This window comes from Paenibacillus sp. 01T431 (assembly GCF_056398625.1).
Genome location: NZ_JBFTPT010000006.1, coordinates 1 through 57671 on the forward strand (window position 1 = coordinate 1; position 57671 = coordinate 57671).

A 57671-nucleotide genomic window follows, 5' to 3' on the forward strand; every position below is an offset into this window, starting at 1 on the left:
CCCGTTACCCGTTAACATTCCTGTAGGTGTTAGTAGATTCAATTTGCAGTAAAACGAACGCCCCGCTAGGATGAGTATGTACTGGGTTGGAGCCCTCAGAACTCACCTTAGGAGGCGTTATTATGAAGTCTAGACTAACTAAAGCTCAAAATCAACGTGTAGAACGTGTTTCCACTTCTACGCTTGTCATTGGCATCGACATTGCCAAGGAGAAACATGCTGCTCAAGCTATTAACTTTCGAGGTATTGTCCTCACCAATCGCCCCATTATGTTTTCGAACGACCATGCGGGCTTTGAGCATTTAATAAGCAGTATTCGTAAATTACAGAACATGCACAACTTGAACGACGTCATTGTGGGAATGGAGAGTACCGGTCACTWCTGGTTCAATCTCGCTCATTGGTTGATGAATCAAGGGATTTCTGTTGTTCTTGTTAATCCAATGACGACCAAACGCAATAAGGAAAACAGAGATAACTCTCCATCTAAGAATGACCCAAAGGACGCTTTGGTCATTGCCGATGCAGTGAGCCGCGGGTTTTATACGCCCTTCTCTCCAAAGGAAGAAGCCTTCCGCCGCTTACGGGTTATTGTCACAAACAGAGAGCACTGGGTGGTTAAATCCGGACGGATTAAGAACAGAATCCACCGCTGGTTGGATATCCGTTTTCCAGAATACTGCAAAGCGTTTGAAGATATTTTTAGTCCTCGTTCATTAGCCACTTTGCGTCGTTTCCCAGCCCCATCTGACGTATTGCAGTTAACTCCGGAGCAGATGGTGCAAACCTGGGGAATTTACATGGCTAGACCTGGCGGTGTGCGAGGCAGGAACAAGGCTATCCAGCTCCAAACACTCGCTAGACATAGCGTTGGAGACGCTACTGCCCTTGATGAAGACAAATGGGAGCTTAGGCACCTCATCGAAGAATTTGAACGAATCTGCCACATCATTGCTGAAGCGGACGAGATCATTAAAAAGCTATTGCCCGAGATCCCCTGTTCTGATCTCGTTCGATCCGTCGGTGTTTCCGTTCCCGCTATGGCTGCCATATTCGCATTTGGCGGGGACTTGCGTAAGCTGTCTCACGGAAATCAGTTATTGCGAAAGGCTGGATTAAACTTAGCGGAACGTAGTTCTGGTAAGTWTAAGGGGCACATTAAGCTAACCAAACGAGGAAACTCATTACTACGGAAGCATTTATACTTCTCAGTGTTTCACCTCTTATCTCACAATCGTGCATTCCAAGCCGTGCATGCACACAATGTTGAAGTAAAACGAATGACAAAAATGCAATCCATGATGAAGTTGATTGGGAAATTGGCTCGAATGCTTGTAGCCATGGTGCGAGAAGGACAARCTTTCTCCGCGGATAAGGCTCAGCCGCTACTAGCAGCTTAACTACTAAATTCGCAACYCAGATACGTAGATTAGCTCGTTCGCAGGATTTCACAAAGAAAGCACGGAGTACCGAGATTTTTACGCTTTAGGGCATAGACCCGTTCCGTTAACGTTGATCGGACTCCACACCTTGGTAAGATAGGACGAAGGAATGTAAGGGCTTAGACCCGTTGAGATTTGGGAGAGTGAATCCCAAGGACCTTGTGGAGAGAGGCGTGCAGCAAATCTTTCTGAGGAAGATGTTGTAAATAGACCAACACTTGCACATTGCCAAGAATATGTACCGATAAAATAAAAAAACCGCGATTTACGCGGTAATTAATCGGCTCATATTCTTGTCATCCGACATTTAGTGTCATACACCATATAGCTCGATTTTCGTTCTGTTTTTTTATAAGTTTCCCTTTCTTGCAGTAAAAAAGCAATTCGGATATAATCCGAATTGCTTTTTCTTTGAATAATGTGCTCCGGTACCGTACCGCCAACGGAAAGGCCAATCGTTGTCAAACCACTTCGATTGCCGGATTTATCATTCATCATGGATTCCCGGCAACTCATAACGTTGTTACAAATGGCAATCCTAAAACATCAGCTATTGTTCCGCGTTCTGGAAATATTTATTAATTACTCCTTTAATCCTTCTAACTCCAGCAGCAGAAGATTGTTCTTTTTTAATACTGAACTTTCCTAAGTTTGTTGTATCTTCTACATGAGGTCCTCCACATACTTCTCGACTCCAAACTTTCCCTTCATTATCTTTGATTGTATACACCTTAACGATATCCGGATATTTATCCCAAAAATTCCCTTCAACATTACTTTCTTTCGCTTCAATTTTAGGCAGCTCTGAAATATAGGTAACTGCTTTTGATGAAATCGCTTCATTCACATACTTTTCCACCTCAGCTATTTGCTCTGGCGTAAGTTTTTCATCATGGTTGAAGTCAAACCGTAATCGTTCTGAAGTAATATTACTTCCTTGTTGATGAACATGATCACCTAAAACTTCCCTTAAACCAGCAAGTAATAAATGAGATACCGTGTGCAGCGCTGTTGTTTCTGTTGAATGTTCAGCTAATCCACCTTTAAATTTACCAACAGAAGCAGTTCTGCTCTTTTCAGCATGTTTCTTTGCCGCCTCTATATAAGACGCCTTGTCCTCCATGCTATATCCACTTTCAGTTAGAAACTCTTCCGTCAACTCCAAGGGAAACCCATATGTTTCGTAAAAATAAAAGGCATCTGCACCTGTCACTTTACCCTTATTCTTAAGATGTTTTTGTATTTCAAATTCTCCTTGCTGTAAAGTTCTATAGAAAAGATTTTCTTCCTTATTTACTATTTCGATAATTTTCTTTTTATTACCGATCAAATCTTCATAAGCTGTTGCTTCATCTATATAAACTTCAGACAACTCAACCACAAAACTTCCTTGTATACCTATTTTTTTACCTGCACGAATTGCCCTTCTTAATAACCTTCTTGTTATATACCCTGCATCACTATTAGCTGGCTCCGCACCATCATTAATTAGAAAAGTAGCCGCTCTCACATGATCAAGTATGATTCTAAACGACTTTAAATCGTCAGTATATTGTTTACCACTTAACTCCATCAATTTTTTCTTGGGATTAAGGAAGAAAGCCGTATTATAAATATCCTTGTCACCATTAAGGGCTGTTGCAACCCTTTCTAATCCGCCTCCATAATCAATATTGGGATTTTGCATTTTTACAAATCCTGTGTCTTCTTTTTTGTAACACATAAATACGTTGTTCCCAATTTCTAAAAACCTCTCGCTTACAGAAGCAGGATGATCCAGTGAATCACCGCCTGGTTCAAGATCATAGAACATTTCACTATCAGGCCCACCCGGTTCACCAACAGGCATATCCAATGGATTTCCGGTTCGACTCCACCAATTTTCTTTTTCATCGTATAAGAAAATTTTCCCACCTCTAGATGCCCCATATTGATAGGGATCATCTTCAATGATAGGTTCTATGCCAACTGATTTAAATTTTTCTGACCAGATTTGAATGGCTTCCGTATCTCTCTGTATATTCAAATCATCACTTCCTATAAAAGCACTGATATACAGCCTGCCAGGATCAATTCCTAATTCGATAATATGCCAATTCCAAATGGCATCGATTTGCTTTTTCTTATAGTTATTTTCATTTGCTTTAAACTCCCATCGACCTATCATTTCAAAAAATGTCAGATGCGACGTATCTCCTACTTCATCAATATCCACTGTCCTTAAACACTTCTGAATATTAGCAATCTCATTACCTATCGGATGCTTTTCCCCCAATAAATATGGAACCATAGGTTGCATTCCACTTCCTGTAAACAACGTTGAGGGATCATTTTCTGGTAACAAGCTAGAAGAGGGCACTTGGCTAGCCCCTATTCCTTTCATAAAATCAATATATGATTTTCTTAACTCATCTGGTGTCATTTTCACCATGCTCAATACCTCCATTTCAATTATTAATTATTCTCGGAAAATTATTTTGCAAATATTCGAACGAGAAGATATAAAACAAAAAAGCCCTAAGCTGACATATTTCTTGTCAACTTAGGGCGAACTATTATGTCCGTGTTACCACCTAATTTCAGATTTCTCTGCACTCTATCAATACGGGATATCTCCGATATTGTTTCCTGAATAACGGTGGAACTCCGTTGAAGCCTACTAAGATTCCTCTGTTCGGTTCACAGCTCCGAGACTGCTTCACTATTAGATCAATGAAGATTCGCACCAGCCATCTTCTCTCTGTGAGATCCCTAATAGCTACTATTTCTCATCATAGCCTTTTCGTTTTAAGTTAAAGCAATGCTATCACACTCAACATGCTCTGTCAATTAATTCCACTATTTTTTATAAGGTATAAGTCTGTCGATTCTACCATCAGCTTTGGCAATTCGGTTGCTTCGCATCCTCTGACTTTAGCCAAATTGAATGAGAATGACGCTCAACATCTCTTGGTGATGATGAGCGTCTTCTTTATTCATACCTTTGGAAATGCTTTCAATAAGACAGTGATCGATTCGGCGCGTGTTGTCGATGCATTCGGCGCAAATTGATTGCTGCCACGCCCTTGAATCCAGCCTTGCTGCACAGCTGCATCAATGGCTCCGATCGCCCATGCCGGGATTTGCTTGTCATCTGCGAAGCTCGTTCTTGCGCTTGCGTCGATAGACAGCTTCAATGCTCTCGCGACCATCGTCACCATCTCTGCGCGACTGATCGGCTGATTCGGCATGAACCGTTGATCAGCATAGCCTTGAATGAGTCCGAGCTCTACAGCTTGCGCCACGGCCTCACTCGCCCATATCGGGATCGAGGCTTGATCTACGAACGCCTTCGTACTGCTTTCGTTGCTTAGCTGCATCGCCTTCGCGAGCCATACCGTGAACTCCGCGCGTGTCACGGACTGATTCGGTCTGAATGTTCCATCCGGATATCCGTTCGTCATTCCTCGCTGCACGGCTGCTTGAATATCCTTGGCAGCCCAGTGGCCTGCGATGTCTTTGAAGGCCGGACTCGGCTCGGTCGACTTACGATTGACGGCAAAGACGGCGAATATACCGACATTACGTGTATCCGCTTGAATCGTACTATCCGTTACCGTGCCTTTGAATTCCACCCAACGCGCTGTTGCTTTATCATATTGGAACACAGATGCTTGTTGATCTTTGCCAAGCTTACTGACATCAAACGTCAAGCTGATCTGAATCGGCTTATCGAAGCCGCCCTTCACATCCTTTGACAATTCGAACACCGGGCTTATTGCATTCGGCTGCTGCGTCAGCAAGTCAGCGGAATTGTCGATTTTCTTCAGATGCAGCATCATCGTTTCTTTCGCTGCGCCTACCGGAACAGAAACGGTAATCTGCTTGCCTAAGCTGACCGTTCCCGCTTCGCCGGCTTTGATCGTCGCTTCGCCTTCCTTCACGCCAGGTCTAGGATTATCAGTGTCGATTGGAGGTTTCGGTTCCGATTTATCGATAGAATCCTTCAACCTCGCGTTCAGATCGCGCAGAGTATCCACTACTGTCTCGAAATGATACGGGTATCGATCCAACAAGAACATCAATTGTTTGCGAAGCTCCTCGTTCCCTTTGTTCAAATTGATCAATTTCTCGGCTGCATCAATTAATTCTTTGTAGGGTACCATTAGATCATCGCCGTACACTTCGAACTCATAGATGGAATATCCGTAGTATTCGCCATAGACAGGCATTCGTTCAATTCCTTGGAATTTCACGTATCTAGCCTGCTTCGGAGCGAATTCCACCGTACTCGTCTCTCGTTTATCGCTGGCCGTAAGAATTCGATCGTCTGCCATCACGTTTTTCCATGTTACGTTATCAGTGGAATAGAGAATCTTGAACCGTTTCGCGGCCGTCTCCCATCCGATGACGACCTTGCTAATATTTTGCGTTTTGTCCAAGTCAACGGTGAACCACGAATCGTCTTTGTACGTACTCGCCCAGCGCGTGATCATATTTCCATCGACGGCTTGGCTCGAAGGTACCCATGCCGCCTCTAATCCCGAGGCATCGGTTACCTGATGCAGCGCATAGTTGTTCACATCGAGCAGCGGAATGAAGCGATTATAGACTTGTAGATTATCGATCGTTCCTTTGAACGCGTTGGTTGTGCCGCCGATTTTCGCGACAGGCAGGACAAGCGTCTGAATGCGCTGCACTGGCTGCGCCAGCTTCTCGACGTATTCATTCCCGTTCACATAGAGCGAGACGCCATTGCTGTCCCCCGTGATGAGAAGATGAGTCCATTGGCCAGCCGGCACTTTGTAATTGAATGCGCTATCATATCCTTCTTTAGAGAATCCTAATTTACCCTTGGTGCCGTGTTGCTTTAATTTTACCGTTCCCGCAGGCGATTCCATTAATACGGTATCGTCCGGATTGTCCGCATCCGGGTTAATCCACATGGAGACGGTCCAACCAAAGTTTAAGCTGTTGAGAGGTGTATCCAAATAACTAGTACCGCCGTTGAAGTGGGCGCCTTGCCCATATTTTCCTTTGACAAAATCGACGTTATTGCTTCTTGCATCGTATCCATTACCGGATGCGTCGATGGAATTGTTTTCGAACGAATAATCAAGGACGATTCCTTCCGTATTTTTGACTTTCACATCATAGGAAAGGTGGGTATTCGGCGCATCGCCCATCTTCGCGGCCGTCTTCACAAAGGTGTCGTAGTCTACATCGCTTCTCGCGCCGTGCCACATTTTCTCGGAAAGGACCTGCATGGCAGGGACCAAGCGGACATGAGTATCATCCATCGATAGCCCCGCTTCATACGAAATATCGTTCCAAAGTGCGAACATGCCGCCTTTTAATTGCGGATGGCCAAAAGGCAGCGTCGCACCGTACCATTTTACAGGCTCCCATTCCTGATATAAGAGTGACGTATTTAAATAATCGGCATATAGTCGGGGTACGAGATATAAATAGCTATTATTGATGTTAATGATGTTATAACCAAGATCGATTGCTTGCTGCGGTCCGCCATACGGTAAGTGCCAGATCGCCATGGTCGCTTCATTGCTGATCGGTGTCTTACCGGCGTACTCTTGCAATCCGCCCCACAACAAAGGATGTTTCCCTTTGCTATTGATGAATTTGATCATGGTATCCATATATTTTCTGAAATCTTCCGTGTTTCCTTTGTATTCATCGGTTCCAATTTGAACATCAGGACCGAGAAATGTAGGGTCTCCGCCTTTCCAGCCATCAAGATATTCACTCCACAAATTCTTGACAAATTCCACGGTCTCGGGTTTTGAGACGTCGAGATGCGAATCATTCCCCAGAGAAGGATCTAATGTCGTAAAAGCACGCGAATGCCCCGGCGTATCGATTTCAGGTATAATATTAATACCATAATCTTGACCTAACCGCTGCAAATCGCGGAACTCTTCTTTCGTATAAAAACCATCTATACTTGATAAATTCGGATACCTCTCGCTTTCTAACCGAAACGCACCGCGATTACCTATATCATCATTCAAATGGATTTGCAAATCCGTCATCTTATACCAAGCCATCATCTTCACGTAATCCCGCAAGAAATCAATCGTATAGAATTTGCGAGCCACGTCGATCATAAATCCGCGTGTCTCGTATTTCGGATAGTCGCGGGACTGCCCCTTCGGAATCTGGTCATGACCTTCATCCTGCTTCAGAATTTGCAGCACGGAACGCGTTCCGCTGAAGACACCCTTTACCGTCGGCGCCGTAATGGCTACATAATCACCGATATCGAGTATGTAACCTTCTTGACCTAAGACCTTATCCGTCGGATTTAAGGACAAGTACAGATCTCCGATGGATGGTGTCCCTTGGGTAACAGTCAATTCCCGTCCCGTAATCGCTTTCATATCTTCTTGGACGATAGCTGCTGATTTGGCTAACGACGGGTCATTATAGACAATCTTCGCTGCAGACGATAATGTATATTGATCTGTTCTCCCAATCCATTCTTGCAGGGACGGAATTACTTTCGGTTCCTCATTCAGCCCTTCGATCTGTTGATTTAATCCTGTGACCGTAACTTCGAATGACGGCGTTATCGCTTTCTGCGTTGGGTCCTCCAGGCTTTGTACTTGCAGCATCACATGAACCTTTTTATCCACCAATGGGGGGTGAATGACGCCTTCCTTGTCAATGACAGGCAGCGCATCCGATCCGTAGATGGAGATTTGATAACCTTCTGGTACAGCCGGGAATGGGAACTCGGTCTGTCCTTGACTGATCGGTTCAATGCCGTGAATCCCTTTGATGATTTTCTCTAGTGGATCTTCGCTGTATACCTCGAACTCATAGAATGAGTACCCATACAGAATGCCATCAGCCGGTTTCCGCTCAACCCCTACAAACTTGACGTATCTTGCTTCTCGTGACAGAAAATTTAGGACTTCCGTTCCACCTTGGCAATTAATAATGCCATCATTCTCAAGTGTAATGTTCTCCCAATTATCACCATAGACCGAAGTCAGCACGCGGTAGGATGTAGCTGGCGTCTGCCAACGAATGATAACTTGGCCGATCTCCTTCTTTTCGCCTAAATCTACTTCAAACCACTGATCATCGTATTTATCGGAAGACCAGCGTGTAGACGAGTCTCCATCGACGGCAAATTTAGGAAAAAGTCCGTCCGGAACTTCATTGCCGGATACTTTCACATCCTTCTTCAACGCATAGTTCTCCCGGACGCTAGCTAAAACCGTTGGTGCAGCATCCATTCCTGGCTGCTGCACAGCGAATGGCTCTTCGAGGTTGGCATCTGGGACAGTTTCAGGATCCGAAGCTACTTCAGAACCAGGCACTGTTTCCGGTAATGAGTTATCCGGTGCTTGTTGCGTGATTTCTTCTGCATTTAATGTTCCGTCTGCATACGTTATCGATGGATGAACAGAAAATATGATAGAAAAAAATAAGACCAACGATAACAATAACGAACATCTTTGTTGATTCCTTCGGCTTGACTGCATTTCCTCATCCTCATTTCCTCGTATGAAATGATATATTCGGGTTTTCGTACTGCTAACTTGAGTACTCGTCATTCCCGGGCACCCATTCCTTACCAAGTGGCCTCCTCACAGTTAATAGTATGAGACGTGTTAGCCATAGAAAAATAGATAAGTTCTTACTTTCATATACATTTGTTTACATTTTCATTATATTAATAAATAAAATCCCATCAAATCTACTTGATGAAATCCGGAACTCTATGAAAGATACTCCCAAAAGAGTCTCACAATGAGGAAATTTAGGGAATATTAACTACACTAACCTGCCCTTTAGCTTAATGAAAAATAGAGCAGCTGCCCGATCGCAATCTGCTCCCTGTTGTATTCAACTAAAGTCTCCCGTTAGCAAAATGGAACTTTTAATTCTTTACTTCAATTAATTCTTCAACATTGCCAACTATCTCAAGAATTTACTTTTTGAACGCTCCCTTTAGTAATGAATGAATCTTATCCTTTAAGTGTTCTTTACTATCGCCGCTAAGTACATTTTTATCCCAAATCTATGACTCAGGTATGTCATTCTCATAATAAACTTCATAAGAAACTAAACCATTTCCCCTTGTCACTCATCAGAAATGTTAACACGTTCATGTCATATCATTTTGGCAAGAAAGTGATAACAAAAATAAAAAAGCCGCATAAATTGCGGCTTACAATGTTACTATGTTCTTGTCACCCGATTAAACAATGGTTATGAGAAAGCATTATTATTGATGAGTTATTCTTATGGTATAGTGTCATATTGCCGTTAGCCTCAAAGGCGAAGGCTATGTAGTCGTTAGGATTGATATAGCTTTCGAGCTCTTCATCATTACTTACATCCGCAATGTACGGCGGTTTTTTTATTTTATTCAATCCTGCCGATACTCGAGAATATCTCCAGGCTGGCAAGCGAGTGCTTTGCAGATCGCTTCGAGTGTTGAGATTCGAATGGCTTTCGCTTTTCCGTTTTTAAGTATCGACAGGTTCGCCATTGTAATGCCGACTTTCTCGGATAGCTCAGTAACGCTCATTTTCCGCTTTGCAAGCATGACGTCAATGTTAACCACTATCATACGGTCAACTCCTGTTCTTCTTTGAGCTCGATCGCGTTTTTGAGCAGTTTCTCAAGAACTGCGGCAAATACTGCGATTACGACTGGCGCACAGGTTATAATTAGCCCAATGACCATGACGCCTGGTGCATCTGCGCCGTCAGCTACAAAGTAGAAAAGCGGGAGATTACATGCAAACATGAGTGATACGACAACCGCCGCTTGTTTTATTTTCTTAAGCGCTAAAACAGAGGTTTGCGAAAAAGCGGTATTTGTATCAATGTACCTGAGAAGCTTTAATGCCTGAAGTAGCGTAAATAAATACGCAATAGACGCCACATACGCAGCCAAAGCGGAAAGATAAACTTTAATATCCGGGAAATCCGGCATCATACTATGCGCCATCGCTGGGATTCCATAAAAACACATCACTAATGCAGGAATTGCCATAACAACCAGAACAATTTTTAAAAAGAGCGTCTCTTTTTTCATTTATTTCACCTCATTTTTGATTTTATCACTTCATTTATCGTTTCACAATAAAAATACATTGTTTTCTTCGTTTGAACCCCACAAGTTATTAAAAAAAATAAGCCCTACGGCTTATTTGTTCCTCCTTCAAATTTGAGCCGAAATACGGACATATTTATGAACCCACTAATTGAAGTTAATCGCGAAAATGATTAAACTATCTTGCCCGTTAGAATTCCTGTAAAACGAATATTTTGGACTTTGCATAAAAAAGAGCGCCTCTGTAATATGGGAGTTGGAAACGGGTCTACAGCCCTTTAATCTCACCATCAGGAGGTCGCTCTACTATGAAGTTTAAATCACAGGAAACAAAATCAACGCATTGAAAACATTTCCTCATTTCATCTTGTTGTCGGAGTAGATATTGCCCAGGAGAATCATGTCGCTCGTGCAGTCAGCTATCGTGGTGTTGCTCTGGGTTCGTCGCTAGAATTTAGCAGTCATGATGAAGGGTTTGGGCGGTTCGGCCTATGGATTCAAGATCTGCTCAAATCATTCAAGCTGAGCAAAGTTATCATCGGCATGGAGCCTACCGGCCACTACTGGTTCAGCCTGGCTCGCTGGCTTTCATCAAAAGGAATTGAGGCTGTTCTCGTAAATCCCCACCTCGTCAAAAAGAACAAGGAAAACCGCGACAATACCCCTTCCAAAATCGACCACAAAGACGCACTCGTCATCGCAGATATGGTCAAAAATGGCTACTATTCCCCTGTCCAGTTCAACCCAGAAGCCTATGAGGAACTCCGGATTCTCATGGCCAACCGGGACACGGTTACCAAACGACTTAACAGCGCTGTTAATCAGATTCATCGTTGGGTAGATATTGTCTTCCCTGAAATACGGCACGTCTTTAAAATCCTTACCTGCACCAGCGCCATTGCTACGTTAAGGCTGTTTCCTCTTCCGAAGGAAATTAGCAGCTTAACGACAGAGAAAGTCATTGCCGGCTGGAAGCAATATGTGAAACACCATGCAGGATTGCATCGAGCCGCGCAGCTCATTGTGCTGGCTAAACGCAGCGTTGGCGCTACGCAGGCACTTTACGCCTACAAGCTGCATTTAGCCCATTTACTCGAAGAATACGACTTGGCGCAGCACCAGCTTGAGCAAATTGAACATGAGCTCCATCATATTCTGGGGCGCATTCCAAACGCGCAGAAACTGCTTGAGATTCGCGGTGTAAATGTGACCAGTTTAGCCGGTGTGCTGGGCGAAGCTGGTAACTTAAGTGGTTATACGCATGAAAACGTCTTGCGTCTCTACGCCGGTCTTAACCTAACGGAAGCCAGCTCAGGTAAATGACGTGGAAAAATGGCGCTAAGCAAACGTGGCCGCCTTCGTCTCCGGCGTTTTCTCTTTCTCATAACCACGTGTATGGTCATGACCAATTCGGATGTTAGAGCGCTACACCACCATAAGGTCGAAGTGAAAAAGATCTGTAGTCATTTGAAGTTCTTCTAACCGGATGGACTTCGTGCGGAACCATTCGGTCGCTTGCTGGACCAGTGGTGAAGAATTTATCGCTGTACACCAAAATGCAGTCCACAATCCGAAATTTGGTGTTGAGTTCTACCTATTTTTTAATGCCAATGGTTCTCCCTTAAACATATCATCACGTTTTTCAATCATCACTTGAAAAAATTTCAGGGAGGCCTGGATTTCAGACTCCGATAATTCATTTAAAACCGATATAAACCTATCCTCCATCAATTCATGCATGGTCGCATGTAATTCATAAATCCTTTTGCCCTTGGGTGAAAGGGTAAAATAGACCTCTTTTTTATTATCAACCATCTGGTTTCGTTTGATAAAACCCTCTTGAAGTAACTTATTACTAATTTTTGAAATGCTGGCTTTGGACAAATTCATTTTTTCTGCAATCGACGTATTGTTAATAGGTTCATTGTTTCCAATGCAATCAATCACATGTACGCTTGTCAAGTTGTTCGGAATGGATGTAATGCCATGTGACTGTGCCAAGCCAGTAAACTCGCTAATCTCTGCTGTAAACATTTGCTCGGTTAGATGAACAAAGTGAAGAAAACGTTCGTACAATGTTCGCTTTAACCCCTCAGACATGATGTTAACATCCCCTTTATAAAAGCGAATTGCCCCTAGCAAGTTTAATACGCGGGCTAACGCTATATGATTGTTTTAAGTCCTATTTTTTATTGTTCACTTATAAATTATTTTATCACATTACTTCATAGGGATCAACCCTGAAACACCGAATATAAAGAGAAGTTGACAGCAATTACGCTTTTATATTATAGTTTCATCGTTAACAATAATAAAAAGAAGGTGTTGCATTTGACTCGTTCCGATTCATCTACTCAGTACAATCGAGGGGGTATGACTGTGAATATTGCCAAAACGATAATAGAACGCCGAACCATTCGCAAGTTTAAATCAGAGCCCGTCCCATTCGAATTGATGAATTCATTGCTCAAACAAGCTTCAAGTTTGTGGAAATCCGAAGCGCCTCAACATTGGCGTTGCATTTATTATGACTCCATGGAATCGCGTTTGCGACTGGCAGAGAGCATGTTTGCCAAAGTAATAGACAGTCAGCTTGGTAAATTGATCCCGTCAAAATTAACGGGATTTCTCACCAAATCCGTTCTTAATACGCCGGTTCATCTGGTTTTTATTGCGGCATCTTCAGAAAATCATCGACAGCGTGACAACAATTATGCCGCCGTCTGCAGCATCATGCAAAACCTTCAATTGGTTGGTTGGGAAAACGGTTTGGGGATGCTCTGGTACACGGACCCATTGCTGAACAATCCGTCATTTTTTAATGAAATTGGCCTGAAGACAGGGGAGAAGTTTGCCGGTATTTTAAATATTGGATACTTTGATAGGTCACCTAAAGCCCGAAAAAGGACACCCGCGGAAATGAACTGGACAGAATTCACAACAGATACAAAACTGCATCTAACTAATGAAGACCGTTATGTATCTTCTCAAGACATTTTGGAAACATTAAACATCGCTGTTTGGGCACCGAATGATGGACTTCGTGAACCATGGCGATTTATTTATGTGACCGGCGAAGAAGCCGTTGCTAAACTCGCGCCTTCACATGGGAATACCTCGCAGTCATTACTTATCGTATTGGCAAAGAAAGAAGCTGACCCGCACAAGCAAGAGGAGGATTATGCTGCAGCATGTTGTTTGATTCAGAACTTTCAAATGTTGGCCAACTCTAAAGGCTGGCATGTTCGTCGCACCATGCCGGAATGGATATATGAGCGACGGCTACCGATACCTCTTAAGATAGATCTGCAAGAGAGAATTGTAGCTGTACTGGAAGTTGGGACAGTGGAGCAAATTTCATATTCATCCTCCACTCCCTCGACTTTAAATGTAATACGCCTTTGAATAAATATGAACCTCATTTAAGGAAGCTCCAAAGTGCGATGAAGGGCGAATGAGCACCCCCCGCCGACAAAACAAGTTGGAAACGTAAAAGTTTCAAGCTTGGTCAAGCCGAACACAGCTTCAATAATCCAACTCAGTTTTGATTCCCGATTACAAAATCAAAAACTTATCACCGCTGGCACTTCGTTTTTATTAAGACATCGTTCGACAATCAAAAGAGAAGGCATTCTCCCGATGCCTTCTCTGCTGCTTATTATTAGCTGGTATAGCATAATGTTAACGATAGTTCCTTATCTCAAGATTATCTAGTTTTGATTCATTGTCCCCAAGCTATGATGACATCCTTGATGTGAGGATTCTTCAAGAGCATATCATGCATGGCTTGGTTGTTTTTGGCCATATGTTCTGCATATTCTGGCTTACGGATATACTGATTCAATTTCTTTGGATCCTTCTCGTAAATTGGAAACAAGTTTGCGATAAACACGCCTGAATATTTATTATGACAAAAAATGCAAAACAATATTGAACGTCATATCTGATTCGAATTGATTTGCTCTACTTGGATACTCCACCAATCAACTTCTCTAGATTTTCCCTGTCCAGAAAAGGTGCTAGGCTTATGATCCGGTTCGCATCGATGGTGCCGTCTACAACCTGGTCTACCAAACGACTTAATGTCTCTCTGCTAATAAAGGGCGCCAGTCCATTCACGGCATTCCAGCTCAAGCTTCCTTCTTCGGCTTCTTGTACCAACCGATCCACCTGTTCCCTACCTAGAAAAGGTGCGAGGCTTACGATCCGGTTCGCATCGATGGTGCCGTCTACAACCCGGTCTACCAAACGACTTAATGTCTCTCTGCTAATAAAGGGTGCCAGCCCTTGAACGGAATGCCAGCTCAAGCTGCTCTCTTCTGCATTTTGTACCAATCGATCTACATGTTCTCTTCCAAGAAACGGCGCAATTCCAACAAGATTGTGCACTTCTAAGGAACCGTCAATCGATTTATCTACCAGTCGATTTAATGTGTCACTGCTGACGAACGGAGCGAGTCCGGTAATGACATTCCACACAATCTCGCCCTCTTCTGCCTGACAAACCAGTTCATCCAATGTATCTGTTCCAAGGAACGGAGCCAGCCTCATGATCACGTCTAACTTAAAGACGTTGCTGTCTAATCGTTCAGTAACCTTATGCAGAACGCTTGCCTTTACAAACGGCGCTACTTCTACAAGCTCTTCCACCTCCACCTCTCCGGTATTGACCATCTCTGCAACTTGTTCTGGCCTGTTCCCTGCGATCTCCTCAACGATCGTTCCTAGGTGCTGGTACTCCCGATTTTCTGCGTTTTCTCCTGCATTAATAATGTCGTCTACCGTTTTTCCGAATAACCTCGCAAGCTGCGGAAGCGTTCCGATATCCGGTATCGAATCGCCCCGTTCCCATTTCGATACCGCTTGATGACTTAAATTCAGTTGATCTGCAAGTTCCAATTGGGTCAGATCCTGGTCTTTGCGAAGCTTCGAAATATAAGCTCCAATTTTACGTAAGTCGAGCATCGTATTACCTCCGAAAAAAACAAAATGTACAGTGCGCACCGTCGAATACAGCATAGCATTTCCGCAAACGTGATTCTATCAAGCGTTGGTTGAATTGTCACATCCGCTTTATTCAACTGCCAGTAGAATTGTCTAGATTGAAAATCGCTAGAGAGGGTAGCCAGAAGATCCCGCAGCATATGCCAGATCTGGAATCTACCCGACCTACACTACTTTTGTCGCTTTCATCTATAGGTTTTTCTACAAATCATTTCCATTAAACTGCCCATTAGTTTAATGAAATGAGCAGGTCACTACAGCGCCTGCTCATCGTTGTATGCTATTGAACTAAACTTCCCCGTTAGTACAATGCAACTTAGTAAATATCCTCATTATTTAAAAGCTCTCTTAGCCCCGTGGTAAATTTGAGTACAGTTTTCCTCCTGTTATAAATTCAATGTAAACACTCTCTTCATGCGAACCACCGATTTGTGCGTGAACAAAAATCGTATCTTCCTTGAAACTTATTTTTATAAACCCATCAGAATCATTATCTTGAAGTTCTGCCATTATTCCTTGGTCGATACAACAAACAATACCCTCAATCTGTTCTTATCTCACGCAAAAATGAGAAGTATGTGATATGAATTTTGTTGCTCCTGTCATATCAAAAGTATAATTAATATGAACCGGATATCTTGTCGCTAGTATAAGCTTTGCAGAACCATCAATGGAAGACAATGTGACTTTGTTCGATAGAGGTAACATAATTTATTGCTCCCTTCTTAAATCCTCCGTGTATCATACCTTAAAACTAAACTGCCCGTCAGCTCAACGAGGCTGCCGATTTATGTCGGCAGCCTCGTTCTTTTGATAGTTAATTAAGCTATTGTTCCCCGTTTGTACAATCATTTATGTTGTGAGAAATTACATTCAAATCGCTCAACTCCAGGGTGTTTTTCTCCCAGGCTCTTAATTGTAAACCCAAGTCTACTTGAGTGATTTTAAGTAAAACATTATTCCTGCTCTGTCTACATTAGAAAATTGCAAAGGTTCATCATCCATCAAACGTCTTAATTCGTCTACTGAAATCCATCGTGGGTTTTTAGTATCATCACCTGAAGATAATAACTCCCCTTGCACCTTGCAACGGAAATAAACTCCAACTGAATCGAAAGGACCCTTTATTGTTTGATAAGCTCCAAACGGTCTTATACATTCCACTTGGAATTCTGGGTCGATTCCTGTTGTATCGACCCGTGTATCCTCGCCTTCAATTTCAACTACATCCAGTCCAGTCTCTTCCTTAACTTCCCTTATTAGAGCTTGTGTTAATGATTCATATTGCTCAATTCTGCCACCAGGAAGTTCAATTTTTTTCGTTTCACCCGCTTTATCCCTTGTCTGTACTACTATTTCTAATATTCCGTTTACTATTCTTTCAATTATGGCACGAGAATTTACTAAAAACATTTGTATCAACCCCATTTCACACTATCGAATTAACCAAAATATGGATTTGTTATACAGGATTATTCTACGCAAGCTTCAAACTATCCTGCCCCATTTCAATGAAAAAAGTAGGCTGCCGTAGCACCTGCTCATCAATGTGTATCATTCAACTATCGTTCCCCGTTAGCTCAACGGACTACAGCAGTTTATGTGGGGAAGTAACCTCTCCTCTTGTTATGGCGAGCTTATCTTACGGAAGAATGTGACTTGCCCGCTTTGGCCGATACGGAAAAATACCTCATCTCGCCGGGTGAGACAGGCTTTGTTTTCGGTTCACCCAACATTTTCTCTGGTACGCCGTCTAGACACTCATCCTTGCAGTCCCGTCTATATCTCCCCTCCTCCAACTTCATGTCGATAAAATCAACAACTTGCTGCAGTGATGTGATCTGGCTGATAATATTTTCACGATGACTTCTTAAGAGTCCCACAATCTCCGGATATTCCGCGGGATCAGTATCGGCCGAGACCGCCAAAAAAGGTCGAATTTCCTCTAGCAGCATCCCCGTTTTTTTCAGGCATGCTATCAGCCGGATCGTATTGATGTCCTCCTGCCGATAGATGCGGTGCCCGTTATCCTTCCGCTCTGCGCGAGGCAGCAGCCCGATCTTTTCGTAATAACGGATCGTATCCTCAGTAATTCCGGTTTGTCCAGCGGTTTGCTTTATCGTAAAGCATTGCTCTTCCTTCATCCTGTTCCCTCCCTAAGATTGATTTTTGTACATTATACATCTTGAAGCTGGCTCTAAGTCAAATCTCTTATCCTTGGAGAAAAGCTTTGTTTTCGCGTCTTGACTTGGAGTCGACTTCAAGTTATAGAATGTGCACTATCGAATCATATTAAAAAGGAGATGTACAATGAACAAGGACCAGAGTGAACATATCGCATTGATTACAGGCGCAAGCGCTGGGATCGGGTTAGAACTAACACGGAAATTACTGTCGGAGAACTGGCATGTGGTTGCTGTAAACCGTTCTGATTTTCCAGCCGACGATAGGAGCATCCAGAATGCGGTCAAGAGCGGTTCGCTTCGAATTTATAAAACGGATGATCTCGCCGATTATGCCTGCTTGAGACTTACTTTAGAAGAGATCAAAAGCAAGGAGCAGCGGATCGATATTTTGTTCAATAACGCCGGAGGGTCTTTTCCCGAGCTGAGCTATTCGAAACAAGGACGCGAGAAACATTATGAACTGATGACTGTCGTTCCGTATATTATTCTGATGGAATTGAAGGAACTCATTAAAATCAGTCGTTTAAAAACGGTAATCAATACCTCATCTTCAGCTCTAAAATTTACAAAAGAGTTTTCGATCGAAGACCTGGAGCATCCCAAAACCTTTCGCAAGTTGCTTGGTCCTTACGCGACCTCAAAGCTAGCTATTTCTCTGTGGACTCAGGCCATTGCACCGCAGCTCGCCAAGAATGGTATCAAGATCCGTAGCGTTGACCCAGGTAGCAACAATACACTTAGAAAAGGGAAACAATCCGGACTACCCGTTTTGGTTGAAGTATTGATGAAGCTATTTTTCTCGCCTCCTACCCTCGGTGCCAACAAGCTGTATGAAGGGGCTCTTGGTGAACACCATCATGAGAACGGCGTATTTTTGCTAAAAGGACGGGTTGCGGAATTAAAGTTTAAAGAGCAGGCGCAGAACGTTCTGGAAAGGATTCAAGCGATTTATGAACACGAATTTCTCATGTCTTGAAGCCCAGACATTGAACAGAATACTGCACTAACCTACTCTTTAGTTTAATGACAGAAGGAGCAGTTGCCGCAACGGCGAATTGCTCCCTGGATATTACACTATTGTCTCCCTTTAGTGCACTGTTTCCTTCAACTTTTGCAGCCGTTAAAAGTAAAACTTAGATACTTTCTCATGGACAATGTACTTACTTTGAATTGCGGGCTAGTCCATCGCAAAGATCACAAATAAGACACCCAACTCGTTCAGCACCTGCTTACCCCTTACCTCTTCATAGCTACAGTACTTATTAGTAAACAGATTCACTTTACTAAATTTCGTTTTTGTAAAACGTCCACTTGTCGTAAACCGGTTTTGCATTGATTATTATTTCTAACAGTTCAGCTTTCAAGAGTTCAATATTTTGCTTTTCCACGAGTATCCTGTTTCCACTCACTTTACCAAACAGTATTTTAATTTACTATACTATCCTACCCGTTAGCGTAATGAATCTCTAACAAAAAAGGTTTTTTATTCTGTGCCTAATTGCTCTCTATACTGAAAATTAAGTCCCCAAAGTTCTTCGAGTGGTACTGCTTTTTTTGAACATTTTTCAATTCCACTTTCCTTTGCTTCATTAGACCAAAGATAGGGATAAATAGAAATGCCCTGATTCCCATCTAGCGTAGGAACAATGGTTTCCCAGTTATTCCATCTAAATGGTTCGTAGAATCCCGACAAATCCCCCGTACAAGACCAATTCAGAAAATCAGTATAGCCTATCTCTAAATACTCCCACGCTAACGTATCAGGTGCAATATAAAAAATTTCTCCTTTACCTTCATCAAAGTACCCGCCGTTTAAAGCAAAAAAACCGCCTAATATATCATCGGCAACCAATAAGGCATTTTCCAACTTACAATTTTTGGTCCATGATGGATCGTTCTAGGTAAATTTTCATGACCTGAACCTAAAACGCGAAGCCATCCATTCTGAAGTAAAATACCACCAGTTGAATATTCGACCGCACCTAGCGTTGACTTAGTTGTTAATTGAAGGCGAAACAATTCTTTTTCGCCTTATTCTTTGAAAGAGGGGAGGATAACTGCTCCATTACAATTGTTAGATTCACGAATCCATTGTCTTATCATAAAAAGTGCTGATTCATCCTCAAATACAAGCTCTTTTAGCGGCTTCATGCGGTAACTCCTCATTTTAAACAGCTTATTTATTATAATAACTTTAACTGCCTTTTCCTGCACTAAACCTCCCGTTAGCTTAACAATTGAAAGACATTTTTTTTATCAATTGCCTCCAATATGAAAGACACCAATAACGGTTTTACCATCAACGTCATATAGCGGGATATCATAACCACCTGGGGGTCTACTGTTTTGTATAGCTAGAGCTTCCTCGGGTGTCTTAGGCTGCTCACCGTCTATATCTTTTTTTAGCAAATATCCCGTAGTGCCATCCACACCTGTTGCACTAATTAAATCAGGTCCCGTTTCGTAGGAAGTGGCATCTGCAGCAGAACCGTATGTCTGTCCGTTTTTATTTTTAGGATAGTTCATATTCTTAGGGCTAATATACAAAGAACCAATTATGTTTACTCCATCAACATCATACAGTGGGACATTACGACTAAGTTCACCGAGATAATCTTCTTTCAGCAAGTATCCTGCAATGCCATTCACACTTCCTGAAAAAATTAAGTCAGGTTGCATTTCAACGGAAGTGCTTTCATTGGCAGAACCGTATGTCTGTCCATTTTCATTTTCAGGATAGCTAGGAAGATTTGTGAGGCTTTGATTAATCGTGCTTTTAGCATCGCGTTGAAACGCCATAGTACCTCCCACTACGCAAATGGTTAAAACAACACCAAGAATGATTATTCTAATGTGTTTCGAGTAAACTCTCATTTTCTCACTCCTTAAAAATACTCAATTGTAAATGTATGGTAGTTAACTCAACAATTACTTATACGATACCAGTAGTTGGAAGTTGCGCTATCCTGTCCCTTGGTTTAACGCTAATTACTGGGACATCTGTACAAAAACCTTTATTCTGTATCTGTTGTCAATGTATGATTATTTCTAAATCAGAAATAAAAAAAACTTCACTAATCCGGTCTTCGGATTAGTCTTAAAGGTAATCTCAACATTCATATCATTGATACTTTGTCATCTTATTACGTATTAACTATTTATTCACCTCAGCTGAAGTGAACCTTCTTTAAAATGCTTTCATGCTAGATAATCGATTTGTATGTTGCGACACAAACATGCATTAATAACGTATATCTACTTTTTACATTCTTCTCTTTTTTGTTGCAGAAAAAAACATTACCATAATATTTCAACAAAAACATTACTAAACATGTATTTCCGATTTGATCTCATTTTGATTTAAAAATTTCATTAAATCATGACGCAACTGCACAATCTCATTGTTAGCATTATTCGCATAATCCGGCAACATCATATCCCTAACCATTTTAGTTCGTAGCCATGTCATAAAGAAAAGATCCAAAATTAAGTTTGGAAATTTAAGCACTATTTTAAGCATTGGTGGATCTATTGAAACGCCAGCTTTTTGTATTGCCCTTAGATACGCTTTTAAAGTGACTGTTATTTTGCGTGCCGTCTTTCTGGTTCTGACTGTTTTTTTGTCAATTATCTTATTCTCAGAATGCAAAAAGCTTAACATGGCAATGTCTGATACGGAATGTGTGATTAGATACGCTTGCATATCCTTTTTAATAACGTAAGGAAGCTTTGCTGTTTTAAATAATTTTGCGAGGTTTTCTATGCGTTCTGACACTACACCATTCATTTCTCCAAATGCAGTTGCTGCTATAATCTTTGGTAGAAATCGAGCATGCAATACTCCATCTTTAATCTGTCCGCCGAAGCCTGGAAAAGCTGGTAAAAGTCTATCCCCTACGATATCCTGCCACGAAGAAAATCCAATTGAATTACTAGTCATCGTAACTATATTTTTGCTTTGATTATCTTTTAGCGCTAACAACGCTGATTCGGACCGATCATAACGAACGGTAACGAAAATAAAATCGTATAGATCGTCATTTTCGAGCGTATCAATGACATTCACTTGTATCGATCTAACTGTATCTTTTACTTTATATTGCAGGCCATTTTCTCTTAATGATTTAAATCTATTAGAATGTGCAAACAGGGTAACGTCAAACCCTGCTTCAATAAGCTTAATTGCGTACATGCTCCCGATGACACCTGCACCAAAAATTAAAATTCTATCTTGTTTTGCTGACATTTAAACCACCCCTACTTATTAACATTTCCTTTTTGATTATCAGACAACTTGTTGTATGATGTGATTGTAAATCTTTATTATTCCTTGATCAACCATCAGTTTTTTATTATTTGTCGGATGATATTCTTATTCGCTAGTAGGAGGGAAACATGAAAAAGCAACCCCAAATAACGGAGAAAACAAGACAAAAGTTTGTAGAAGTTTTTTGTGAGTTATATAGCCAAAAGCCGATTGAGAAAATTTCGGTTCAGGAAATTGCGAATAAGTCAGGATATAACCGCAGCACCTTTTATCAATACTTTATCGACATTTACGAATTGTTAGACTCTGTTGAAAATGACTTATTGAATGAAATGAAAAAAGAATTGGCGAATAAAGAGCTATCGATGCATACGGTTCAAGATACGCTCTATTGTCTGGACAAAAGAGAACATCTCCTGGTTCTTAATGCCCTTTTGGGTGATTATGGAAGTGCCCGTTTTTTAAAACGCTTAAAAAATGAAATCACTTTGGATCAATTAGAATTAAACGTTCCCCAAAACCATTCCTTAACGCCATACTTAATTGAGTTTTACCTGACAACTTCCCTTTCTTTATTTCGTCTTTGGCTCCAGCGTCAAAAGGATTTATCGTCAGAACAATTTTTCAAGTTAGTGGAAAACCTATATTCAAGCGGGATTACTCCCTATTTTAAAAAATGAGTCAGTCATTCAAACCAAAAGAACAAGCAAAAATCTAATGTAATTTCACATGAAAATAAGCCCACTACGCCTATACGGGAATTGTGGGCTTTTCTGCTTAATCTTACTTGTAAATTGAAATATCTAGCGGAATAATGAACCCACCGTCAACAGCTTGTGTCACATTTATTGCGATATTCTTTACTCCAGAAATATCTACCTCAATCGTCTGGAGATCACTATTAGGCGAAATATTCTCTACTTTTTTAAGGAGCACATTCTTATCATTATCCCTAATTTCAAGAGACTCTACTTCCTTGCCGATTGCAGCGAATTGCAGAACAAGCTTCTGATATTTGCCGTTAGGGCTGAGCTCTGTTTTCCTCCTCTTGGATGTCTTCAAATCCAGGAACTCCGGAAACAACGGTTATTGAGAGATAATTTTTCTGAAAGATGACGCTACATGTGGGATCGTCTCTGCGTTTATGGAGTTGAAGATTTTACCATATTATATCACAAAGCCCAATACTTCATTTCTATTTCTCCCTTCTTCCAAGCTGCTGATTATCCCAACCCTTTCTAAAAGCATAAGCTCCGGAAGGATCACACTGTCAGTTTATTTCCCTACTTCTCTCATTCCGGCTGTTCACTCTTGTATAGAAAGGTAGATGATGATTTCAGGGTTTTCAAATCCAAGCTTAAGGAAACAAAATCGGGGTTACTTCTATGTATTATCATACTTAACACGAAAAAAGGCGCTCCCGGCAGTAGTCCAGGAGCGCCTGCTTTATATTCAATTGTATATGGCCAGAACTTTCTACTGGCCTTTATTTACATCCTCCATAAAGCTCCTATAGTTTTCCACGATTTCTTTGGACCTTGTATGGTGTAGATAATGCGTGCCTTCAAATGTCATCAATTTTCCATGAACTAGATCTTTTATCTGTTCTTCATGCAATTGTTCCCAGCCTTCAACATCCGTATTATTCGCTTCTAAAAAGAAAATAACAGGAAGCTCTTTCGGGAATTTCGAATTCTCAACAGCGGCAAAATTAGGCTTGAAATTTTCCCCTTCACTAATGATATTGGGATTCATCATATTTTTGAGAGAGATTATTCTAATCTGTTCTCTCATTTCATCATTAACTTCTGGTGCAATAAGCTGATCGTCGGTTAGTTTCGATAACAATCGCAAGAAACCAGTCTTTTTGAGTATTTTATAAACATCTGATGGAAATGGTTCATCCAAACCGCCTTGTGTTGGAACACTGCTGTCTATCCCAACAAATGCTGTAACTTCATTCTCATATTTGTTCACATAATCTAGACCGTAAATACCAGCTATAGAGTGGCCCATTAACGTGTAGCGGTTAATATTTAGCTGTTGCAGCGCTTCATGAATTTCTTTCACTATATTTTCAGTAGTACGTTCTTTTTCTGTAACATCACTTAAGCCATACCCAAATGGCTCAATCACGACTACTTTGTAAAATGGTGCCAACTCATCAATTAGTGGTTTGAAATCAAGCGCTGGCGCTCCTGTTCCGTAACCAGGCAGCAGCACAACCGTTTCTTTGCCATCGCCTTGAATCAAAACATTCATATTTTTCCCGTCTACAGGTACAAGCTGACCATAAGATACGATTTTATCTTTGTCCGTTTTATTGCTGATGATATTAACGATAAAAACGACGGCTAGAAAAACTACAATAGCTATAATAATGACAATTACAGCTTTAAGTAAAAATCTAAGTATTTTTTTCATCATTCATTTTCTCCCCTTATTCTACATTCTTTGTTTTAACCAATTCAGTTGAATTCCGATAAATCACCTGCTTATTTATATAGCTTTGCTTTTGTCTTCCTCATTCTAACAAACCACTCTTAGATCTTGTGTAACTCAGCTTTAACTAGACCTTAACTCTTATTCGTTATTGGAGCCAACAATTAAGCTTCCATTAAGATTACAGCTAAGATTACAGCAGTTAGGCTCGTCCTTCTTCATATTCGGCAAAATGGATACCTGTCTAAACATGGAAAGACCGCCTTTAATCAAGGGCGGTCTCATCAAGAGCTACAACGCTATTTGGTTTATTTTCAACATGAATCATTCTTTTGGAGAAGAGCTGCTTAAATCCTTAAACGCTTCTATAAAAGACGCTGGATCTGTGGATAGCATATACGAGAAAACACCCTGCAGCGTGTGCAAATAGAAAATACCGCCATCCCCGCCAATTGGTTTATACGATAAATCGAATACTTCCGTTATCGGAAATTCATGGTACTTAGTAACAATTTTCTCTTTGTATAAATACATAACACGTTCATCCACTACTGTTTTTTGTTCTACACTTGTGATTTCTCTCTTCACTTTATAATAATGCTGGATAGCAATACAATTCATATTTACTCCTCAGTGCTTCGTCATTAACGACAACTATACCAAATAGTCTCTACACTTTACAAAAAAATGACCGGAAAGAGACACTCTCTTCCGATCTTTAATTATGAATTAGGATGATTTTGTCAAACCCATTGTTCTAATCGTTCATATTCATTTAATGAAGCTTGATAAAGTCCCAGCCCAGTTAACTTTTCAATTTCCGATTTCTTCTATCGAGCACATACTGATACAAACCGATCGATACAGCAAGCCATGTCCCACTAGCCAAATATCCACCTACAATATCACTTGGAAAATGGACCCCTAAATAAATCCGGCTAATTCCTATCCCCAGTATCATAACTGAACCAACTAAGATCAAAATGACACGCCAATACGCCTTCGGAATATGCTTCCATAATAGAAAAATGATAATCCCGTAAAAAGTGAAAGCGGCCATGGAATGTCCACTCGGAAAACTATAGCCATTTTCTTCAATAATGCGGTAAATCGTTGGCCTGACACGTTGAAAACTCAATTTTAGCACACTATTTAAAATGGTTGATCCAATTAAGATTCCTGCAAAGAAGTACAGTTCTCTTCTATATTGCAATTTTGCTAATACGACTAACATGATGATGGCTAAAATAGAAACCATAACTCCTGATCCAATAAACGAAAAAAACTTCATTATCGCTGTAAGAGTATCAGATTCCGCTCCTTGAATTTTACTGATGATGCTCTGATCAAAATTTGCAATTCGCTGATCGCCAATCCAAATGGATATCCATATGAACCCGATTGCACCCAATAAACTTAACAAAAATGCACGTGTAAAAATGAAAGTAAAATTCATCCTGCAGCACTCTCCATACTCTGAATAATTAGACTGAAAAAATGTTGTACATACACTACTACGTCTAACTGGACAAACAGGCTCCAATTCACCGATTTTTTGTGGGTATGAAATGGACAGATCTTGCTCACCCTATAATGCTGGAGGTGATGACATTGACAGGAAGAAACAATAAACCTGATAATGATGGACCAGCTTCAAGTCCATCCAGGCTCGATCAATTTGGTGATAAGCAAAGCAGAAACGACGAAGCAATACCGAAGAAAAAGGACAAAAGCTGCTAATCTAATGTTTAGGCAGCTCCGATAAAAAGAGCTGCCTTTACTATCTGAGCGCTAAAATATAAAAGGGAACAAGTGTTCCCTATCAGCAAAATGAGCATATTGGGGATAAAAACCATTAATTTTAGTCAATTCACCCAATTTTTAATTCAATATCTCCTATCAGGTCGGCATTTAAGTCAATTTTGCCCAAGATGATGAAAAATATCATCTAATTAGGCTAAATCATATGAGAACATTTGTTCCGCACCCGTATTTCGGATCATTTTTATACATAAATCGATACAAATACGCTGCATTTTCTCTCATTCCCCACAAAAAACAGCAATTTCATCAAAAAAAAAAGACCACGACAGCAATTTTTATGCTGACGCAGTCTTTTGAGAAATCAAAAGTTAATCCCAAGGATAAGTAACCGTCAAAAATCCAGCAAACTTTTTGCTTTCATCTCTTCTCACCTTGCGCATGTCCGCTCGGTGCTCAGCTGTCTCGAACAATTTTATTTCCTCTTCCGATTCCGGTACAACGATTGGTACAGGAACGGGCTTCCGATTCTCATCCAGTGCAACAAAGGTTAAAAAAGAGGTTGCTGCAATTTTACGTTCGCCGCTTAATAAATCCTCTTTGATTACCTTCACAAAAACCTCTACTGAGGTTCGGCCTGTCCACGTTACGAATGCTTCTAAGCATACCGAATCTGAAGGCCTGATGGGATGCAAAAAATCAACAGAGTCTGTGGAGGCGGTCACGACTGAACGCCGGCAATGCTTGGTTGCTGCAATCGAAGCAATATCGTCGATGTAAGCCATTAGTTTCCCGCCAAACAATGTATTGTGATTGTTGACGTCCGGCGGAAATACTCTTGCCGTTTTGTAACATCTGGACTCGCGTGAATGCCTCTGCTCCATTGATGATTATTCCCCTTTTTTAAATACGGATAATAGCTGGGAGATCGCTCTCTCCTGCTCAACTTCCAAACAGAAATCAACAGGACGGCCTACAACCGAACGTACTCTGCGATCCGTAATGATCATCCCTGCCGTTAAACCTTCACCGCAGTCAATAACCGCATTCATCGTTTCTATTTTCACGAGAGAAGGATTAATAGCTACAATAACAGCTAACGGATCATGCATTGCGCATTCGCCGTCAAAGTGATTGGAAAATGCATAAAATTCAAAATAACGCTCTAAAGCGACATTTAGGAAATCAAGGATTTCATGTTTATCATCAGCAATCTCGCGTGATAATTGCTCCATATGTGTTTTTGTAAGACGAGTCTTCTGTGTTACATCCAAGCCGACAATTGTAATTGGAAGCTCTGATTCGAATACTAGCGCTGCTGCCTCTGGATCACCGTACAGATTTGCTTCGCTCACGGGTGTAATGTTGCCTGGTGCGAATACTGTTCCACCCATAATAACGACCTTTTTGAATTTCGTTACAATGGAAGGATCTAGCTGTAGAGCGAGAGCTAGATTCGTTTGTCTGCCTACAGTTACAAGAATAAGCTCTCCTGGGCTCTCATTCACTTTCTGAACGATGAATTCCGCAGCAGATATACCCTCCAGAGGCTTCTGATGAGTTGGCGGCAATTCTGCATCGCCGATGCCATTATGTCCATGAATATGAGCGACAGCGCCTGGGAACACACGCTTGAGCGGACCTGATGCACCCTTCGCAACGGGAACCTCATAACCGCAATTTGCAACTTGAATGACACGCAGCGTATTTTCCGTAGCTTGTTCAACGTCGATATTCCCAAATCCCGTCGTAATACCCTCTACCTTAATCTCTGGTGAAAGCAGTGCATATAAGATAGCTAAAGCATCATCAATGCCTGTATCAACGTCAAGCAACATCCTGTTTATCTTCGACATATTATGATACCTCCCTTTTCTATCGTTCATTGTAAACGAATAAAGATTGAAAAACCAATTAAAATATAAAGTTTGTGCTTCCCGTCAAAATTACATCTTGATTTTGGAATGATTAACCAAAGAAATGACTAATATACACCATCACAAGCAGCCCTATGATAAAGGAATAGGTTGCAGAACGTTCATAACCATGTCCATGTGTCTCAGGAATTAGCTCCTTATAGACGATGAACAACATAGCACCAGATGCAAACGCAAGTCCATAGCCAATAAGCCCAGCCACATAGCTTGCCGCAAAATAACCGACTATCGCAGAGACAACCTCCATTAGACCCGTCAAGGTTACGATTAGCATAAGCTTCAGCTTGCTCACCTTGGAATGAATAAGGAAGATGGCAAGGACGAGCCCTTCCGGCATGTTCTGAGCCCCGATTGCAATAGCTACCATTGGTCCAAGTCCGCCATTCGTACTTGCATAACTAAAGCCGGTGCTTAAGCCCTCCGGAATGTTATGGATGATTAATGCAAATATGACGAGCAGAGACTTGCTGTCAAAGGATGAGATCCCTCTTTTTTGCTCAATATCGATATGGGGTAGATTTTTTTCAATGAGGTCAAGCGCAATCACGCCAATTAAAAGTCCTAACGTCAGTGGGATTAGCCCAGATTCCTTGAGAGCTTGCGGCAGCAAGCCAAAGGTAGACGCAGAAACCATGATTCCAGCTGTAAAAGCAATCAATATGTCCTTCCATTTTTCCGAAAGACTTTTGACGAAGAGCAGCGGAACCGCGCCTAGCACGGTAGCCATTGCAGAAATAAAGCTTCCTATGAGTGCTTCTACCATGTTGTCTCTCCTTAGCGGGTCGATCACTACCCAAAAACTGTTTCCTTATTTTATACGAATAAAGCGATTTCCATCCTTTTCTTACGTTGACAGTCCTTGTTTAACAAGGTTCATAAAATACGTCTGGTGATCAGGGTGACATGCAATTAAATAAGGCTCTTCATTTACGCCTTTAAAAGGATTGCCATCGTAATCAATGACAACGCCGCCCGCTTCCTGAACCATTACAATACCTGAATATAGATCCTCGCCCTCCGAGTTGTAAACGATGATTGCATCCAAATCCCCTCTGGCAAGCATCGTCCATTGCAGCGTTGGCGCCCACAGCCGCATCATCCGCTTCGTGTTAACGTCTATGTAATGCCTAAGCGTTACGGCACGCTGTTCATTTTGCACCGCATGACCTTGTATCCAGCCAACTCTCGCTTTTGCAAAAGCCTTTGGTTGTTTCATATGTATTGGCCTAGCATTGCATAAGGTGCCTTCGCCTGAGCTTGCCACGTACAAACGATCTGTCATCGGCTCATAAATGACCGCCAACACCGGTTTAAAGTTATAAGAGAGCGTGATCGAGATGCCGAACAACGGCAATCCAACCGCAAAATTATTAGTTCCATCAAGGGGATCGACCAACCACAACCATTCGCTAGTCAGATCATTCTCGCCATATTCCTCTGAGCGAATGCGATGATCGGGGAATACGCTTCTAATTTTATTTAGTATGATGCTCTCTGCCAAATAATCGACTTCCGTAACGATATCGCCATGGTCGCCTTTCTCTTCATAATGATCCAATGTTCCAAACTTCTCACGTGTTAGCCGGCCCGCTTCATAAGCAGCAGCAATAGCAACCTCTCTAGCCATATTTAAAATCAATTGATCCAATATTTCAGCCCCTTCACATGTCTCTAATTCAACCGTATCTAACTAATTTCCTCAGACTTAGCAGAATAAAAGTGCAGACGATTTCCAAATGGATCTGTAATGCTCACTTGATTCCATTCTTCATCAAAGCCAGGTCTAGCGAAATTATATTTTTTGGCTAACAAATGCTCTTGAAGCGCCTTGGCATTGTCTACTTCAATGCGGATTGCTGAACCAGGCGTACTATCGCCATAATGCTCCGATAAATGGATGACACAATCGCCATTAGAGATTTGCATATAGAGCGGCAAGTCTGGCTCAAAACGATGCTCCCAATCGCATATAAATTCCAAGAAATTGAAATAAAAGTCTCGTGCTTTCGCCTCATCAAAAATGCGAAGAATCGGTACGGTTGATTTCATATGAAAAGTCATCATTATACAACTCCTTGTCCAGTGTCCTATCTTCCATGATTATACATGGATTTCAAAAGGTACGGAAGGCTTGCCACAGAGAAAAGGACTGTACCCCAATGCACAATTCGCACGGAGGTACAGCCCTTTGTTCAACTCTACTGCTATTATTTCACAATGCTTTCCAATACATCATCAATGACTTGTGAATAAGCAATCGTACCTGCGTACAACCAGCTTGATGTGCTTGGGTACTCATAAATTTTACCGTTTTTCACAGCAGGGATGTTTTTCCAGATTGGATCGCTTAATGCTTGGGAATCCGCATCTGTGCCGCTGTTAATGAGGAACAAATGGTCGGCATCAAGTTCAGCTAGTTTTTCTAGCGAAATGGCGTTCCAGTTGCCCGTTCCTGTTGCAGAAACTTCTTTTACAACCTCTGGAACAGTCAAACCTAATTGATTGTAAAGAAGATCACCACTCGATAGCTTTTCACTTACGATATAAAAGTTGCCTTGTACAAACCAAAGAGCTGCAGCTGATTCTCCTGGGATTGCGCTTTGCAGTTTTTCTTTAGCAGCTTTCGCTTTTGCATCATACTCATCCAAAGCTTTTTGCGCTTCTGCACTCTTTCCAAAAACCTCTCCGACTTTCAGCAAAGTAGCACGCCAGTCAGCAATCAATTTATCGCCAATGGTGAAGGTTGGAGCAATTTTGGAGTATTGCGCAAATTTATCGCCCTCCACATTCGCATCATATGCCATAAGAATAAGGTCTGGTTCAAAGCTTGTTACGGCTTCGAATGGAAGATCATACGGTATAGTTGGAACGTCAGCAAGCGAATCATGCAAGTAATCTTGAATACCGTTAGGAACGGACCACTGAGCAACTGGCTTAATGCCTATAGCTACTAAGTGATCTTCTAAATAAGAAGCGATGACGCGCTGAGGATTAGCTGGAATGGTAACCTCGTTACCTAATGCATCTGTTAGTTTTCTTTCTTTTGGCGCATCTGTTGGAGCCACTGTAGCAGCAGGTGTATTATTTGTTTTATTACCTCCGCAAGCTGCTAGACAAATGGATAGGACAATCAAACTCATAAATACAAGTACAAATCTCTTGTTGCGGTTAATCACGATAGTTCCCCCTGTAAGACGATATATGGCTGTGAGGTAACAATAGTTTCACCTCAAAAGTCACCTAATGATAACAATTATCATTTTCATTGTCAACTGGGTTTTCAAGTTGAACCGCATCCGTACTACTTTTTCTAACGATGCTTGATAAACTGCTCGATTGTTTGATAGAGCTCTACCCTTTCGGTACCGCGAATATTATGAGCAGACTCAAAAAACTCTTTAACCGTTATATTGCTGAACAACTGCTTGTAATGAGTTAGTTCCGCATCGCTAAGCAGAGAGCCCTCTAGCATCCCTCTCATAACAAGAACAGGCAGCTTAAGCTTCACATCCAGCTGCAGCTGTGAAGAGTCCCGCTCAATTCCGATAACCGCTTGTTCTCTTATTTTCTCTTCCCGCTTCAACGGCTTCAAATAATTAAAAATATAATCGTGCCGCCATTCAGCCGACATTTGTTTATGCTCTGCAGGATAATCTTCTAAAATAAGTGATTCTAAGTGATGCTCGTTCGTTTGAGCATAACCAAGAGCATAAGATACACCGCGAGAGTATCCCATCAGATGAAAGCGATCCACGGCTGCAGCTTCAACAACAGCTGAAAGATCTGCTATGTGATCTTTTAGATCGTATTGACTAAACGGCGTATCGCTTTGTCCTCTCCCGCGGAACGAGAGAACGATTGCTCTTCGAGGCAATAAATATAACAATAAATCCTCATATTCTTCAGCTGTTTCCGATAACCCTGGGCATATGATTAATGGGGTTAATTTTTGGTCTGCATCTGGTTTTGAATCTAAGTAATGAATATGAACATCTTGATTTATAGCGATTTTCGACTCGATCACTGACTTTCCCCCTCTCTACGTTTCTAAATAAACTTAACGTTCTCTTGCTATAACAAAGCCTTTATCCGTAGAGGTAAATCCAATTCTCGGGTAATAGTCGACAGCTGAAGGCGCAGACAACAAGACAAGTGACACTTGCGCACCAAGTGTTTGCCTAAGTCGCTCTACCAGCTCCTTGCCGATGCCTAATCTTTGGTAGTCATGATCAATTGCCAAATCAGACAGATAGCAGCAATAGGAATAGTCTGTAATCGCCCGCGCTATTCCGACCAGTTTATTGCCGTCCCATGCACTAATAATGATATCTGCATGTTCGATCATTTTTTGCAAGCGTTCTAAATCTTGATAGGGTCTTTTAATCCCAGAGCTCGCAAATACTTGCGACAAGTCTTGCGCAGACAAATTTTTATCGTTCTGATAATGTATCATAACTATTCCTCTCTCCTTTGCTTATTGATTCCCATGATTATACATCTTAAGTTGATTATAAGGTAGATTGTTTTTATAATCCCTTTACCATTCAAATCATTTTTGAAAACTATGAAAATACGCCTATCTATCCTCTTCACTAGCATAATTGGGATAATCCCTAGTCCCTTTTCTTCCAAAAACAAATACATATATAGGAGCAATAGCTTTATAGGAGGGATTATATTTTGATAGCTTCTGCAAAATCACCCACAGTGCAGCTTCAGACTGTGAGCAAGAAACGGAAAAAAATAGTGAGTAAAAAGAGAAATGTCGTTATTCATGGCAAGCTGCACTTACATCATAATAGCAATGGCAGTCTGAGCAATACGGAATGTAAACCTAAAGTTGTGCGGAAACACAAAAAAAGAAAGAGCGATCGCTGCCACCTTAAAGTACAGAAAAAGGTATGTCCAAGTGGGCAAAGAGGTTTGCAAGGCCCTGCCGGTCCAACCGGCCTTACAGGTCCTCAAGGTGCAGCAGGAGCACAAGGAGCGGCTGGAGTTGTTGGTCCTCAAGGCATTCAAGGGCCACAAGGCGTCCCCGGTCCATTAGGACCGCAGGGCCTTCAGGGTCTTCAGGGTCTTCAAGGTCTTCAAGGCGTTCAGGGTCCCCCGGGACCGTCAAGCGGGTTTGACTTTACAGAGCTCATTACATTGCTTAACGGCTACCTTATTGTTGGTACTCTCATTAATGTCATGACACCGGGACAGCCGACCGGGTTCACTGGAACAGTAATCAGCGTACAATCAACACTTGTCCAATTAAACACGGTCTCAGGTACTTTGATGTTTATCCCGTTTTCCTTCATCACGAACATTGAAACAATTTCATAACTCCCTATGAGAAGAGGTTTGTGCTCATGTCAACAACGCTTTCGGGCGATTTGATCGCTTTACTCGGCAAAGAAGTGTTTGTCATGACGAATGGCTTTGGTCAGCTTGCTGTAATCGGAAGACTCGATCAGGTAGGTAACGACTTTATACTCGTTTCCTTCGATCAAGATAGTTTTCTTTACGAGCTGCGAATCTTTTATGCAAACATTATTTATGTCCACGAGAATCCAGCAGTTTCATAAACAAGATTCTAAGGAGAGTAGGCTTGCGATGTCTATTATTTCAAATGGAAATCAGATTCTTCCAGGTACTGCTATTTATAGTTTACTCAAGCGCCATATTGGCAGCATTATTTATATAACGACCTCAACAGGAAATGAAGAAGGCCAGTTGATGGCATTTAACGCTAACTTTTTGACCATTACGACAACTGCGTTAGAAACCAAATATGTACTAACAGCAGAGCTGGTTTCTTTCACATTTCGTTCTTAATAAAAAAGCAGGCTGGATCTAAAGGTTTTTGACCATTAGGTACAGCCTGCTTTATATTAAAGAGCCCCATTCTCTAGTTCAACAGCATGTCTAGCAATCGCTCTTAAAATATCATCGAACATTTCTTCTTGTTCCCAAATGACTTTGAAGCCTTGCACTAACAAGTCACCCAATCCCTGCTCCAAAGGTCTATGCAGCCACTCGGTATCTGCAACACCAAAGTCAGCTTCGATTCCACTTGCATATTCTATTTTTAGAGAGGTTAGCAAAACATATTCCTCTTTCGTCGCTTGCTCTATAGCCTCGTATTGGAACTGATATAAAATGGCATCTACTGTTTTTTGCTTCTTATCGGTAACGAGAAGAAAGCTTAAATTCGAATCCTCTTCACTCTCATCGTCCGCACAAGGCCCAACCAACGCAATTCCAGTAATATGCGAATGTCCGCCTGCCCATTTTACAAATTCGTACATAAGCTTATAATGATCCGGTCTCATATTCTTGAACCTCCAAATACCATCGTGGAACTATGCTGTCAAAATAATGATGATCCTCTAATACCCGCTCCAGCTTCTCAACCATAATAGGCAGCTCAACTGGCCGCACCTTCAATATCCAAACGATTGAGGAGATAATCGTCATCGCAAGATAAAGAGAATATAAGGTCCAGAACTTCTCATCAGGCTCTAGTTCGCCATGATATCCTTTAATCGTACCCATCGTAAATGGAATGCTGATTTCACTGCTGAACATCCCGGCCTTCAGAAATTCATGTACCGGATCTCCCCAGTCCCATCGATTAAAATCAATGACGCCGGCTAATCTGCCTTCTTTTACAATTAAATTGCCCACATGAAAATCATCGTGCTGAAAAACGTTAGGCCGATCCTTCATCAGATGCAGATTTTGTTCAATAAAGGATAGAATCTGCGCATCGTCTTTCATTCGAGCCCCACTAGCCATATATTGCTCGATATAGCTTTTATGCTTTGCAAGCTTACGGTCATGCCATGACAAGACTGAAGCAGGAGCATGCCACTTATGCATCTTAGCAAGCTCTTGTCCCGCTTCCAATCCAATTGTAAATATAACCTTTATTTATTTTTGATATTCGACTGCTGCCACGAAGTATGTCTATACCTTTGATAATGTTGTCGATGAGCTCCTGCTCATTCATAATCTCACCTCGCAAATCCAAATAAAAACGAGCTAATCATCACGTATTTCTTAACCAGACGTTTTTATAATCGATTTTACCCCATGCGTTTAACGAAATTCCTTGCAGCGTTTGATGATGTCCTACAATCTGCAGGCTATGATATAAGAACAATAAGCTGAAATTTCGTTTGAGCTCCTCTTGTATGCTTATCAAATAACCCATTCTAATATCTGAATTCTCATACCGCAAACAATTTGAAATTTGTTGATTGATATTCATCTTGTCAACCGCACCCAGATGGTTCGTAATAAAACTGTTCTTTGACATATACATCTCAATAAGCGAAATATCAGGCTGCTCTCCGAGTACTTCCCCACTAAGGATCATATCCGCTTTCATTATGATTTCGGGATTAGCAAGCTCTTCGAGCGAAAGCTTTACGATTTCCAGTGAAATGCCTAAATGCTTGTAAACCCTTTGCAGCCATTTCGAAGTTTGATCATTCGCAGGCATTTCATAAGTATATAACGTAATGGTCTCGCCCTTATATCCTGACTCTTCAAGCAATGTTGCCGCTAGTTGCGTATCATAATCGTTATAGAAAGCCTTATCCGTATCCTCTAAATTAAAGCCGGTTGAAGGCTGGTGCCTAATGCCGCCTAATTCGTGGATCATTTGCTGCCGATCTATTCCGTAGTGCAAAGCCTGGCGGAACTTCATTTGCTGCGTGATGCCTTTTTTCGCTGTATTGATGGTAATAAAAGTGCTGCCTTTCTCCAATTGTGCCAGCGCTGGTCTTAAACTCTCCTTGATTTGCGCTTCAAAATAAACCAGTTGATCTTCACCGTCTGACTGCAGCTGCTCTTGATTTTCCTCATAATTTGGCCACACCCACATTTCAATGCGATCCAGATGAGGACAACCTTCCAAATAAAACTCATTGGCTTCTGCAACGAGCATAGACTCATTGTTTTTGGTAATCTTGAACGGCCCAGTCCCAATAGGCATGATGGCAAACTGCTCATCAGAACCAGTACCATCGAGCATTTCAGGTACAATCGAATAACGTTCCGTACAAAGGAAATGAAGAAACAGCGCATTAGGCTCATTTAGCTCAAAGGTAATGCTGTACTTGCTCGTTTCTCTTATTTCCTTAATCTTGGACGTTAACCACTCCGCAGGCGAGCTTGTGAGCAGTCTTTGAAAAGTAAATGCGACATCTCGCGAGGTCATTATCTTATCATTGTGAAAACGAACGCCCTTGCGCAAAAAAAACGTCCAGCTCGTTTTCATCACGTTGCTTTCCCAGTAATGAGCGAGCTGAGGGTGGAATTTACCATCCTGATTTGAATATCTGACCAATGTATTAAAAACCTGCTCTATCCAGTGCGTCTCCATGCGGCGACAGACGAAAGCAGGATCTAAGCGCAAGAGAGGACGATAAAAGGGAAATCTCAGTACATCCTTCTCCTCCATATCCCTCTTCACGCCAAATAATTCAGACAACCATGTCATAATTTCGGATTTCACAGCTGGATCCTGAAGCATCTCAAGCATGCTCCAAGCCTCGTTGATCTTCCCTCTCTCGACTAGCCCCTTCGCTTTGCCGAGAACGATATCACGGTATGAAACAAGAAATACGATTTGCGAGAGATTGCCGCGGCCACGACCGGGCAACCATTCGATATAGCTCTTTTCCATCATTTTTGTCAAAAGTATTTGTACATTTCTGCGTGTACAAGACAATATGTCGCAGATCCGTTCCATGGATAAAAAAATAGGCTCGCGTTCTGGGTTTGCTGGAAAAGTGTTTCTTAACCTGCAATAATATTCTTCCACATCCATCCTTAACACCACCTAGGAAACGAAGTCTCAGTTAGCCAGCTTCGTTGCTGTTTTCTCTCTAAGCCTTGTTACTGTAGGCAACAACTTCCTCATAGGATAATTGCCCGCCAAAAATATCAAGCGCACTGCCGATTGTAATATCCAGCTTGCCATTTGAAAGCTCATTAAATTGATCCATATCCGCAATCGACCTTGCCCCGCCGGCATAGGTTGTCGGAATCGTTACCCAATCAGCTAATGAACGAACGAGGCTTTGCTGAATGCCGCTCTGCTTGCCTTCCACATCAACAGCATGAACAAGAAACTCATTGCAATATTGCTCAATGAATGAGATGTTTTGTTGGTTAACAACGAACTCGCTGAATTGCTTCCATTGATTCGTCACAACAAACCATTGCCCGTCCTTCTCCTTGCAGCTTAGATCGATTACTAAACGGTCCTTCCCCACTTCAGCGACGATCTTCGCAAGATGATCCTCATTCAGCTGACCATCTTTAAAAATATATGAGGTCACAATAATATGCGAAGCGCCCTTCTCCAAATAAAAAGCAGCGTTATCCGCAGTAATACCACCGCCAATTTGCAAGCCGCCAGGATATGCCGCAAGAGCCCGAACTGCCGCTTCCTCGTTTCCGCCGCCGAGCATAATCACGTGACCGCCCGTAAGCGCGTCTTTCTTGAACAATTCTGCATAATAAGCTGAATCTTGTTTGGATACAAAGTTTTCTATGATTTCGGCATTCAAAGTTTCACCGACAATTTGTTTCACTTTACCGTCATGCAAATCGATACAAGGTCTAAATTTCAATTTTCATTCCTCAATTCTGTATGTTGTAAGTATGAATATTCTCTATATGAAAAATAACCTAATCCTCTATGTAAATCAACAATGCTGTGAAATCTTGATGGTTTTATTACTTAACGCTTCTCCCCTATACGTGGTGCCTTTAATTCTCTCGTTTCAATAAGCTCAGACAAGCTTCTATCTGCCATTGAAGGAATCAGTAAATCATAATCCATAAAAGCAAAATCCTTCGTCAGCTCGTTTGGAACGATCACAGTATGTAGTCCCGCTGCTTTAGCTGCTAAAAACCCGTTTAGAGAATCCTCAAATGAAATCGCTTCACTCGCTTCAACTCCAAGCTTCTGCAGCGCCAGCAAATACAGCTCCGGATCAGGTTTGACCCGTTCGACCTCATCAGCTGTACTGAAGCTGTCAAAATAATGATCCAATTGATGTTTAACCAAATATGGCTTTATCCAAGAAAGCTGAGAGCTGGATGCGAGACCAACTTTGAGATTCATACGCTTCGCCTCATTCAAATAGTCAATCACGCCTGGGCGAATATCAGCTGACTTAAGAAGCTCTGCATAGACTTCTTTAAATTTTGCTTTAACAGCTGCTAAATCTATCGTTTCAGTTACACAATCGGCAATATAAGTATAAGGGTTAAATTGATCCAGCGACGTCCCTACACATTTGGCATACAGCGTCACAGGCAGCTCTACTCCATACTCCTCATAAACTTGACGAAAAGCATAATAGGATGGCGTTTCCGTATCAATAATAAGACCGTCAAAATCAAAGACCAACGCTTTAATCAATCGACTCATCCTCTCTACTGTACATTCATTATCTATGCGATTCTTGTTTAATCGCGTAACCGCTTAAATATAGCTCTCTACTAGAAGTATCTGATTCGATGCTGGAAGAAATCTCTTTATGTTTAATATCGTTTAAATTCTCGTTTTTATAGACGCAATGATGATCGTAACTATGGGCTTCATTCAGCATCATAGGCAGTGTGATTGGAATATTGGACACGATGCCGACATTGTTTTTATCCATAATCCATTCGAATGTTTTCCAATCCAAAATCCCTTCATCTGTTTTCTTAGGTGTCGCATATTCAAAGGAAGCCGGCACTTCTGCTATATACGCATACATGCCGCCAAAATCAAAATTATCGCCAGACCAGGTAACTAATCCTTTAAAATGCAAATCGTAATGACGAATACCCGTTTCTTCTTCAAGCTCTCTAATCATTGCTTCCCTAGGAGACTCCTGCGCTTCGAGCTTGCCGCCAATCCCATTCCAGCAGCCCATCCAGCTGGATTTCTCTCGATTAAGCAACAATATTTCATTAGCGCGTTTAATAAAACAAATATTATATTTCAGCATCATCGTTCTCCTATGTTTGTGTTCTTATATAAAATTTGTACTATTCCTATCTATCATCATAGCTATACTTTACCACATTGCTGTTTTAGAAGAGAACCTGTCCACAAAATTAAGAAGATTCCCCAAAAAGCTTGAAATCACTTTTTAGAAAATCTTCATTATCATCATATCTGCTTACTTCGGTTTATAGGAGAAGTTCGGATATTTTACAACAGGCCATTTCTCTTTGCGCAGGGCATCCATCAGCTCCGGACCGACATGCAAATTACTTTCAACCAGTTCACACGGAGTTAGCGCCATCCACTGGTTCAATGACACATCAACAAAGCGATCACTTTTGAACATCTCCAAAAACCAAAGTGATTGGCTGCCCGTATTTTGGATATAATGTCCATAAGCAAATGGTACGTATCCAACGTCACCAGCACGATAATCAAAGGTTCGAGCGACACCGTTTCCAGCAAACACGGTCATACGGCCCTGTCCAGCAAGATAATATTGCCACTCATCGTTGTTTGGATGCCAGTGAAGCTCACGCATTCCTCCCGGCAGTATCTCTACGAGGGCGGCAGCAATCGTTTTCGAGATGGGAAAGTTCGAGGAATCCACGATCCGCACGCTTCCGCCAGAAGTTTTAAGTGGTGGCTGCGCCAACAAGCGATGTGTAAATGGAGAGGGAACCTCACCATATGGAGATTGCACCTTTTGGCTTTCAATTGACCCTGGCACCTTATCCTGATAAATATAAACCTGATCGGAAGGAATATGTTGAAAAGCGCTTTCGGGAACGCTAAAATTTGCAGACAACACGTCTTTTGGCGTATGTGCAAACCAATCGGATATGGATAATGTATTCAGATCAGAGAAGGTGCCATCGTCAAAAACAAGCAAAAATTCGCAGCCTCCCTCAAGCCCTTGAATGGAATGAGGGATGCCTGCCGGAAAATACCAAAGATCTCCTTCACTGATGTCAGCGATCATATTGCGTCCAGCTTGATCAACTGAAGTAATTCGTGCTTTACCAAGCAGCATATAAGCCCATTCGGCTTGCTGATGCCAGTGCATCTCTCGAACGCCGCCTGCTGTGAGACTCATATTGACTGCCGCGAGAGTTGTTGCGATCGGTAAGTCTCGAACGGTTACCTCGCGTGACCAGCCGCCTTTGTTTAATTGCATATGTGTATCCGAGAATGAAAATTTCAAATTAGGAAGCAAACCCGAATCGGTAACGGGAGGGACGAGCATGTTCGGGTTTTCAATATCACGCATAATATCACGCGGACCTTGGTCTATATTTCCCGTTCCATCACTTGCTCGAATGGGCTGAGGGATAACTGAGCCGCTATTTGGATCTTGGGGATGATCCTCCATCATAGTCCTCCTCGACTTTAAAATATGTGTAGTAGCTTTCATAACCTATACAGCTTATGATGGGAAAATGAGCAATATTCAAATTGTCAGCAGGCATAAGTCGTGCCAATAAAGGTGATCATGCAACGAGGGAGGAATTTATGATGATAAAAAAAGCAGTTACACTACTAACCCTTTTAATCATTTGTTCAAGTTGCAGTACGGGTAACACTTCAACATCTCCATCACCAACAATAAGTCCAAGTGACCAGCCAACGATTATGCCTAGCCCGAAACCGACTGACAAATCGACTGACAAGCCAGCGGAACAAAATGATCCGCTCAAACAAAAAATCGCCAACATGACTTTAGACGAGAAAATCGGCCAAATGGTCATCGTAGGCCTTGAAGGTACTTCAATGGATAAGCAGGCAAAAGAGCTGATTGAAAAATACCGGGTTGGCGGATTTATTTTGTATAAGGACAATATGAACGATGCAGCACAAATATTAAAACTGCTTAATCAGCTAAAAGAAACCAATCAAAAAAACCTAACACCTCTATGGTTAAGTGTCGATCAGGAGGGTGGAAAAGTGAATCGTATGCCCGAAGAGTACATTAAGCTTCCTCCCCCCGCTGAGGTTGGTAAAGCTGGCAATACCGATTACACTTTTCAAATTGGACAAGCACTTGGTGAAGAAGTTCGCTCCATCGGATTTAACATGGATTTTGCGCCTGTATTAGATATTAACAGCAACCCAAAAAATCCTGTCATCGGCAATCGATCCTACGGGACCAACGCAGAAACAGTCATTACACATGGCCTAGAAACGATGAAAGCCATTCAATCTAAGCAAGTGGCTGCAGTCGTCAAGCATTTTCCAGGACACGGCGATACTTCAGTAGATTCTCATCTCGATCTGCCTGTCGTGAATAAATCCTTGGCAGAGCTTAAGGCATTTGAGCTGCTTCCATTCGTCGAAGCGATCCAGCAGGATACCGATGCGATTATGATTGCCCATTTGTTAATTCCGAAGATCGATAAAGACTACCCTGCTTCCCTTTCCAAAAAGATGGTTTCGAAATTATTGCGCGAGGAACTCGGTTATGAAGGAGTCGTTATGACTGATGATATGACGATGGGCGGCATAACGGAGCATTTTGATGTTGGGAAAGCTGCAGTCACCTCGATTTTGGCTGGAAGTGATATCATCCTCATCGGACATGATTACAAAACGCAGCTATCCGTCCTCCAATCGCTCAAAAAAAATGCACGCGACGGCGTTATTTCAAGGGATATGCTGGATAAAAGCGTTTATCGCATTTTAAGCTTAAAAGAAAAGTATAAGCTTGAAGATAAAACACTACCTTCTATAGATGTAAAAGCTGTTAATCTTCAAATCAAAGCCGCTATTCAATCAAAATAAAGTGAATGCAGGAGACAAATCTACCTATTGTTTGAATTGACTGTACCATATAGGTTAAAACATCCATAAAAAAAGCTCAGACCTCGTTATGAGATCTGAGCCATTTTTTATTTGAACGAATTACAAAGCAAGAATGTGATAACCGGCATCTACGTGAAGAACTTCCCCTGTGATGCCTCTCGACAACTGGCTAAGCAAGAACATCGTTGCATCTCCAACTTCATCCTGATCTATATTGCGACGAAGCGGCGCTCTTTCTTCGATCGTGGACATAATGTCATTAAAGCCTGAAACGCCTTTTGCAGCAAGCGTCCGAATTGGACCTGCAGATACCGCGTTAACACGAATGCCATATTTGCCCAAATCCTCCGCGAGGTACATTACACTGGCTTCAAGCGCGGCTTTCGCAACACCCATAACATTATAGTTTTTTACCACTCGTTCTGCGCCGATATACGTTTGCGTAACGATGCTTCCGCCTTCGGTCATAAGCTTCTTCGCTTCACGCGCAACGGCAACTAACGAGTAGGAGCTGGAGTTTTGCGCAAGCAAATAACCTTCTCTTGTTGTGTCTACATATTCCCCTTGCAGCTCATCCTTCTCAGCAAACGCGACGGAATGAACTACGCCATGAATAACGCCAACCTTCTGCTCCAATTGCTTAAATGCCTCAATAACACTATTGTCATCAAGCACATCGCAGGAAACGGTTTCCAACGCTTCTATTTGATGCTGCTCGAGCAGTTTTTTGAGTTTTTCCAATGATCTTTCCTTACGGTAAGTGAAAACCAGCTTTGCACCTTGATTGTGCAGTGATTTAGCTACTCCCCATGCTATGCTGCGTTCATTGGCTACACCCATAATTACGATTACCTTGTTGTTCATTAAGTTAGACATGATGTTCCTCCCAGTTTCCTAAGTTCTTTTTCTTAAAATCGAATGTGCTTCACCTGCGTGATCACGCGGTCAAACGATCTTTTTAACGAGCTTCTTTGGTCCGGCAGCAATTGAATATTCGAAAGCGAAGCGATATGCTCCACATTATCCATGATGGACGAATGATCCGTTTGCAGATGGTGACCAAACCTTTCATCCGAAAGAGCTGCCACACATCTCTTTATTTGCTGTATCGGCCAAGAGTTTTTCCGCTCGCCTCTGCCCCGAAGTCGTTTCATTAAAGTTTCTTCTGTTGCACACAGAGCATAGTGAACAATTTCCACTCCATCTCCTCGTAAGCGACCAATGATCTCCTCAAAATATTGCGGATTTACGACTGTCATCGGTACGATTATGATGCCATCATAGGTTTCATCGAGATGCTTCAGCATCGCATAATTAAAGTCACGCCACATCGGATTTTGTTGAAAATCACTCGTATGAGTTGAACGCGGCGTATTTTTACGAATAAAATAACCAACATTCTCTGGATCGTATACAAATGAATGTTCCGCTCTTTTATGCAGTTCATACGCAGTTTGTGTCTTCCCAGCGCCAAACGCGCCATTAATCCATATAATCATGACTGTCACCTCGACATCATTGTCATATCATTGTTCTATACTAACGATTCGCTTCGTCATATTCAACTTCTATTTCGAAATTGGCATACTTTTTTCTATTAAAGCTGCCTGTCGCTCATAGATAATATAATCTGTAAGTATCGGATCTGCTCCAGCTTGCCTAAGCAATAAAGCGATTTGTCCGCGGTGGTAGCTGCCATGCAAAACAACCTGCGTAAGGATATCGCTTATTTTTGTAGTGAACGGATTTCCTTTACTGTCTGAGTAATCACTTTCATTCCCATAGTCCGATTCAACCAGCTTGGAGAACAAAATTTCATAGTCCGCTTTATTTTGCTCAGCGAAATGTTCACATTGCTCTAAGGTGTGCGTCGGCCAAATCGCCATCCCCGCACTATCTTCTCCATTAATACGGGTTAGCCATACCTTCTCGGCAGCAAGGACATGACTAAGCAAGCTTAATGACTTCTCCATAGGAAGGTCACTCGATTTCAACGCCATAATAACTTGAGCATTCGCCCACGCGATATGTTGGAAACACTTCACAAAATGGTTATGTAAATGTCCTTCATTAGATTTGCCAACTGTAACAATATGAAGCGGTATTGATAGAGTCGATGACAATGTGATTTCGAGCTGCTGCCCAGGAACTAACTCATTTAAAATTTCAGGATAGATGACTCTAATTCGTTTCACTTTGCCGTTTTCGTTTAAAGCATAAATAATATTTTTATGCTTGCTAACCATTTTGGCATGGATAATTTGGTAGTTTTTGTTGAATACATCCACGACGTATACTATAAAAAAAACAATCATTACAAAACCCATAAAGAAGAAAAAGAAACCTATAGCTTCAGGACCATCATTCATATAAATGTTTATAAATTGAATAACGGCATTCATGCCAAGTACAAAACTTGTCAGAAGCCCCATATAGAAAGATTTCATCGGTCTAAGATTCATTTGATCAACCTCCTCAATGTTATTGTCAACCTACAATTTATGCTATCTTTCGGACGACAAAAGTGATGCAATCACTGCTCAGCAAAATATCCCTTTCATTTCTAACGATTGCAAATTCCAGCTGTTTGACGTGGTGGTTAATGACTTCCCAGCTCATATATGCTTTGCATAACAAATGCTCCATCGCTTGTGTTTCCATATTTACTTCAATAAGAACTTCTAGACTTTCGCCGCTTCGTATATCTGTTTCGCGAATATTGGTGTTTATGATGATACAATTGATTCCATTATCTTTTGTACCCGCAGTCATATGATGCAGTGTATGATGTAACATCGCTTCGGTATTCACATGCTCCAGCGAGGATACTGCTACAATATAATCATATTCTTTCTCTGAAATTGTAAAATTGCCTATATCGCTTGCAACAGGCTTTAGTAAATGATGCACTCCAAATTGCTCGCCATAACTCATTAGCTTACTGAGGGCTGACTCCAAGAGATCCACGCATACCACTTGTCCCAGAATATGATGTTCTTGCAATACCTTCGCTATCGGTATGCTATTTCTACCTACTCCGCAGCCTAAATCAAGAACAGATAGCGGGCCTGATTGATCAAGTAAGTCAAGATTTTTCATAACCGTCAGCACAGGCTTATGCAGCCACGAGCCTTCCTCAAACAATTTATAATCATCATAGCAGGCTTCGTGATATTTTTTCTCTTCCTCTCTAATTCTCGCTACCCTCTCATCCATAAAATAACCCTCTCTCTTTTTATGTGGCGTACTGGGTAATATTGATAGGTCTACTTAAATCCTGACATAACGATGAGGTGGAAGCAACAAAATTTTACGCAGGTATCGCATAATTAATGGGTAAATAAAAAAAAGGAATTGCTGACTCGCGCCGAGCAATCCCTTTAGATTTATTATGGCTCAATGGAAACGAGCGTAGGTCTTTCCCATTTTCGGTGTTCATATTTAATATAATAATCATGATCCACTTCAATTAGTTTATAGATGCCTTTAGGAATTTGAATCATGTCTTGATGCCCGCTCAAATCCTGAATTTTGATGGCTGTTTCATGAACCTCAATCACTTTCACCTGTGCTCCTGTTACATTCGAGTAAGAATTCCATATCGCTAATGCAAACAAGAGCAATAGGACCATTCCGATGGCAGCGAGCCTGTTAGTCTTTTTCATATCTACCTCCAAAATTAAGCTTGTTGATCCTCAGCAAGCATTTCTTTTATCATCTCAATATTTATTGCTGCTCTATGATTCAAGGACTTTTTGTCCTTTAGGTTTAACGATTTTAAATCATGACCCGGATCGATGATCAACGCACTCGACATAACGTCATCCAGAAGCTGAGCGGCTGATTTATACGCTTGATGAAGCAGCTCGGTACTCGCTTTACTTCTAACTAGTTTAATTATTTCGATCATATTTTCAGCATACATCAGCTTTACGATACTATCGGACGACTTGACGTGACGATTAGCGAAAGCCATAACATGCTCTACTATTATTGGATCTGAATTGTTTTTGGCGATCGACAGCAGCTCAAGAACAGCGTCCCAGTTTCTAATCGACAGCTCACTGGCGTTTTTGGCAATCAAAACATCGTACCATGCCGTTTCCGTTTCTTTTGCAATCTCGTAGGACTTGTACTCCTCTAGCTCTCCCGCGCGATGCATCTGAAAATAATTGCCGTAGTAGGCAGTGAATAACTCTTGTGCACGACTATTCGTGTCTACCATTCTATCTCCACCTTCAAATTATACCTATAAACAAATGTCCAACTAGTATAGCAACTATACGATGATTTCGATACCTCATTCTTGCTTCTTATCATTTATTGTTTTCTTCGTTTGTCCAAGCATGCGAAATTGAGACGGCGTAAGCCCCGTTACTTCCTTAAATTGATGGCTGAAATAATGAATGCTTTTGAATCCGAGCCTTATCGAAAGCGACTCCATCTTCTCCCCTAGAAGAAGAGCCTGCTTCGCTCTCTTAATCCGTTCTCTAATAATAAAATGCTTCGGTGTAAGACCCGCTTCTTCCTTGAACAATTTAGAGAAATGGATAGGATGATAACCGCATAATGCAGCAAGCTCCGCTACCGACCAGTTGTAATCTGGCTGCAGCTGCATCGCTTGAATAGCAGGTTCTATTTTATGATTGGCATTAGCCGACAAACTGCCTTCCAGCATATGCCGATACATAACCGTGATTGCTTGGATCATTAACGCACGAAGTGCCATGGTATATCCCGGCTGCTCCCCTTTATACTCCTTAACCATACGCGTCCATATCGCTTCCAGCCCAGGCACTTCAAACAATGTGGGCATAAGAAGCTGGCTTGCCGTCCCGCACACAAGTACCGGATTGTTAGAAACACCCTGTGGCGGCCATGAATTGAAAAAACGAATGCCAAGTCCAGGATGCACAGGCTCTGGCGAATCATGCTGCCAACTGAAATGAATGCTGTAAAAGTCCGTTTTCTCCGTTGCTTTCAAATAGGACTGACAATCAGAACCGTAGTACACGCATTCTCCAGGTCCGATCGTATAGGTCTGATTATTGATATATAGCTCGGCACAGCCAGTAATGACGTTCATGATTTGGCAGTCAGGAATGACTCGAACTCCCCAATTCTCGCCTGCTTCCGCCGTTTGTCTAACGGCGAAGTTGACTGTTGGTGCTATTTTCTCAAGCTCGATAGTAGACATATGCGCTCCTTTTCTCCACATGATAAGAAAAACACAAATGATTCATTGATTTAGGAAAATACAATGCTTCACGCTTTCATTATGATTAGGTTATCAACAATCATAATCAAGCTTGAGGAGAGGTGCAAGAGGATGTTGAATGCTGCACAGTTAGCTGAATTCGAGAAAAATGGTTTTTTGAAAGGCGATGTGGTCTTAAACGATGCTGAGGTTGAACGTTTACGCGAGGAACTAGATTTGGTTATGGAAGGAAAAGCGGTCAAGAAACCCATTCTTAACCACAATATGCGTGAGGAAGAAGCTGACTCCTTATACAAAGGCATGAAGATGAGCGTCAGTGAAAAGGTAGTGCAAATCGTAAATATATGGATGGCTAGCGATGCTTATTTGCAGCATGCCGGACATTCGGTTATTTGCGAAGAAATCGCACAATTATGCAAAACCGATACCCTTCGTGTCTGGCATGATCAGATTCAGTATAAACCACCGGTAACGGGTGGACCGACGCCATGGCATCAGGATCATCCGCTGTGGCCGGTTATTCAGCCAGCTGACCTCGTCAGTGCATGGGTTGCCCTTGACGATGCAGTCATCGAAAACGGCTGCATGTGGATGGTACCCGGCAGTCATAGATGGGGCGATCACCAAAAATATCTAGCAAGTACGCCTGACTTTATGCCTTTTCATCGCAAGCCAGAATTGCTGCCTGAAGGCGCAGTCGTTGAAGCTGTACCGTTCGAGATAAAGAAAGGACAGGTCGGCTACCATCACAGCCTCACTTGGCATGGCAGCCCGCACAACCGTTCCGAGCTTAAACGTAGAGCAATCGCTGTTCATTACATGCCTGGCCACACCATCTATTCGCCAACAAGCAATCATCCCATGGTGCCTTATGTAACGGTTAATGAGGGAGATATCTTATCAGGCGAGCACTTCCCTGTAGTTTACAGCGCAGCTGCTGCAATGAAATAATCTACTGATATTTTAAAAATATATCTAAAGTGATAAAGGCGAATTTCCATTCTATTAGGAATGAAAATTCGCCTTTTTTTATGTTTTTCTATATGTCTGCTGTTTCAATCGGATTCATAGTCAAATCACTTTTTTTGCAATTTGGCTGTCTTTGCTGAGTTTTTCAGTAAAAAGAGATTTTTCTCCTATCCAAAGTCCTAGAATATCTTCCAAAATCAATGTAAAAATGATAATAATACCTTTCACCATTCATCGAAAAAGCCTTTATCCATGCGGCATAAGCGTCATTTTATAATCGTTTTAATCCTTTATTTGTGATATTCAATCAAAAGTTTGATTAAATGCTCCAAAATACACTCATAATTGTCGCGAAAATGTAGTACACTGAGTTCAGTGACAAACACATTATACATTTGTCCCCCCTAAACACCCGTAATGACCTCCTAAAATGATTTAGCCATTCATCAATCTAGAGCCAATTGCCCTTTTGAACAGCGCAGAATACACAAACTAAACTGGATATGAACTCTTTGGAGTTTATATATACAATCTCTATGAACAGGAGGTTTGTTCCCGCACGTTTGCTCAAATGCAACACGAAACGAATAAGCGTTGGTCATTCCAGCTCTTAGACGTGACGGCAATTCCATCTTCCCCAAATTTGAAGGAGGCTACTGCATTGTCAACTATTCGTTCATCACATTTTAAGGTAAAACATCTTCGTACTTACATTGGCATTCTGCTTATTACTGCTCTAGGATTGACGCTATTCTCCCAACAGCTTTTTGCACATGGTTATGTTGAAGGGCCTGCCAGCCGTGCTGCACTTTGTAAATCTGGTCAAAATACCGATTGTGGTCCAATCGTTTATGAGCCTCAAAGCCTTGAAGCACCTAAGGGTTTCCCCGCAGCAGGTCCTGCTGACGGTAAAATAGCTAGCGCTAATGGCGCTTTCCCTAAACTTGATGAGCAATCCGCTACTCGCTGGTCGAAAGTGAATATGTCTTCCGGTCCAAATACATTTACTTGGAAGCTGACTGCTAATCATGCAACAGCTAGCTGGAAATACTATATAACGAAACCAAATTGGAATCCAAATGCTGCGCTAACTCGGGACTCCTTTGATTTAACGCCATTCTGTTCTGTAAATTATGGCGGCACGCAGCCTCCATTCTCCTATTCGAACAGCTGCAACGTACCTGAACGCAGCGGATATCATATCATTTTGGCGGTTTGGGAAGTCGCTGACACACCTAACGCTTTCTACAATGTCATTGATGCAAACTTCAGCGGCAGCAATCCTGTTGATACGCAAGCCCCTACAGCACCCTCCGCTTTAACGACTACAGCGAAAACTACGAACAGCGTGTCCTTGGCATGGAATGCTTCGACGGACAATGTAAGCGTTACCGGATACCGGATATATAACGGAAGCACTTTAACTGGTTCCGTTTCCGGAACAACTCTTGCTTACAATGTAACGGGATTAGCTGCGAATACAGCTTACACATTCAGCGTCAAGGCCATCGACAATGCTGGCAATGAATCCAGTGCAAGCAACTCGTTGTCAGTTACAACGAACGCTCCAGTCGGCAATGATACACAAGCGCCAACTGCACCAGGCGCCCTTCATGTAATGGGTGCGCCAACATCCAGCAGCTTAATGCTTATGTGGAACCCATCAACTGATAATGTAGGAGTATCAGGCTACCGCATTTATAACGGAACAACTTTAGTTACAACAGTAGCCGGCACTGCAACCTTCTACACGGTTACAGGACTTAGCGCAAGCACAGCTTATACATTTAATGTTCAAGCGATCGATGCTGCCGGCAATGTTTCCGCTGCAAGCACGGTTACTGGAACAACGGCTGCCGCTTCAACGGCTGCACCTTGGGCTGCCAATACAGCATACACAACAGGTACACTTGTTTCGTACAATGGCTCCACATACGAGTGTCGTCAATCTCATACCTCGCTTGTAGGCTGGGAACCTTCTAATGTTCCTTCGCTATGGCTTTTGAAATAATTCAGGCTTCTCTGAGCCAATTGGGTTTCAAACCTCGAATGAGTACAATAAATGCCTCGTAACAAAAAAGGCTGTCCCTCAAGGTCAATGTAGATTTAGACCTTGAAGGACAGCCTCTTCTTTTGTTCTTTATTGCGCCAATCCTGTCATCTCTTCAGGCTTCATTGCCTTCAATTGCTGTTCATACAATTTGCGATAAAGTCCGCCTTCCCGAAGCAGCGTGCGATGGCTTCCTCTTTGTACAATTTCTCCATCATCGATAACCAATATCTGATTGGCGCGAACAACAGTAGCTAAACGATGCGCAATGACAAATGTTGTCCTTCCAACCATGAGGCGTTCAAGCGCCTCTGTGACCATAGCTTCCGACTCGGAATCAAGAGCAGATGTCGCTTCGTCCAAAATTAATATTTTGGGATCCTTCAAAATCGCTCTCGCAATGGCAAGCCTTTGCTTTTGTCCGCCCGACAATCGCATGCCTCGTTCACCGATGACAGCTTCATAACCGTCCTTAAACGCGATAATGAAATCATGGGCATTTGCTGCTTTTGCAGCTGCAACAACCTCGTTATCCGTAGCATCGGGTCGACCATAAACCAGATTATCCCTGATCGTGCCCGAGAAAAGAATGTTTTCCTGTAAAACCAATGCAATATGCTTTCGCAAATCATCCAGATTGTAATCACGCACATCGACGCCGTCAATAAATACCGTACCCTCTACAGGCTCATAAAATCGCGGAATAAGGTTGATTAAAGTCGATTTGCCTGCGCCGCTTGGCCCCACAAGCGCAATCACTTCGCCGGAGCGCGCTTCAAACGTAATGTCCTTTATGCCCTGTCTTTCTTCAATCGTAACTTCCGGCGGGAATGGATGTACATTCGTTGGTTTCCAATAAAACCGTTTAGTCGCCTTCTCACGTTCGATGATATCCGTGTCTTCAGTACCGTTAAAGGTTTGTGCAGGTATTACATTTCGTGTTTTATAGTTATAGGTAACATTAACGAAAACGACATGCCCATCACACCTTGGCATAGGAAGCGCATCATCTGACTCCTTAATCGAAGGTTTCTCATCAAGCATTTCAAACACTCGTTCGATATTTGTAATCGAGTTTTGAATGGTGACATTAACATCTGCGAATCGCTGTATCGGTCCATAAAGATTGCCCAGCAGCAATTGAAAAGCGATAATTTCACCTGCTGTCATTTTACCGGCAAGCACTAAGCTGCCTCCGCCGAGCCAAATGATAATGCCGCCGATATGGGCAAAAGATTCACTTAGCCTCCCAAGCACATTTGAAAATAAATGAGCGTACACCGTATGGTTATAATGCTGCTTTGTCTGCTTGCCAAACCGGGCCCGCTCCTGTCTTTCACCATTGAATGCTTGCACGATCCGTATCCCCGCCATACGCTCGACGAGAGTACCTGAGATACGCTCCATCTGCCGATGAACCGAACGCCATGCAAGCCGAATATGCACATTCATGTTCGTAAATGACAAGTAATAGAAAGGCAAAATAATAAGTGAAAGCGATGCTAAGTACACATTCATCCGAAACAACAGAAACCCCGCAAAAAGCACCATAAACAAATCGAGAACAAGGTTAATGATGCCCCCGCCAATCAAGTTTTGAGCCCCTCCGATGTCATGAATGACTCTAGAGGATATTCCGCCTACTTGCCTCTGATCATAGAAGCTGACAGGCATTTTTTGCAGATGATGATACAGCTGCTCGCGAAGATCCTTCATCATCCGATTGCCAAGCATTGCTGAGAAATAATTTCTTAAAAAGCTGACAATAACACCAAAAAATAAAATAATAGCCATGATGCCTACAATTTGATAAAGCCCCCAGTCCCCTTTGCCTGCAAGTACATCGTCGAGCAAAATTTGCGTGTAGATGGGTGTTGATAGAGGTGCAACGAATTGAACCATACCTAACAAAATGATAAGTCCTATCGACCACCAATAAGGTTTTGCCCATAGTAAATATCGTTTAACTGGACTAATGCGAATCCCTCCCGAAACACAATTAATAACTTTTTCCATCTTAGTTCATGATGTAAGGGATTACAAAGCCCAAGGTGCACAGGATATAGCAGAAAATGGTTGCGATTGGGAGTAATATCTATCTGTCAAAGCTCAGATGAAACATTTTCAATAAATTCAAGGATTTAGGGGCAAAAACAAAGGCCCCACGTAAAAATCTGACGTGAAGCCTTTTACCTTATATTTTGTTAAACCTTAAATCCTTTTGCTGCCCATTCATTTTCCAGCTTAGCAATCAATAATTGTTTTTCTTCTTCCTCTAAGAAAGCAGCCTTTGCGCCGTTTAGTACGATTTTGGCGATATCCTTCATCGTTAAACCGCAATGCTCAGCCAGCTGCTCATATTCCTTCTGAATCGTCGTATTCGAAACCGTTCGGTTGTCCGTATTTACAGTAACAATGATCCCTTCCTCCAAATAACGGCGGATCGGATACGCGTCCCAGCTTGGAACAGCTTTTGTCTGGATGTTGCTGAGCGGGCACATCTCCAAAGGTATTTGCCGTTCCCTCACGAGAGCAACGACCTCCGGATCTTCCTGCATTCGAATGCCGTGGCCGATACGTACAGCACCTAAGCCCGTAATAGCGACTCGGACGTTTTCCGCACCTGCCGCTTCTCCCGCGTGGATCGTAATCGGCAGCCCCAGCTGCTGTGCTTCTTCAAAGAGCTGAAGGAACAGCTTGGCGGGAAATCCTGCCTCGTCACCAGCCAAATCGACGGCAACGACTCCTTTATTATAAAATCGCGCTGCTTCTTCAACAACGTCCTTATTGAGCGCATAGGAATGATGCCTCATACAAATAATGATTGCTCTAGCTACCGTGCCAAATGCTTGCTCACCGCGCTTTAAGCCATTTATCACATGCTGGATGACATCCTGAATGGTTAAGCCTTGTGTGCGATGCAGCTGAGGAGCAAAGCGCACTTCAATATAGCTTACCTTATCGTTTGCAGCCTGCTCAACAAGCTCATATGCAACTCTCTCTAACGCTGATCCCGTTTGCAAGTACGGCAAGACAAAACCAAACTTGTCCAAATACTCCTTTAAGCTCTCGCAAGTTTCTCCAACCTGCATATGAGACAGAAGCTCTGTTTCCGAATCTATTTGTAAAGGATTCCCTTGCTCTATAGCGAGCTCCCTAATGGTCTCCGGCTTTACGCTCCCATCTAAATGCACATGCAAATCAACCTTTGGCAGCTGCGACAATAACGTTGTCATAGCTGCAGTTTTTTCATTCATTAACGCCATCGTCAAATCTCCTTTCGGTATATTCATACACTATCCTGATAGTTTGTATACATGAACGCAAAATGAGCTAGCTTCCGCGATAGGTGCTGTAGCCGCCAGGAGCAACTAATAATGGAACGTGATAATGCGAGTTTTTATCGCGAATTCGGAACCTAATTGGAATTTCATCAAATATGCTCTCTGCTATTGCTGACAAATGTTCCGATCGCCGAAAAAATTCTCCTGCTGCAAAAACGATCTCATAGGTTCCGCACTCCATACTTTCACCCAGAAGCAATGGCTTATCAACGCGTCCATCTTCATTCGTCTGATAAGAACCAATGAGCCTAGGCTGGTTTGCAGCTTCCGCACTCTCCTCACCCAAATACCATAGCTCTATGGTTATGCCAACAACCGGTTTGCCTCCAGCAAGATCAAGAACATGCGTCGTAACTTTCCCGTTCACACTGCATCACTCTCCCTCAATCAGGTCAGCTCTTGTAAGAGTGAATCCTTGGAAGCCATAAGGCGGACGTGGTTCAGTAAACACGCCTGCTGCTGCGGAATGCTCAGGTTCCATTACCGTTTCCCATGTCCGATTGTTCGACTCGAATCGAACCTCAGACAGCTGCGGGAAGGTTGTAAGAATGCTTTTTCCAATTTGATAGATTAAATACTGAATGGAAGGTGAGTTTGCAAGATGGAACAACGTGTGGGCTAAATCATGAATCTGCTCGGATGGAACATAATTTCCGCGCCTACTGTCCAAAGCATCCTCTGCATGCTCATAAGTCCAAAAGATATGAAGGAAAATAAATAAAGGACGATCATAGCTTTCAGGCAAAGTTGTATATTCATCGCGAACGAATCCATAAAACGAGCTGCCCCTCACCTTAATGAGCTGAATGTGGGACAAAGCACTTTCATGTTCCGCCAGTTGAAAGCTATTGGCTGTACGTATCCATTTTTGCGAAGCGCTCGCATGCTCGTTGTGCGATCTTCGAAACACAAGCTGGCTATCGTTCCAGCTGCTCCCTTCGGCAATCGTGACGGAGTTGAAAGGCAGCCGATCCGCACGAATCTCAATCGCATCTATATGCGAATAACGCTCCATAAATCGCTCGCTTATGAAAGCTAGCAGTCCCTCTGTTGTACTTCCTTCATAATGAGCAGTTTGCCGTAATATAAAATTTTTCATCGAGTCAGTAGCTACGACCTGCGCATTGTCACCCTCCGTAAAGGAGGTAAGCAGCACCTCGCTGCTCACGGAGAAGGTTATGTTATGAGCAAAAATAATATTAGGATCACCCGTATAAGTTGATTGAGGGATCGATTTAACAGAAAGCGGTATTGCGTATGTCCGGTAGCTCAGCACATCGCCTTTGCCATAATATAATGTTCGTCCGCTGCGTAATTTTAGCATAATGATCGTTCCTTTCTCTACTCCATGATGAGATCTCTTAAACGAAATCCGGAAATTTTCTCAATTTCTCGCAATGCTTGCTCTATTTCTTCAGCAGCAGAATGCCATAATCTAGCTTCCATCGCTGCGAGTATATCCTCTTTCTTTTTTCCTCTTACTGCGAAAATAAAGGGAAACCCAAAAGATTTTACATACGTTTGATTTAATCCGAGGAAGAGCTCGTATTCATCTGCCGTCAATTGATCCAAACCAGCACCTTGCTGCTCTATCGCGGAATACTCGGCAACCGCAAGCCTTGTTCCAAGATCGGGATGGGCGCGGAACAAATCAATAATCGTCTCTACTCTTGATTCCCGCACAACGTTCATCATCGCGTCATGAAGCGCTTCGACCGAAGCAAACGGACGCGCTGCACTTGCCGAAGCGGCCACCCAAGGCGAATGCTCAAATATCGTTCCAAGCCATGTTATGAACTGCTCACGGGTGCATGCATTGATTTGATCCATATTTATTTTCATTTCCAGTACCCCTCGTGAATCGATCTCATGCCTATCTCTCATATCGCTTGACGCCTCCCTTCAATGGCACGTTTCACAGCTCTCCATATTCCGCCATATCCAGTACAGCGACACAAATTACCTGATAAGGCTTCTGCAATTTCATCGTATGACGGTTCTGGCTGGTGGTCGAGCAGCGCTTTAACGGAAACGATCATTCCCGGTGTGCAATAACCGCATTGAAAGCCGCCTTCTTCTAGAAAGGCTTGCCCAATCGGGTCGGTCCCCTCTGACGAAATACCTTCTATCGTCGTAATCCGCTTGCTGGTGCATTGATAAGCCATCGTTAAACAAGAATTGACCGCCTGGCCGTCAATCAATACCATACATGCACCGCACCTGCCGATATCACATGATCGCTTCGTCCCCGTAAGCGCCAAGTCATCACGCAATATGCTCAGCAATCTGGTGGAAGCTGCCGTTTCAATCTTAAGCTCCTGTTCATTAATGAAGCATTGGAGTGCAAACGGTGTTTGGGCTTTTGCAGTATGATCGCTCATCTCCGTTCACCCCTTCATAAGAAATAATGGCTTTTCTTGCAAAAAAGCAGGGTCTACCGGCAGTTTAGTTACCCACTTCCCGCAAGCTTGCCTAATAGCAGCTGCGATAGCTGGTGCTAGAGTAACCGATCCGACCTCGCCAATACCGCGTGGCCCATAATCATCCCCCTCAGGCAAATGCTCAATGGCTTCCACTTCTACTAACCCTTTTTGGTCTATGATCGTCGGAACAAGATACGTATCCAAATTTTGAGTAATATATTGTCCTTTTTCCATAATCGCATCTTCCATAAGTGTAAAACCAAGAGCCATACTGCTGCCTCCTTCGATTTGACCGAGGAAGCCTTGTGGATTTATGACAGGTCCAGCCGCTACCGCATGATACTGCTGCAGCACCTTAACTCGGCCTGTCAGCGTATTAATCTCAACCTTTACAACTACGGCCGAATAGGTATACATAAAATGTGCTCCTACACGTTCTGTAGGTGAGGTTGGAAATGAAAAAGAAGTTTCACAGCGAATAGGGGAATCGCAAGCTTCGGCGAGCTCTTGGTAGGTAAGCAGCAGTGCGTTGCTCGACGTCTCTCTTATGCCGCCTTCACCCAATTGCAGCTCTTGAGCAGGCTGTCTTAACGCTGCTTCAGCTCGTTTTAGCAACTGCTCTGTAAATGGCTGCTTTAACTTTTGAAGTGATTTCCACATCATTGCTGTTGCACGTGAAGCCGTAGTTGAACCGCTGTTTGGCACGACATCGGTATCGCCGATAATGATCCGCAAATCATCTGCTCCTAACTTGAACTGCTCGATGAGCATCTGCTCCAGCGATGCAATGAGACCTTGCCCAAACTCCTCATAACCGAATACGGCTTCAATCTTCCCGTCTTCCGCAAGCTCTAAGCGACCGCCTGCAGGGTCAGGAATACCAACCCCAAGTCCTGCGCCATGCATCGTAAAAGCGGCTCCGATGCCCGTTTTCACCCAAGGTTCTGCGCCATCTTTGCTTCGTGACTTGGTTTGCAGCTTCTCCTGCATCAATGGGCTCTTTGCTATAGCGCTCCATACTCGCTCGGCACCTTCGGTCATCACGATCGGTTGATCAAATGGCCCGAGATCGTCCATTTTGCGCATATTTAATTGGCGAAATGCCCAAGGCTCTAAGCCAAGCTGCTCAGCCAGTCGATCCAATTGTCCCTCAAGCGCGAAGATAGCTTGATTGCCGCCAAAACCTCGGAATTCACCCGACATGCCGTTGTTCGTAAATACCGATACGCCTTCAACGTCCAAATGCTCGTATTGATAAGGACCTATAACATGCTCTACAGCAAAATTAAGCACCTCGGCTCCAAGCGTTGAATAGGGACCCGTATCAGAAATAAGTCTGACTTGGTGAGCAATTAATTTCCCTGCTGCGTCAGTGCCCGTTTTCATCGTAATTTTCATCGGATGCCGCTTTAAGCCAGCACGAACCGATTCCTGCCTCGAATTATGCATCTTGACTGGTTTTCCTGTGTAAGTGGCGAGCAGTGCCCCATAAGGCTGCACATTCAACTCGTCCTTTCCGCCAAAAGAACCTCCAATGGGGCTGGATACGATCCGAATATCCTCTTGTGGTACAGCTAAAATACGTGATAATTGCATACGATCCATAAAGCCGTGCTGCGTTGGTGAATATACCGTTAACCGATGATTCGCCTCCGGCACGAACAAGCCGCCTTCCGTTTCCATATAGGTGTGCATTTGGCGCGGCGTGTAATAGGTTTCCTCTATGATACAAGCACATTGCTCGAATCCAGC

The 57671-nt window shown here is 42.4% G+C and carries 61 protein-coding genes and 1 other annotated feature (1 of these 62 running past the window's edge); of the genes, 12 read left to right on the forward strand and 49 right to left on the reverse strand.

All coding sequences use genetic code 11. The annotated features are described in order from the left end of the window. The first annotated feature begins 122 nt into the window (after positions 1-122). Positions 123-1400: an IS110 family RNA-guided transposase gene (locus AC1DM9_RS12040; RefSeq protein ID WP_477580164.1), complete on the forward strand. Its 1278-nt coding sequence runs from the start codon at positions 123-125 to the stop codon at positions 1398-1400. Between the two features lie 327 nt (positions 1401-1727). Here AC1DM9_RS12040 and AC1DM9_RS12045 read toward each other — a convergent pair whose 3' ends face one another. From AC1DM9_RS12045 to AC1DM9_RS12065, 5 genes are all read right to left on the reverse strand, one after another. Beyond that, the gene (locus AC1DM9_RS12045) at positions 1728-1940 is read right to left on the reverse strand and encodes a hypothetical protein (RefSeq protein WP_477512027.1); all 213 of its coding nucleotides are present in this window, start codon (positions 1938-1940) and stop codon (positions 1728-1730) included. 52 nt (positions 1941-1992) lie between these two features. Then, positions 1993-3873, reverse strand: coding sequence for an alanine--tRNA ligase (locus AC1DM9_RS12050; RefSeq protein ID WP_477580166.1), 1881 nt, complete (start codon positions 3871-3873; stop codon positions 1993-1995). 109 nt (positions 3874-3982) lie between these two features. Further along, positions 3983-4226, reverse strand: a binding site (T-box leader). Between the two features lie 191 nt (positions 4227-4417). Next, positions 4418-8884: an S-layer homology domain-containing protein gene (locus AC1DM9_RS12055; protein ID WP_441886919.1), complete on the reverse strand. Its 4467-nt coding sequence runs from the start codon at positions 8882-8884 to the stop codon at positions 4418-4420. 938 nt (positions 8885-9822) lie between these two features. Further along, entirely contained in the window at positions 9823-10026 is a 204-nt protein-coding gene (locus AC1DM9_RS12060; protein WP_076269356.1) for a helix-turn-helix domain-containing protein, read from the reverse strand. Next, positions 10023-10496, reverse strand: a complete 474-nt coding sequence (locus AC1DM9_RS12065; RefSeq protein ID WP_076269355.1) for a DUF2975 domain-containing protein — start codon at positions 10494-10496, stop codon at positions 10023-10025. The genes AC1DM9_RS12060 and AC1DM9_RS12065 overlap by 4 nt, the downstream gene beginning before the upstream one ends. A 402-nt stretch (positions 10497-10898) precedes the next feature. Between AC1DM9_RS12065 and AC1DM9_RS12070 the strand changes: the two genes are divergently transcribed. After that, positions 10899-11837 carry an IS110 family transposase gene (locus AC1DM9_RS12070; RefSeq protein ID WP_477580552.1) on the forward strand — a complete coding sequence of 313 codons (939 nt, stop codon included), beginning with the start codon at positions 10899-10901 and terminating at the stop codon, positions 11835-11837. 267 nt (positions 11838-12104) lie between these two features. On the opposite strand, the gene AC1DM9_RS12075 is transcribed toward AC1DM9_RS12070, so the two are convergent. Next, complete coding sequence (locus AC1DM9_RS12075) at positions 12105-12614, reverse strand: MarR family transcriptional regulator (RefSeq protein ID WP_477512025.1); 510 nt, start codon at positions 12612-12614, stop codon at positions 12105-12107. Between the two features lie 273 nt (positions 12615-12887). Here AC1DM9_RS12075 and AC1DM9_RS12080 point away from each other — a divergent pair, with 273 nt between their 5' ends. Next, complete coding sequence (locus AC1DM9_RS12080) at positions 12888-13919, forward strand: nitroreductase family protein (RefSeq protein WP_477580554.1); 1032 nt, start codon at positions 12888-12890, stop codon at positions 13917-13919. 316 nt (positions 13920-14235) lie between these two features. Here AC1DM9_RS12080 and AC1DM9_RS12085 read toward each other — a convergent pair whose 3' ends face one another. From AC1DM9_RS12085 to AC1DM9_RS12105, 5 genes are all read right to left on the reverse strand, one after another. Continuing rightward, entirely contained in the window at positions 14236-14442 is a 207-nt protein-coding gene (locus AC1DM9_RS12085) for a DUF1643 domain-containing protein (protein ID WP_477512023.1), read from the reverse strand. A gap of 35 nt (positions 14443-14477) precedes the next feature. Continuing rightward, positions 14478-15479, reverse strand: coding sequence for a helix-turn-helix transcriptional regulator (locus tag AC1DM9_RS12090; RefSeq protein ID WP_477512022.1), 1002 nt, complete (start codon positions 15477-15479; stop codon positions 14478-14480). Positions 15480-15866: 387 nt separating this feature from the next. After that, positions 15867-16028 carry a hypothetical protein gene (locus AC1DM9_RS12095; protein ID WP_477580169.1) on the reverse strand — a complete coding sequence of 54 codons (162 nt, stop codon included), beginning with the start codon at positions 16026-16028 and terminating at the stop codon, positions 15867-15869. Positions 16029-16448: 420 nt separating this feature from the next. After that, positions 16449-16931, reverse strand: coding sequence for an NUDIX hydrolase (locus AC1DM9_RS12100; RefSeq protein WP_339209183.1), 483 nt, complete (start codon positions 16929-16931; stop codon positions 16449-16451). Between the two features lie 224 nt (positions 16932-17155). Next, positions 17156-17662, reverse strand: coding sequence for a MerR family transcriptional regulator (locus AC1DM9_RS12105; RefSeq protein ID WP_477512021.1), 507 nt, complete (start codon positions 17660-17662; stop codon positions 17156-17158). Positions 17663-17828: 166 nt separating this feature from the next. Here AC1DM9_RS12105 and AC1DM9_RS12110 point away from each other — a divergent pair, with 166 nt between their 5' ends. Beyond that, entirely contained in the window at positions 17829-18680 is an 852-nt protein-coding gene (locus AC1DM9_RS12110) for an SDR family NAD(P)-dependent oxidoreductase (RefSeq protein ID WP_477512020.1), read from the forward strand. 507 nt (positions 18681-19187) lie between these two features. Here AC1DM9_RS12110 and AC1DM9_RS12115 read toward each other — a convergent pair. The 4 genes from AC1DM9_RS12115 to AC1DM9_RS12130 form a co-directional block, all read right to left on the reverse strand. Beyond that, positions 19188-19571 carry a DUF2625 family protein gene (locus tag AC1DM9_RS12115; RefSeq protein ID WP_477580171.1) on the reverse strand — a complete coding sequence of 128 codons (384 nt, stop codon included), beginning with the start codon at positions 19569-19571 and terminating at the stop codon, positions 19188-19190. Next, on the reverse strand, positions 19535-19723 hold the full coding sequence (locus tag AC1DM9_RS12120) for a DUF2625 family protein (protein ID WP_477580173.1): 189 nt from the start codon (positions 19721-19723) through the stop codon (positions 19535-19537). The genes AC1DM9_RS12115 and AC1DM9_RS12120 overlap by 37 nt, the downstream gene beginning before the upstream one ends. Positions 19724-19960: 237 nt before the next feature. Further along, a complete protein-coding gene (locus AC1DM9_RS12125) occupies positions 19961-20578 on the reverse strand; it encodes a hypothetical protein (RefSeq protein ID WP_477512017.1) in 618 nt (205 codons plus the stop codon). A gap of 451 nt (positions 20579-21029) precedes the next feature. Beyond that, on the reverse strand, positions 21030-21950 hold the full coding sequence (locus AC1DM9_RS12130; RefSeq protein ID WP_477580175.1) for a ketopantoate reductase family protein: 921 nt from the start codon (positions 21948-21950) through the stop codon (positions 21030-21032). Positions 21951-22099: 149 nt separating this feature from the next. On the opposite strand from AC1DM9_RS12130, the gene AC1DM9_RS12135 reads away from it, so the two are divergent. Beyond that, positions 22100-22651 (forward strand): TetR/AcrR family transcriptional regulator, encoded by a 552-nt coding sequence (locus AC1DM9_RS12135; RefSeq protein WP_477580177.1) that lies wholly within the window; start codon positions 22100-22102, stop codon positions 22649-22651. A gap of 103 nt (positions 22652-22754) precedes the next feature. On the opposite strand, the gene AC1DM9_RS12140 is transcribed toward AC1DM9_RS12135, so the two are convergent. The 4 genes from AC1DM9_RS12140 to AC1DM9_RS12155 all read right to left on the reverse strand — a co-directional run bounded on the left by AC1DM9_RS12140 (position 22755) and on the right by AC1DM9_RS12155 (position 25869). Beyond that, the gene (locus AC1DM9_RS12140) at positions 22755-23033 is read right to left on the reverse strand and encodes a hypothetical protein (protein ID WP_477580179.1); all 279 of its coding nucleotides are present in this window, start codon (positions 23031-23033) and stop codon (positions 22755-22757) included. A 414-nt stretch (positions 23034-23447) separates the two neighbouring features. After that, positions 23448-24398 carry an alpha/beta fold hydrolase gene (locus AC1DM9_RS12145; protein ID WP_477550382.1) on the reverse strand — a complete coding sequence of 317 codons (951 nt, stop codon included), beginning with the start codon at positions 24396-24398 and terminating at the stop codon, positions 23448-23450. Positions 24399-24737: 339 nt separating this feature from the next. Further along, positions 24738-25034, reverse strand: a complete 297-nt coding sequence (locus AC1DM9_RS12150; RefSeq protein ID WP_477580181.1) for a hypothetical protein — start codon at positions 25032-25034, stop codon at positions 24738-24740. Between the two features lie 184 nt (positions 25035-25218). Further along, complete coding sequence (locus AC1DM9_RS12155; RefSeq protein ID WP_477550380.1) at positions 25219-25869, reverse strand: phosphatase PAP2 family protein; 651 nt, start codon at positions 25867-25869, stop codon at positions 25219-25221. A gap of 107 nt (positions 25870-25976) precedes the next feature. Here AC1DM9_RS12155 and AC1DM9_RS12160 point away from each other — a divergent pair, with 107 nt between their 5' ends. After that, positions 25977-26153, forward strand: a complete 177-nt coding sequence (locus tag AC1DM9_RS12160) for a hypothetical protein (protein ID WP_477580183.1) — start codon at positions 25977-25979, stop codon at positions 26151-26153. Between the two features lie 392 nt (positions 26154-26545). On the opposite strand, the gene AC1DM9_RS12165 is transcribed toward AC1DM9_RS12160, so the two are convergent. From AC1DM9_RS12165 to AC1DM9_RS12200, 8 genes are all read right to left on the reverse strand, one after another. Continuing rightward, positions 26546-27058 carry an acyl-CoA thioesterase gene (locus AC1DM9_RS12165; protein WP_339209163.1) on the reverse strand — a complete coding sequence of 171 codons (513 nt, stop codon included), beginning with the start codon at positions 27056-27058 and terminating at the stop codon, positions 26546-26548. A gap of 6 nt (positions 27059-27064) precedes the next feature. Next, positions 27065-28030, reverse strand: a complete 966-nt coding sequence (locus tag AC1DM9_RS12170) for a nucleoside hydrolase (RefSeq protein WP_477550379.1) — start codon at positions 28028-28030, stop codon at positions 27065-27067. Between the two features lie 112 nt (positions 28031-28142). Continuing rightward, a complete protein-coding gene (locus AC1DM9_RS12175; RefSeq protein WP_441885718.1) occupies positions 28143-28874 on the reverse strand; it encodes a ZIP family metal transporter in 732 nt (243 codons plus the stop codon). Between the two features lie 81 nt (positions 28875-28955). After that, positions 28956-29759: an inositol monophosphatase family protein gene (locus AC1DM9_RS12180; RefSeq protein ID WP_477550378.1), complete on the reverse strand. Its 804-nt coding sequence runs from the start codon at positions 29757-29759 to the stop codon at positions 28956-28958. A 38-nt stretch (positions 29760-29797) separates the two neighbouring features. Further along, positions 29798-30175, reverse strand: coding sequence for a glyoxalase superfamily protein (locus tag AC1DM9_RS12185; protein WP_477550377.1), 378 nt, complete (start codon positions 30173-30175; stop codon positions 29798-29800). Between the two features lie 143 nt (positions 30176-30318). Next, positions 30319-31287 (reverse strand): ABC transporter substrate-binding protein, encoded by a 969-nt coding sequence (locus tag AC1DM9_RS12190; RefSeq protein WP_477550376.1) that lies wholly within the window; start codon positions 31285-31287, stop codon positions 30319-30321. Between the two features lie 134 nt (positions 31288-31421). After that, positions 31422-32135: an alpha/beta fold hydrolase gene (locus AC1DM9_RS12195; protein ID WP_477580185.1), complete on the reverse strand. Its 714-nt coding sequence runs from the start codon at positions 32133-32135 to the stop codon at positions 31422-31424. 33 nt (positions 32136-32168) lie between these two features. After that, positions 32169-32564, reverse strand: coding sequence for a GNAT family N-acetyltransferase (locus AC1DM9_RS12200; RefSeq protein WP_477580187.1), 396 nt, complete (start codon positions 32562-32564; stop codon positions 32169-32171). 227 nt (positions 32565-32791) lie between these two features. Here AC1DM9_RS12200 and AC1DM9_RS12205 point away from each other — a divergent pair, with 227 nt between their 5' ends. From AC1DM9_RS12205 to AC1DM9_RS12215, 3 genes are read left to right on the forward strand one after another with little or no spacing between them, the layout of a single operon-like run. Further along, a complete protein-coding gene (locus AC1DM9_RS12205) occupies positions 32792-33439 on the forward strand; it encodes a hypothetical protein (RefSeq protein WP_477580189.1) in 648 nt (215 codons plus the stop codon). Between the two features lie 26 nt (positions 33440-33465). Then, positions 33466-33681 carry a hypothetical protein gene (locus AC1DM9_RS12210; protein WP_339209148.1) on the forward strand — a complete coding sequence of 72 codons (216 nt, stop codon included), beginning with the start codon at positions 33466-33468 and terminating at the stop codon, positions 33679-33681. Continuing rightward, positions 33653-33931, forward strand: a complete 279-nt coding sequence (locus AC1DM9_RS12215; protein ID WP_339209147.1) for a hypothetical protein — start codon at positions 33653-33655, stop codon at positions 33929-33931. The genes AC1DM9_RS12210 and AC1DM9_RS12215 overlap by 29 nt, the downstream gene beginning before the upstream one ends. Before the next feature lie 56 nt (positions 33932-33987). On the opposite strand, the gene AC1DM9_RS12220 is transcribed toward AC1DM9_RS12215, so the two are convergent. From AC1DM9_RS12220 to AC1DM9_RS12250, 7 genes are all read right to left on the reverse strand, one after another. Then, the gene (locus AC1DM9_RS12220; protein ID WP_477580190.1) at positions 33988-34428 is read right to left on the reverse strand and encodes a hypothetical protein; all 441 of its coding nucleotides are present in this window, start codon (positions 34426-34428) and stop codon (positions 33988-33990) included. Then, positions 34409-35005, reverse strand: a complete 597-nt coding sequence (locus AC1DM9_RS12225; protein ID WP_477580192.1) for an aminoglycoside phosphotransferase family protein — start codon at positions 35003-35005, stop codon at positions 34409-34411. The genes AC1DM9_RS12220 and AC1DM9_RS12225 overlap by 20 nt, the downstream gene beginning before the upstream one ends. 142 nt (positions 35006-35147) lie before the next feature. Further along, on the reverse strand, positions 35148-36935 hold the full coding sequence (locus AC1DM9_RS12230; RefSeq protein WP_477580194.1) for an ABC transporter substrate-binding protein: 1788 nt from the start codon (positions 36933-36935) through the stop codon (positions 35148-35150). 58 nt (positions 36936-36993) lie between these two features. Next, the gene (gene hisA, locus AC1DM9_RS12235; protein WP_477580196.1) at positions 36994-37743 is read right to left on the reverse strand and encodes a phosphoribosylformimino-5-aminoimidazole carboxamide ribotide isomerase; all 750 of its coding nucleotides are present in this window, start codon (positions 37741-37743) and stop codon (positions 36994-36996) included. A gap of 110 nt (positions 37744-37853) precedes the next feature. Beyond that, entirely contained in the window at positions 37854-38540 is a 687-nt protein-coding gene (locus AC1DM9_RS12240) for an HAD family hydrolase (RefSeq protein WP_477580198.1), read from the reverse strand. A 28-nt stretch (positions 38541-38568) separates the two neighbouring features. Continuing rightward, positions 38569-39120 (reverse strand): NUDIX hydrolase, encoded by a 552-nt coding sequence (locus AC1DM9_RS12245; RefSeq protein ID WP_477580200.1) that lies wholly within the window; start codon positions 39118-39120, stop codon positions 38569-38571. Between the two features lie 171 nt (positions 39121-39291). Next, entirely contained in the window at positions 39292-40491 is a 1200-nt protein-coding gene (locus tag AC1DM9_RS12250) for an oxalate decarboxylase family bicupin (RefSeq protein ID WP_477580202.1), read from the reverse strand. A gap of 137 nt (positions 40492-40628) precedes the next feature. Between AC1DM9_RS12250 and nagZ the strand changes: the two genes are divergently transcribed. After that, positions 40629-41894: a beta-N-acetylhexosaminidase gene (gene nagZ / locus AC1DM9_RS12255; RefSeq protein ID WP_477580204.1), complete on the forward strand. Its 1266-nt coding sequence runs from the start codon at positions 40629-40631 to the stop codon at positions 41892-41894. Between the two features lie 120 nt (positions 41895-42014). On the opposite strand, the gene fabI is transcribed toward nagZ, so the two are convergent. The 7 genes from fabI to AC1DM9_RS12290 all read right to left on the reverse strand — a co-directional run bounded on the left by fabI (position 42015) and on the right by AC1DM9_RS12290 (position 47133). After that, positions 42015-42791, reverse strand: coding sequence for an enoyl-ACP reductase FabI (gene fabI, locus AC1DM9_RS12260; RefSeq protein WP_441907762.1), 777 nt, complete (start codon positions 42789-42791; stop codon positions 42015-42017). A 32-nt stretch (positions 42792-42823) separates the two neighbouring features. Continuing rightward, a complete protein-coding gene (locus AC1DM9_RS12265) occupies positions 42824-43414 on the reverse strand; it encodes an AAA family ATPase (protein ID WP_477580206.1) in 591 nt (196 codons plus the stop codon). A gap of 69 nt (positions 43415-43483) precedes the next feature. Continuing rightward, positions 43484-44377, reverse strand: coding sequence for a DinB family protein (locus tag AC1DM9_RS12270; protein WP_477580208.1), 894 nt, complete (start codon positions 44375-44377; stop codon positions 43484-43486). 37 nt (positions 44378-44414) lie between these two features. After that, complete coding sequence (locus AC1DM9_RS12275; protein ID WP_477580210.1) at positions 44415-45131, reverse strand: class I SAM-dependent methyltransferase; 717 nt, start codon at positions 45129-45131, stop codon at positions 44415-44417. A 173-nt stretch (positions 45132-45304) separates the two neighbouring features. Beyond that, positions 45305-45580, reverse strand: a complete 276-nt coding sequence (locus tag AC1DM9_RS12280; protein WP_477511996.1) for a hypothetical protein — start codon at positions 45578-45580, stop codon at positions 45305-45307. Positions 45581-45594: 14 nt separating this feature from the next. Continuing rightward, complete coding sequence (locus tag AC1DM9_RS12285) at positions 45595-46140, reverse strand: hypothetical protein (protein WP_441885778.1); 546 nt, start codon at positions 46138-46140, stop codon at positions 45595-45597. A gap of 75 nt (positions 46141-46215) precedes the next feature. After that, positions 46216-47133, reverse strand: coding sequence for a helix-turn-helix transcriptional regulator (locus AC1DM9_RS12290; RefSeq protein WP_477580212.1), 918 nt, complete (start codon positions 47131-47133; stop codon positions 46216-46218). 111 nt (positions 47134-47244) lie between these two features. On the opposite strand from AC1DM9_RS12290, the gene AC1DM9_RS12295 reads away from it, so the two are divergent. After that, positions 47245-48084 carry a phytanoyl-CoA dioxygenase family protein gene (locus tag AC1DM9_RS12295; protein WP_076269320.1) on the forward strand — a complete coding sequence of 280 codons (840 nt, stop codon included), beginning with the start codon at positions 47245-47247 and terminating at the stop codon, positions 48082-48084. A gap of 120 nt (positions 48085-48204) precedes the next feature. Here the strand turns inward: AC1DM9_RS12295 and AC1DM9_RS12300 are convergent, their stop codons facing one another. Beyond that, positions 48205-48333 (reverse strand): hypothetical protein, encoded by a 129-nt coding sequence (locus AC1DM9_RS12300; RefSeq protein ID WP_477580214.1) that lies wholly within the window; start codon positions 48331-48333, stop codon positions 48205-48207. 430 nt (positions 48334-48763) lie between these two features. Here AC1DM9_RS12300 and AC1DM9_RS12305 point away from each other — a divergent pair, with 430 nt between their 5' ends. Further along, positions 48764-50113: a lytic polysaccharide monooxygenase gene (locus tag AC1DM9_RS12305; RefSeq protein WP_477550365.1), complete on the forward strand. Its 1350-nt coding sequence runs from the start codon at positions 48764-48766 to the stop codon at positions 50111-50113. A 129-nt stretch (positions 50114-50242) separates the two neighbouring features. Here AC1DM9_RS12305 and AC1DM9_RS12310 read toward each other — a convergent pair whose 3' ends face one another. The 7 genes from AC1DM9_RS12310 to pucD all read right to left on the reverse strand — a co-directional run. Beyond that, positions 50243-52168, reverse strand: coding sequence for an ABC transporter ATP-binding protein (locus AC1DM9_RS12310; protein WP_477580216.1), 1926 nt, complete (start codon positions 52166-52168; stop codon positions 50243-50245). Between the two features lie 188 nt (positions 52169-52356). Further along, a complete protein-coding gene (gene add, locus AC1DM9_RS12315; RefSeq protein WP_477580218.1) occupies positions 52357-53418 on the reverse strand; it encodes an adenosine deaminase in 1062 nt (353 codons plus the stop codon). 67 nt (positions 53419-53485) lie between these two features. Further along, positions 53486-53863 (reverse strand): hydroxyisourate hydrolase, encoded by a 378-nt coding sequence (gene uraH / locus AC1DM9_RS12320; protein WP_477550362.1) that lies wholly within the window; start codon positions 53861-53863, stop codon positions 53486-53488. 6 nt (positions 53864-53869) lie between these two features. Continuing rightward, positions 53870-54820 (reverse strand): factor-independent urate hydroxylase, encoded by a 951-nt coding sequence (pucL, locus tag AC1DM9_RS12325; RefSeq protein WP_477580220.1) that lies wholly within the window; start codon positions 54818-54820, stop codon positions 53870-53872. 17 nt (positions 54821-54837) lie between these two features. Continuing rightward, the gene (gene uraD / locus AC1DM9_RS12330) at positions 54838-55380 is read right to left on the reverse strand and encodes a 2-oxo-4-hydroxy-4-carboxy-5-ureidoimidazoline decarboxylase (RefSeq protein ID WP_477580222.1); all 543 of its coding nucleotides are present in this window, start codon (positions 55378-55380) and stop codon (positions 54838-54840) included. Beyond that, positions 55377-55877, reverse strand: coding sequence for a (2Fe-2S)-binding protein (locus tag AC1DM9_RS12335; protein ID WP_477580224.1), 501 nt, complete (start codon positions 55875-55877; stop codon positions 55377-55379). The genes uraD and AC1DM9_RS12335 overlap by 4 nt, the downstream gene beginning before the upstream one ends. 6 nt (positions 55878-55883) lie before the next feature. Next, on the reverse strand, positions 55884-57671 hold the 3' portion of the coding sequence (gene pucD, locus AC1DM9_RS12340; RefSeq protein ID WP_477580556.1) for a xanthine dehydrogenase subunit D. The gene runs 489 nt beyond the window's last position; only the last 1788 of its 2277 coding nucleotides appear in the window; its start codon lies beyond the right edge, outside the window; the stop codon is at positions 55884-55886.

Excerpts from the sequence above, each read along its gene's own strand:
- AC1DM9_RS12045 (WP_477512027.1), bottom strand. The coding sequence starts at position 1,940 with ATGATGAATGATAAATCCGGCAATCGAAGTGGTTTGACAACGATTGGC.
- AC1DM9_RS12050 (WP_477580166.1), bottom strand. The coding sequence starts at position 3,873 with ATGGTGAAAATGACACCAGATGAGTTAAGAAAATCATATATTGATTTT.
- AC1DM9_RS12060 (WP_076269356.1), bottom strand. The coding sequence starts at position 10,026 with ATGATAGTGGTTAACATTGACGTCATGCTTGCAAAGCGGAAAATGAGC.
- AC1DM9_RS12065 (WP_076269355.1), bottom strand. The coding sequence starts at position 10,496 with ATGAAAAAAGAGACGCTCTTTTTAAAAATTGTTCTGGTTGTTATGGCA.
- AC1DM9_RS12075 (WP_477512025.1), bottom strand. The coding sequence starts at position 12,614 with ATGTCTGAGGGGTTAAAGCGAACATTGTACGAACGTTTTCTTCACTTT.
- AC1DM9_RS12080 (WP_477580554.1), top strand. The coding sequence starts at position 12,888 with ATGACTGTGAATATTGCCAAAACGATAATAGAACGCCGAACCATTCGC.
- AC1DM9_RS12090 (WP_477512022.1), bottom strand. The coding sequence starts at position 15,479 with ATGCTCGACTTACGTAAAATTGGAGCTTATATTTCGAAGCTTCGCAAA.
- AC1DM9_RS12095 (WP_477580169.1), bottom strand. The coding sequence starts at position 16,028 with ATGGCAGAACTTCAAGATAATGATTCTGATGGGTTTATAAAAATAAGT.
- AC1DM9_RS12100 (WP_339209183.1), bottom strand. The coding sequence starts at position 16,931 with ATGTTTTTAGTAAATTCTCGTGCCATAATTGAAAGAATAGTAAACGGA.
- AC1DM9_RS12105 (WP_477512021.1), bottom strand. The coding sequence starts at position 17,662 with ATGAAGGAAGAGCAATGCTTTACGATAAAGCAAACCGCTGGACAAACC.
- AC1DM9_RS12110 (WP_477512020.1), top strand. The coding sequence starts at position 17,829 with ATGAACAAGGACCAGAGTGAACATATCGCATTGATTACAGGCGCAAGC.
- AC1DM9_RS12125 (WP_477512017.1), bottom strand. The coding sequence starts at position 20,578 with ATGAGAGTTTACTCGAAACACATTAGAATAATCATTCTTGGTGTTGTT.
- AC1DM9_RS12130 (WP_477580175.1), bottom strand. The coding sequence starts at position 21,950 with ATGTCAGCAAAACAAGATAGAATTTTAATTTTTGGTGCAGGTGTCATC.
- AC1DM9_RS12135 (WP_477580177.1), top strand. The coding sequence starts at position 22,100 with ATGAAAAAGCAACCCCAAATAACGGAGAAAACAAGACAAAAGTTTGTA.
- AC1DM9_RS12145 (WP_477550382.1), bottom strand. The coding sequence starts at position 24,398 with ATGATGAAAAAAATACTTAGATTTTTACTTAAAGCTGTAATTGTCATT.
- AC1DM9_RS12150 (WP_477580181.1), bottom strand. The coding sequence starts at position 25,034 with ATGAATTGTATTGCTATCCAGCATTATTATAAAGTGAAGAGAGAAATC.
- AC1DM9_RS12155 (WP_477550380.1), bottom strand. The coding sequence starts at position 25,869 with ATGAATTTTACTTTCATTTTTACACGTGCATTTTTGTTAAGTTTATTG.
- AC1DM9_RS12160 (WP_477580183.1), top strand. The coding sequence starts at position 25,977 with ATGAAATGGACAGATCTTGCTCACCCTATAATGCTGGAGGTGATGACA.
- AC1DM9_RS12165 (WP_339209163.1), bottom strand. The coding sequence starts at position 27,058 with ATGGAGCAGAGGCATTCACGCGAGTCCAGATGTTACAAAACGGCAAGA.
- AC1DM9_RS12170 (WP_477550379.1), bottom strand. The coding sequence starts at position 28,030 with ATGTCGAAGATAAACAGGATGTTGCTTGACGTTGATACAGGCATTGAT.
- AC1DM9_RS12175 (WP_441885718.1), bottom strand. The coding sequence starts at position 28,874 with ATGGTAGAAGCACTCATAGGAAGCTTTATTTCTGCAATGGCTACCGTG.
- AC1DM9_RS12185 (WP_477550377.1), bottom strand. The coding sequence starts at position 30,175 with ATGATGACTTTTCATATGAAATCAACCGTACCGATTCTTCGCATTTTT.
- AC1DM9_RS12200 (WP_477580187.1), bottom strand. The coding sequence starts at position 32,564 with ATGATACATTATCAGAACGATAAAAATTTGTCTGCGCAAGACTTGTCG.
- AC1DM9_RS12210 (WP_339209148.1), top strand. The coding sequence starts at position 33,466 with ATGTCAACAACGCTTTCGGGCGATTTGATCGCTTTACTCGGCAAAGAA.
- AC1DM9_RS12215 (WP_339209147.1), top strand. The coding sequence starts at position 33,653 with ATGTCCACGAGAATCCAGCAGTTTCATAAACAAGATTCTAAGGAGAGT.
- AC1DM9_RS12220 (WP_477580190.1), bottom strand. The coding sequence starts at position 34,428 with ATGAGACCGGATCATTATAAGCTTATGTACGAATTTGTAAAATGGGCA.
- AC1DM9_RS12230 (WP_477580194.1), bottom strand. The coding sequence starts at position 36,935 with ATGGATGTGGAAGAATATTATTGCAGGTTAAGAAACACTTTTCCAGCA.
- AC1DM9_RS12245 (WP_477580200.1), bottom strand. The coding sequence starts at position 39,120 with ATGATGCTGAAATATAATATTTGTTTTATTAAACGCGCTAATGAAATA.
- AC1DM9_RS12250 (WP_477580202.1), bottom strand. The coding sequence starts at position 40,491 with ATGATGGAGGATCATCCCCAAGATCCAAATAGCGGCTCAGTTATCCCT.
- nagZ (WP_477580204.1), top strand. The coding sequence starts at position 40,629 with ATGATGATAAAAAAAGCAGTTACACTACTAACCCTTTTAATCATTTGT.
- fabI (WP_441907762.1), bottom strand. The coding sequence starts at position 42,791 with ATGTCTAACTTAATGAACAACAAGGTAATCGTAATTATGGGTGTAGCC.
- AC1DM9_RS12265 (WP_477580206.1), bottom strand. The coding sequence starts at position 43,414 with ATGATTATATGGATTAATGGCGCGTTTGGCGCTGGGAAGACACAAACT.
- AC1DM9_RS12270 (WP_477580208.1), bottom strand. The coding sequence starts at position 44,377 with ATGAATCTTAGACCGATGAAATCTTTCTATATGGGGCTTCTGACAAGT.
- AC1DM9_RS12275 (WP_477580210.1), bottom strand. The coding sequence starts at position 45,131 with ATGGATGAGAGGGTAGCGAGAATTAGAGAGGAAGAGAAAAAATATCAC.
- AC1DM9_RS12280 (WP_477511996.1), bottom strand. The coding sequence starts at position 45,580 with ATGAAAAAGACTAACAGGCTCGCTGCCATCGGAATGGTCCTATTGCTC.
- AC1DM9_RS12285 (WP_441885778.1), bottom strand. The coding sequence starts at position 46,140 with ATGGTAGACACGAATAGTCGTGCACAAGAGTTATTCACTGCCTACTAC.
- AC1DM9_RS12290 (WP_477580212.1), bottom strand. The coding sequence starts at position 47,133 with ATGTGGAGAAAAGGAGCGCATATGTCTACTATCGAGCTTGAGAAAATA.
- AC1DM9_RS12295 (WP_076269320.1), top strand. The coding sequence starts at position 47,245 with ATGTTGAATGCTGCACAGTTAGCTGAATTCGAGAAAAATGGTTTTTTG.
- AC1DM9_RS12300 (WP_477580214.1), bottom strand. The coding sequence starts at position 48,333 with ATGGTGAAAGGTATTATTATCATTTTTACATTGATTTTGGAAGATATT.
- AC1DM9_RS12310 (WP_477580216.1), bottom strand. The coding sequence starts at position 52,168 with ATGGAAAAAGTTATTAATTGTGTTTCGGGAGGGATTCGCATTAGTCCA.
- add (WP_477580218.1), bottom strand. The coding sequence starts at position 53,418 with ATGGCGTTAATGAATGAAAAAACTGCAGCTATGACAACGTTATTGTCG.
- pucL (WP_477580220.1), bottom strand. The coding sequence starts at position 54,820 with ATGCTAAAATTACGCAGCGGACGAACATTATATTATGGCAAAGGCGAT.
- uraD (WP_477580222.1), bottom strand. The coding sequence starts at position 55,380 with ATGAGAGATAGGCATGAGATCGATTCACGAGGGGTACTGGAAATGAAA.
- AC1DM9_RS12335 (WP_477580224.1), bottom strand. The coding sequence starts at position 55,877 with ATGAGCGATCATACTGCAAAAGCCCAAACACCGTTTGCACTCCAATGC.